Consider the following 53983-nt stretch of genomic DNA (forward strand, 5'->3'; position numbering starts at 1 on the left):
TAAGGCGTGTCGGGGTTGCACTCTAGGCGCGGCGGGCGCTGGCTCAGCAACACCCCGGCCAGCGGTGCCGCCGGGCCATCCAGCCGCGGCGCAGCACCCAGGTCGATTCGCCCAGCAGCCTGCGCGCCCGCGTCGCGGGCCTGGGTAACCAGCATGCAGCCGCGCTGCACCAGCACCCGCACCTCCACCAGGAATTCTGCCGCTGCCCCAGCGTTGCTCAGTAACAGGCCAAACAACCCGGCCAGTAAGCGCTCCTTCACCTTGTTGTCCTTATCGCTCTATGCTCAGTTGAGCCTAGCAGCGAGGCACGGCGCCAAAAGCTGCAACCGACCGTTTTTTGGTATTAGCAACAAAGCGATAGCGTTCGATGAAAAAAAACCTGCAAGGGGCAGAACCCATCGTGACTCACAGACCTCAAATGGCCAGAAGCCGGCGAATGGGCCGATATTCTGATAAGGTGTACCTCCATCATCCTGCCTCAAACTCGTGCGGCAAGCATGGACCGACAAGACAGGAGCTTTCAATTGATGACTGCAGATAGCACGCTCGCCCAAGCCGTGGAGCGTTGCGCTCAGGAACCGATCCAGGTGCCCGGCAGCGTCCAGCCCCACGGTTTCCTGGTGGTCGTCGACGAAGCCGACTTGCGGGTACTCCAGGCCAGTGAAAACGTCGAACAGTGGCTGGGCAAGCCGGCCAGGGAGCTTATCGGTTGCCATTTCGCCGAGCTGGTCAGTGGCGGGTTCGACTTGCGCATGCACCTTTCGCGGTTACCCGAAGACGAAGTATTCCCCTTTCACATTGGTGATGTGCACCTGTGCGAAGGGGCACCGCACACCGCCGCCTTGCACCTGCTGGCCCACCGTCACGATCAGGTGCTGATCGCCGAATTCGAACCACCGCGGCTGCCGTCCGACCTCATCGGGCAAGGCGATTACTACCCGCTGGTGCGCAACTTCGTCAGCACCCTGCACCTGGCCGGCAGCCTTGAAGAGCTGCTGCAGCAAACGGTGGCTCAACTCAAGCGCATCACCGGTTTTGGCCGGGTCAAGGCTTACCGCTTCGATGCAGAAGGCAATGGCCAGGTTCTGGCAGAGGTCGCCGACCCGGGCTACCCCAGCTACCTGGGGTTGTGCTTTCCGGCCTCGGACATCCCGCGCCAGGCGCGCGAACTCTACCGGGTCAACCGTATCCGCGTGATCGAGGACGCCAACTACCAGCCTTCGCCGCTGCTGCCGGCAGCCAACCCGCGTACCGGCAAGGCGCTGGACATGAGCTTTGCGACACTGCGCAGCGTTTCACCGGTGCACCTGCAGTACATGCGCAACATGGGCACCCTGGCGTCGATGTCATTGTCGATCGTGGCCGATGGCAAGTTGTGGGGGCTGATCTCTTGCCACCATCAGCAGCCCAGGCCTGTAGACCTGCGTACGCGCACCGCCTGCGAGCTGCTGGCCAGCGTGCTGTCGTTGCAGGTCGAGTCCCGCGAGTCGCACGCCAGCACCAGCAAGGTACTGGAGTTGCGCCAGCACATTGTCCGCATGATTTCGTCCATGGCCGACCATGACAGCGTCAGCGATGGCCTGCGCGACGTGCCCGACGTCCTGTTGACCTTTGCCGACGCCCAGGGCGCCGCGGTGATCTCGGCAGAGCGCTGCGACCTGTTCGGCCAGACGCCACCCACCGCCCAGGTCACGGCGCTGGTGCACTGGCTGAGCCAGCGTGGCGACGAACATGTATTTTGCACCGACAACGTGCGCCGCGACATCGACGAGTTGCCCGAGCTGGCAGACCATGCCGGTGGCGTGCTGGCCGTTGCGATTTCGCAGATCCATTCGCACTACCTACTGTGGTTCCGCCCCGAACAGGTACGCACGGTGAATTGGGCAGGCCAGCCGACCAAGCAGGTGGGGCCACAGGGCAACCTCGACCCGCGGCACAGTTTCGAGCGCTGGCAGGAGCGACTGCATGGCTACTGCGCACCTTGGGAGCCACTGGTGGTCGAGGGCGTGCAGGATCTGCGCACGGCGGTGCTGGGCATTGTGCTGCGCAAGGCCGAGGAGTTGGCACAGCTGGCCGGTGAACTGCGCCGCTCGAACAAGGAACTCGAGGCGTTTTCGTACAGCGTTTCCCACGATCTGCGCGCGCCGCTGCGGCACATTGCCGGCTATACCGAGCTGCTCGGCGAAATCGAGGGCGCAGGGTTGAGCGAGCGTGGCCAGCGCTTCCTGCAGCACATCGGTGAAGCCGCCAATTTCGCCGGCAGCCTGGTGGACAACTTGCTCAACTTCTCGCAAATGGGCCGCTCTGCCCTGCGCATGTCCGATGTCGACCTGAACGCCCTGGTCGAGGCTATCCGCAGCGAACTGGCGCCCGATTACCAAGGCCGCGAGATCATCTGGGACATTGCACCACTGCCGAAGGTGATCGGGGACCCGGCATTCATCAACCTGGCATTGCACAACCTGATCGCCAATGCCATCAAGTACACCCGCGGTCGTGAGCCCGCGCGCATTTCGATCAGCGCCGAGCAACACCCGGAAGAAACCGAAATCTGTATCCGCGATAACGGCGTGGGCTTCGACATGGCCTACGCCAACAAGCTTTTCGGGGTATTCCAGCGCCTGCACCGCATGGAAGAGTTCGAAGGCACAGGGATTGGCCTGGCAAGCGTGCGCCGTATCATCGAGCGCCATGATGGCCGTGTCTGGGCCGAGGGCCAGATCGACCATGGCGCCAGTTTCCACTTTTCTCTACCGCGCCAACCCGCGACTACCCGAGGCACCTGAACAATCATGCTCAAACCCATCCTGCTGGTCGAAGACAATCCACGAGACCTGGAGCTGACGCTTTTGGCTCTGGAGCGTAGCCAGTTGGCCAACGAGGTCATCGTCCTGCGCGACGGTGCCGAGGCGCTGGACTACCTGTTGCGCCGCAACGCCTATGCCGATCGTGATGACGGCAACCCTGCTGTAATGCTGCTGGACCTGAAGCTACCCAAAGTCGACGGCCTGGAGGTGCTCAAGGAAGTGCGCGCCACTGCCGAGCTACGTAGCATCCCCACGGTCATGCTGACCTCGTCCCGCGAAGAGCCCGACCTGCTGCGCGCCTACGAGCTAGGGGTCAACGCGTATGTGGTCAAACCCGTGGAATTCAAGGAATTCGTCGCCGCCATTTCCGACCTGGGAATCTTCTGGGCCGTACTGAATGAACCACCACCTGGCTCGCTGCGGCTGAACCGTCGCGGTAGCAATTGAGGCCGCCGCAACGGTGCCGCAAACGCCGTTGAAACTACTGATGGTCGAAGACAGCTCGATGGACGCCGAGCTGACCTTGATGCGCCTGGAGCGCAGCGGGCTGCATGTGCAATCGCATCTGGTATTCGACCATACGGGGGTCGAGCATGCCCTGAAGCAGGACCACTACGACCTGATCCTTTGCGACTGCGTGCTGCCGGGCTCGTCCGGCACCGAGGTGCTGGCCATCGCCCAGCGCCTGGCTGCCGACACCCCGTTCATATTTCTATCCGGGATCTACGGCGAAGAGCACGCCGTGGAAATGATCCGCCTGGGTGCTACCGACTATGTGCTGAAGAAGAACCTGCAGCTACTGCCCAAGGCGGTACGCCGGGCAATGACCGAAGTGCAGGAGCGCCAGCGCCGGCGCCGCGCCGAGGAGGCGCTGGTCGATGTCGAGGCGCGGGCGCGCATCGCCATCGACGCCGCGGGCATGGGCACCTGGGACCTGCGCCCGCAAGATGGCCTGTTGATATGCGACGAGCGCTGCAAGACCCTGTTCGGTCTGCCCGCCAGCGCCGACATGACCATGCAGGTATTCTACGACGGCATCTACCCAGACGACCTGGCGCTGGTGCGCGATGCCGTCGAATACGCCATGCTGCCCGAAAGTGGTGGCCAGTACCGGGTGGAATTTCGCACTGCCCAACCCAGTGGCCAGGAGCCGCGCTGGTTGCTCAGCAGTGGCCAGAGCCAGTTCGTGAACGGTCAGTGCGTGCGCTTTTCCGGCGTGCTGCAAGACATCAACACCCAGCGCTTGGCCACCCAGGCACTGCGCCAGCTCAACGAAATGCTGGGCGAGCGGGTCGAGCGCCGCACCCGTGAACGCGACCGCGCCTGGGAGCTGTCACAGGATCTGCTGGCAGTGCTGAACAAGGACCTGACCCCGGTGGCGCTGAACCCCGCCTGGGAAGCCAGCCTGGGCTTTTCCCGCGAGCGCCTGAGCCAGTCGTCGCTGTTGCACCTGTTGCCCGACAGCGATCAGGAACTGCTGTTGACCGAACTGGCCGCGCTCGCGCACGGCCGTACCAGCGTGCGTTTCGTTGGCCGCATCCTTCACGCCAGTGGCCAGCAACGCTGGCTGTCGTGGGTCGTGGTGCCCGAAGACACCCTGCTTTACGTGGTCGCCCGAGACATCACCAGCGAGCGCGAAACCGCGTTGGGCCTGGCCGAAGCCAATGCTCGCCTGCGCGAGCAGATCGATGAGCGCGAGCGCATCGAGGCCGCCTTGCAGCAGATGCAGCGCCTGGAAGCGGTCGGCCAGCTGACTGCCGGCGTGGCGCACGACTTCAACAACCTGCTGACCGTGATCCTCACCGGTGCCAGTTTCCTTGAGCGCGACCTGACCCGGGGCGACCTGGACAAAGCCCGGTCGCGCCTCAAGCATGTTCGCGAAGCGGGTGAGCGCGGTGCCAAGTTGACCTCGCAATTGCTCGCCTTCTCCCGTCGCCAGCGCCTGGAACCGGTACCGCTGAACCTCAACCGCACCCTGGCGGGCCTTGAGGAACTGTTACGCCGCACCTTGGGCGGCAACATCTCGGTGCGCCTGGACCTGGACCCAAGCTTGTGGCAGGCGCTGACCGATCCGACCCAGACTGAAATGATCATCCTCAACCTGGCCATCAATGCCCGCGATGCCATGCCCGATGGCGGCCAGTTGATCCTGGCGACCCACAACACCTGCATCGACACCGCCCCACAGCGCCCGGAAGACCCAGAGCGGGGCGAATACGTGATGCTGAGCATTCGCGACACCGGGTGCGGCATGAGCGAAGAGGTGGTGGCCAAGGTGTTCGAGCCGTTCTTTACCACCAAGGATATCGGCAAGGGTTCAGGGCTTGGGCTGGCCCAGGTCTTTGGTTTCGCCAAACAGTCCGGTGGTGGTGTGCGCATCGACACCAAGCCAGGGCGTGGTACCGAGGTGGCGGTATACCTGCCAGCAGTGAAAGACCGCGCGGTCAGTGAACCGGCAGCTGCCGTGCTCAGCCTTTCGATCAACGATAGCGGCCGTAACCGGACCGTACTGCTGGTGGACGATGACCACCTGGTACGTGACATGCTCGGCGATGTACTGCGCCAGTACGGCTACCAGGTGCGCCAGGCGCACAGCGGCGAACAGGCACTGGCGTTGCTGGATGACGAGATCGACTTGCTGCTGACCGATTTCGCCATGCCGGAATTCAACGGTGGGCAACTGGCATTGGCGGCCCGCGAGCGGCGCCCGCACCTGCCGGTGGTGTTTCTTACTGGCTATGCGGAGTTGCAAGGGTTGGAATTGCCGGGCAGCCTGGTGATGCAGAAACCGGTGCAAGCCGATGAACTGGCGCGGGTGCTCAACGAGATGCTGGGCGGCCTGGCAGTGCGCCAGGGCTGACCAATGGCTGGGCCGCTTTGCGGCCCTGGGCCAACGCAACGCTGCGGCCACAGTGGGTGTGGCATTTCGCACGCGCAGAAACGACAAAACCCGACGCTCATCAGAATAAGCACCGGGCAAGTTACGTTTGGAACTGGGAAATGGCAGGGGCGGCTGGATTCGAACCAACGCATGGCAGGATCAAAACCTGCTGCCTTACCGCTTGGCGACGCCCCTGTATCGGATGCAGCGTGAGCTGCTCTGACAATTCCAAGTGAGTGACAACTGCGTGTTGTCTTGGAATGCGCGGCACTTTAACAACAAAGTTTCGGTCTGTGAACCCCCTGATGAAAAAAAATTGTCAAAAAACAGCGGCTTAGTCATTTCTGCCGCCGCCGCCTACCATCCGTCGTTTTCTTCTCGCTTCGCTTCAACACATTCGCGTTCCTCCCTTCAAATCAGATAACCCATCTGCATTGACCAAGGAGGAACCCATGCCTGTCTCTCACGACCTTTACCAGGACCTGCACTACCCACGCGAGATCGTTCAACAACGTCGCCAGGCCGACAAGGCACTGGATCGCTTGCTGGATGAGTACGTCGATATCGACAACCAGGTACTGGCCGCCGAGGCCATCTCGGCAGGCAATTTCGTCGACGAGGACCTGCGCCACCTGAAAGAGCGCCGCCTGGCGGTGAAGTACATGATCGAGCGCCAGCTGGAACGCAAGGCATAGCCCAGCGGGCAGCCGTGGCGGCGACACCTATCGCGAGAAGTGATGATTGCCGCGCAATTTCTCTATTGGTCAAAATCGCCGCCCTCGGGCAAGCTGCACACTGCCCCGTCAATGCCCAAGGAGCTGTGCTTTTGCCTGCCTGGATCCCTACCCCGCTGCGCCAACTTGGCCAACGCCTGCGCGGCGCTGCCGCGCATCAGAGCGAACTGCTCGCCTGGTTCGAAGACAAGGCGCACAGCCGCGGTTATCAGCTCAGCGATGGCCAGCGCCGGGTGATCCACTGCATGGCCAGGCAATTGGCACAATTGGAGCAAGGCCAGCCGCGTAGCCTGTACCTGTACGGCTCGGTCGGCCGGGGCAAAAGCTGGCTGCTCGACGGCTTCTATCAGGCCGTACCGGTCGAAGCCAAGAAGCGCCTGCACTTTCATGATTTTTTTGCCCGCCTGCACCAAGGCATGCATCGCCACCGGGCGCTGGACGACGCACTGGGCGCGACCCTGGACGAGCTGATAGGCGATTGCCGGGTGCTGTGTTTCGATGAATTCCATGTACATGACATTGGCGATGCCATGCTGCTCACCCGGCTGTTCAATGCCTTGTTCAGCCGCGGGGTGTTTTTGCTGGTGACGTCCAACTACGCGCCTGAGGGGCTGCTGCCCAACCCCCTGTACCATGAGCGTTTCCTGCCGGTGATCCGCCTGATCAACAGCTCGATGGAGGTCCTGGAAGTCGGTGGCGATACCGACTTTCGCAGCCTGCCGGCCAACCGCGAGCAGCAGCGGTTCACCCAGGGGCATTATGTATGGCCCGGCACTGCGGCACAGCGCCAGGCGTTGCAGGTACCCGCGCCACGGCCAGTGCAGCTGAACGTGAACAAGCGCCCACTGCGGGCCCTGGCGGTGGATGGCCGGCGCGTGGTGCTCGGCTTCGACGACCTGTGCGAAAAAGCCACGGCGGTGATCGACTACCTGGTGCTGGCCGAGCAGTTCGACGAATGGGTCATCGATGGGCTGGATGACCTGGCGGACTGCTCACTGGCGGCGCAACAACGTTTCGTCAACCTGGTGGATGTGCTGTACGACCAGGACAGACAGGTGACGGTGATCGGCAAACGACCACTGGAAGAAAGCCTGGGTGGGCCGCTTGCCGACCTGATGCGCACCCGCAGCCGCCTGGGGCAGCTGCAGGTGGTCGGGCCGCAGGGCTAAACCGCCCTGGGCAAGTCAGCCAGCAGCGCCTCGATCTCTCCCAGCACTGCCGGGTCGTCCAAGGTCGAAGGCGGGACGTAGTCCTGCCCATCTGCAATCTTGCGCAACACCGCCCGCAGGATCTTCCCGGACCGGGTCTTGGGCAGGCGCTTCACCAGCCGCACCCGGTTGAAGCACGCCAACGGGCCTATTTCCTCGCGCACGCAGCGCACCAGGTCGACCAGCAACTGCGCCTCGGTAATGCCCTCGCCGTCCTTGAGCACCACCAGCGCCAACGGCACCTGGCCCTTTATTTCGTCATGCACGCCAATCACCGCGCACTCGGCCACTGCCGGGTGGCGCGCCACCAGGTCTTCCATTTCCCCCGTGGAAAGCCGATGCCCGGACACGTTGATCACATCATCGGTGCGCCCCATGATGTAAACGAAGCCATCATCGTCCAGGTAGCCGCCATCGCCCGTGTGGTAGTAGCCAGAGTAGCTGTGCAGATAGGCCTGCAGGTAACGTGCGTGGTCGCCCCACAGCGTCTGGCTGCAACCGGGCGGCAATGGCAGGGCGATCACGATCGAGCCCTGCTGGTGGGGGCCCAGCAGGCGCCCTTCGTCGTCCAGCACACGCACGTGATAGCCGGGCACGGCGCGGTTGCTCGAACCCGGCCGTGCCGCGCTGCCCTCCAGCCCCACGCAGGGCGCAGTGACTGGCCAGCCGGTCTCGGTCTGCCACCAATGATCGTGCACAGGCTTGCCACTCACCTGCTCCAGCCATTGATGGGTGCTCGAGTCGAGCTTTTCACCCGCCAGGAACACATGGCGCAGCGAGCTGAGGTCATGGTTGCGCACCCGCTCGCCCTGCGGGTCCTCCTTGCGAATGGCACGCATGGCCGTGGGCGCACAGAACAGCGCATTGACCCGATACTGCTCGACCACCCGCCAGTAGGCAGCGGCGTCTGGCGTGCGAATCGGCTTGCCCTCGTAGAATATCGTGGTGCAGCCGCTCATCAACGGCCCGTAGACGATCAGCGAGTGCCCCACCACCCAGCCCACATCGGAAATGCCCCACCACACATCACCGGCTTGCATGCCGTAGATATGGCGCATGGCGTAACACAGTGCCACTGCGTTGCCGCCGTTTTCGCGGACGATGCCCTTGGGTTTGCCCGTGGTGCCCGAGGTGTACATGATGTACAGCGGGTCACCGGCATCCAGCGCTACCGGCTCAACCGGCTTGGCAGTTTGCATCGCTACCTGCCAATCCAGGTCGCGCCCTGGCAGCAGATCGGCCTTCACCTGCGGCCGCTGCAGCACCAGCACTGAGCGCGGCTGGTGCCTGGCCAGTTGCAGCGCACGGTCGACCAGTGGCTTGTAGGGGATCACCTTGTCAAACTCCAGCCCGCAGGAAGCCGTCAGCAGCAGCGCCGGCCGCGCGTCATCGATGCGCAGGGCCAGCTCGTTGGCGGCGAAGCCACCGAACACCACCGAGTGCACCGCACCAATCCGCGCACAGGCCAGCATGGCCATGGCCGCCTGCGGCACCATGGGCATGTAGATGATCACGCCGTCGCCTTTGTTAACGCCCAGCTCGCGCAGCAAGCCGGCCAGGCGCGCCACCTCGTCGCGTAACTGCAGGTAGGTGTAGGTTTGCTGCACGCCAGTCACCGGCGAATCGTAGATCAGCGCCAATTGCTCGCCGCGGCCCTGCTCGATCTGGTGATCGAGGGCCAGGTAGCAGCTATTGAGCCGGCCATCGGCGAACCAGTGGTGGGTGCCATCGGCGTTCTCTTGCAAGACCTGGGCAGGTTTTTGATACCAGGCCAGGTGAGCGGCCTGTTCCGCCCAGAAAGCGGCAGGGTCGGAGATGGACTGGGCGTAGCTGTGCTGGTAGCTCATATCGAAAGGAACCCGATTTTGTTGTTATTGAAGGGCGAACCTGAAGTATGGCCTGCACCGCCCGCCTCGCCAGGCGACTAAAGTCACAACCGACCTGCAAATTTGCATAACGCGCCAATGCGCCCTATTTCGGTGCAAAACCCCTAGAATAGGCCCCCCTCAAGCCACCGAGCAGCCCATGGATATCGAACAGGCCCGTACCTTTCTGGAGATCGTGCGTTGCGGCAGCCTGGTCGCTGCCGCCGAGCGCCTGTTCGTTTCGCAAACGGCGATCACCGCCCGGGTGCAGCGCCTTGAACAGCAGCTGGGTTGCCAGTTGTTCGTGCGCAGCCGCAGTGGCGCCAGCTTGACCTGCGATGGCGAAGCTTTCGTCAGTTATGCCAACCAGTTGGTGCAGACCTGGGAGGCGGCGCGCAGTGACCTGCCGCTGCCCGAGGGCTGCCAGCAGGTGCTGCATGTAGGCGGTGAAGTGAGCCTGGGCAACCCGATGATGCTCGATTGGGTCAGCGCCCTGCATCGCGAACTGCCCAGCCACGCGATCCGCAGCGAGGTCAGCGACGGCGAGGCGCTGCTGCGCAAGGTCGAGATGGGCCTGCTGGACGCTGCGCTGGTCTACCAGCCAACCTATGGCCCGGGTTTGCAGGTCGAGCAGTTGATGGAAGAAAAGCTGATCCGCGTGCGCCGGGTCGATCGGCCCGAGCCGTATATCTACATCGACTGGGGCCAGGCCTTCCGCCGCCAGCATGACGCCGCCTTGCCCGAATGCGCGCGCCCGGCGCTGAGCTTCAACCTCGGACCACTGGCGCTGCAGTTCATTCTCGACCAAGGCGGTAGCGGCTACTTCCGCACACGGGTGGTTCAAGCCTACCTCGACAGCGGGGTTTTCGAACGAGTCCCGCACGCGCCTGAATTCACCTACCCAACCTATCTGGTCTACCCGCGCAAACGCGACAGCGAAGCCCTGCAGCAGGCGTTCAGCGTGCTGCGCCGGCTGGTGGCCGCCGGCGCAAGCGACTGGTCACAACGCTGGGACCCTGTTCTCTGAAACCTGTTGGGCCTTGCTGAGCAACTGGCGCTTGAGGCCGGCAATCAGGTCGGTCTGGGTGATCACCCCCACCAGGCGCCCATCGTCGAGCACCGGCAGGCAATGCAGGCCTTGTTCGCACAGCAGCGGCAGCAGGCGCTCCAGCGGGTGCTGGCTGCTGACGCTGACCACTGGCTGCATCATCACCTGGGCCAGGCGCACGGGCGGGCGGCCGAACAGTCCGCGCCAGGTGAAGCGGCCACGTTGCATGGCCGGGCCAACCAGATCGCTGAGGCTGACAATGCCCACCAGTTTGCCGTGCTGCAGCACCGGCAGTGTTTTCAGATGATGGCTGGCCAGCATGGCCCAGGCCTGCTCTAACGTCGTGTCGGGGCTGGCGAATTGCACATCGCGAGACATCACTGACGCCGCGGTGATGCCGCCCAGGCTGCGCTGCAAGGCATGCTGCTCGGTGGCCAGGATAATGCGCTCCAGTTCGTCCCGGGTGACGTCCACGAACTCGCCCAGCTCTTCGAGGGCATGGTCCAGGTCTTCGCTGCGCACGCCAACGCGCTCGGTAGGCAGCGGGTCATGGGTATGGTGCAGGTCCTTGCGGATTACCGCGCCCTTGGGGTAGCGCACGCCCGTCAGGCGGTTGTAGAGCACTGCCACCGTTACCAGGATCAGTGCATTGAGCAACACCGGTTGCAACAGGTGGTCGCCCAAGGCGGTCAGGCCTGGGTCGGCCAGTACCGCACTCACGGCCACCCCGCCACCCGGCGGGTGCAGGCAGCGCAGCAGGCACATGACCAGGATCGAGATCCCCAGCGCCACGGCGGCCACCCACAACTCGGGGCCGAACCCCTGGCGCATGGCCAGGCCAACAGCGCCTGCCAGGGCGTAACTGCCCAGCACTGGCCAAGGCTGAGCCAACGGGCCGGAGTGCACCGCGAACACCAGCACCGCCGACGCGGCCAACGGGCCGAGCAAGTGCAGAGCAATGCCCGGGCCGTAGGCCATGCTGGTCAGCCAGCCGGCGAGGAACAAGCCAAGCAGTGCGCCAATACCGGCACGCAACCATTCTTTGGGGGGGATATTCAGGGCGGGCGGCAATAGCCGCAGCAGACGACTTTCGGAACGCGAGGCAGGCATTTGAACTATCGGGGTCGTGTTTTTTTCGGTTTGAAAAGAAAGCCCAGGGCAGCTGCCTGGGCCTGGTATTGCGCAGGCAATATCACAAGGGGCTCCGTCCGTGGAGAGATGGAAACCACGCGGTTTCGTGAAGGCATTGTGCCGGCCGCGGCGCGATTGGGCCAATTCAAAAAAATGCGCCTGTACTGCAATTTTTTTGCAGTGCCTATCGGCAAAGCAGGCCGCCGCAGCCGCAGGCGCGGCTCGGGACCACTAGGCCTTGCGCGGCAGGTTCAGGCTCACCCGCAGCCCGCCCAACGGGCTTTGCTGCAACGCCAGCTGCCCTCCCCAGGCCTCCACGATGTCACGCACGATGCCCAAGCCCAGGCCGTGCCCGTCCACCTGTTCATCCAGCCGCGACCCGCGCCCCAGCACCTGCTGGCGCTGCCCCTCGGGGATGCCTGGCCCATCATCATCGACCCACAGCCGATACCCTTCGGCATCCGCCTCGGCCCCCAGGCGCACTTCGCTGTCAGCCCATTTGCAGGCGTTGTCCAGCAGGTTGCCCAGCAGCTCCAGAACGTCTTCCCGGTCCCATGGCAGTGACAGCCCGGGCGGCACATCACTGGCCAGTAGCAAACCTTCGCCATGGATCATGCCCAGGGTTTCGAGCAGGCCGGGCAACTCGGCATCGCAATCGAACTGCGCGCCTGGCAGGGCGTCGCCGGCCAGGCGCGCCCGGTTCAACTCACGGGCCAGGCGTTGCTGGATCTGCTCCAGTTGCTCACGCATCTGCGCGCTGACTTGCGGCAAATCCTTGAGGCGCTCGCTCGACGCCAGGCTGAGCAGCACCGCCAGCGGTGTTTTCAGCGCATGGCCAAGGTTGCCCAGGGCATTGCGTGAACGGCGCAGGCTGTCTTCGGTGTGGCTGAGCAAATGGTTGATCTGCCCCACCAACGGGGCCAGCTCGCTGGGGACTTCGGCATCCAGTTGCGAACGCTGCCCCTGCTGCAGCTGGGCGATCTGCTGGCGTGCCCGCTCCAGCGGCCGCAACGAGCGGGTGACGGTGATGCGCTGCAGCACCAGCACCAGGATCAACGCCACCAGGCCCATGCCCAGGCCGATCTGTTGCAGGCGCCGGAACCCCTGGCGTACCGGGGAATAGTCCTGGGCCACGCTGATGGAAATATCCTGCCCCAGGCGCCGGTAGTCGGCACGCAGGGCCAACAGGTGCTGCCCTTCCGGCCGCAGCTCATGGCTGTCGGAAAGCCCTGGGGCCGCCGGTTTGGGCATATCCAGGTCCCACAACGAACGAGAACGCCAGGTGCCCTGGTCGAAGTCGATGCGGAAGTAGTAGCCGGAAAACGGCCGCTGATAAGCCGCCGAGATACGCCGCTCGTCCAGCTGCAGGCCGGACGGCCCCCGCACCAGGGCCACCAGCAGGTTCTCGCTTTCCTTGCGCAGGCCGTTTTCCAGGTAGCGTTGCAGGCCGGCTTCGAACAACCACAGGGTCAGTTGTGCCAGCACCACGCCCACCACCACCAGCACAGCGACCAGGCCCAGGCTCAAGCGCGCCTGGATCGACTTCACTCGGCGCTCCCGGCGTAGATGTAACCTTGCCCACGGCGGGTTTCGATCACGCTGCGCCCCAGCTTGCGGCGCAAGTGATTGACGTGCACCTCCAATACATTGGAGTCACGCTCTGTTTCACCGTCGTACAGGTGTTCGGCCAAGTGGCTTTTGGACAGGATCTGCTGCGGGTGCAGCATGAAGTAGCGCAGCAAGCGAAACTCGGCAGCGGTCAGCTGGATATCTACACCGTCGCGGCTCACGCATTGGCGGCCTTCATCCAGGTGCAAGCCGGCCGCTTCCAGCCTGGGCTGGTTGGCCAGGCCGCGGGCACGGCGCAACAGCGCCTGTATGCGCAACTGCAACTCCTCGGGGTGAAACGGCTTGCTCAGGTAGTCATCGGCCCCTGCCTTCAACCCTTCGATACGCTCGGCCCAGGAGCCGCGCGCGGTCAGGATCAGCACCGGCGTGGCCAACGCAGCGGCACGCCACTGGGCGAGTACCTCCAGGCCCGGCATGCCCGGCAAGCCGAGGTCGAGGATGATCAGGTCATAAGGCTCGCTCTGGCCCTGGTACACCGCGTCACGGCCATCGGCCAGCCAGTCCACGGCATAGCCCTGGCGTTGCAAGCCGGCAATCAGCTCATCGGCCAGCGGTACGTTGTCCTCGACAAGCAACAGGCGCATTCAGTCGTCTTCCTCATCTTTGAGCAGGGCGCCGGTGCTGGCGTCAAGCTTGATTTCGCGAACCACGCCAGCAGGTGTCAGCAGCTCGACCTCATATTCGTAGCGATCATCGTCCTCTTCCAGTTCGGCTTCCAGCAAACGCGCCCCGGGGTAACGCCCCAGGGCGGTTTCCAGCAACTGTTCGAGTGGCAGGATGACGCCCTTTTGCCGCAGCTTAAGGGCTTCATCCTGATCGAGGTCGCGGGCGGCTGCCAGCGAGCACACGGCCAGCAGCGCCAGCGCCAGGTAGCGCGCTGGCCGTGGTAAGCGACGCATCAGTTGTCTCGCTCGTCCTTCACCACTTCACCGGTCTTGGCGTCCAGTGCCACGTCCCATTCCACGTTCTGGGTATCGCGCAGCTCGACTTTGTAGATGTAACGGCCGTACTCGTCTTCCAGCTCGGAATCGGTAACGGTGGCGCCGGGGTGCTTGGCGACGGCAGTGGCCTTGAGTTCATCCAGCGACTTGATGGTCTTGGCGTTTACCAGTTTGACCACTTCGTCGGGCTGCACATCCTTGGCGAAAGCGGCATTGGCGCCCAGGGCAAGGGCGGCGGCGGTGAACAGGGCAGTCAAGGTTTTCATCGTGCTTCTCTCCTGAGAGCTGTACAAGTTGTCTACGGGGTTAAGATTACCCGGCGGTCCTTAATTCAACCTGAAAGCAACGGGCGGCATGATAGCGCAGCCTGCGGGGCCGTGTGATGTTCCACCGAGCCGTTGCATCAGCACGCAGTATTCGCTTCACCGAACCTTATAATCACCGGCTCGATACCCAGGAGATCCGTCATGAGCGCCATCCACATCAAATACCCTGCGCTCACGTTCAAGGCGGGCCAACGTGCCCTGCAGCACATCCGCGAGCGCGGGCTACAGGCGGCCGATGTAGGTGTGCTGCCAGGCGCAGCGGGCGGGCCGAAGCCACTCGGCATCCAAGGCCTGGACCTGGCCCTGTTCGGTGAGTGGCTACCGTCGGCACCCCGCCAACGCGCACTGATCGGCGCCTCGATCGGCGCCTGGCGCTTCGCCAGTGCCTGCCTGCAAGACCCGGTGGCCGGCATCCGCCGGCTTGGCGAACTGTATACCGAGCAAGACTTCGCCAAAGGGGTTACACCGGCAGAAATCAGCCGCAGTTGCGCAACAATGCTCGATGACCTGCTGCAGGGCCGCGACGCCCAGTTGCTGGCCAACCCGCACTATCGCCTGAACATCCTGGTGGTGAAAAGCCATGGTCAGCTCGCCCACGACCAGCGTGCCCGCCTGGGCCTCGGCCTGGGCTCGGTGGTCGCCAGCAATCTATTGGGCCGGGCACGCCTGGCGCGCCACTTCGAGCGCATCATCCTGCATGACGGGCGTAGCGCGCCGCCGCTCGATGCCTTGACCGACTTCCCTTCGCGCTGCCTGCCGCTGGACCTGGCCAACCTGCGCCAGGCCCTGCTCGCCTCGGGCTCGATCCCGATGGTCATGCAGGGAGTGAAGGATATTCCTGGGGCGGGCGCCGGTACTTACCGCGACGGCGGCTTGCTCGATTACCACCTCGACCTGCCTTACCACGGCGACGACCTGGTGCTGTACCCGCACTTCACCGACAAGGTCATACCCGGCTGGTTCGACAAGGCGCTGCCCTGGCGCAAGGGCGATGCCAGGCGGCTGCAGAACGTGTTGCTGATGACGCCCTCGCCGCACTATCTGGCCGCCCTGCCCTTCGGCAAGTTGCCAGACCGCAACGACTTCAAGCGTTTCATGGGCGATGCCGCGGGGCGCAAACGCTATTGGTACAAGGCCATTGCCGAAAGCCAGCGGCTGGGCGACGAATTGCTGGAACTGGTCGCCACCGGGCGGCTGCATGAACGCCTGCAAGCCTTGTAGCGGTCATGCTGTTAAACTGCGCGCATTATTGATTCACTCAGAGTTCTGACAGCGTGGAAATCTTCAAGGATTCAACAGTGGATTCCCGCCGAAAACCGCGCGATACCACAAACAGCCATGACGCCCTGAATGCGGCGTCATTGGCGTATCGCCGCGTACCACGCTGTACCTTCCCAATGACCAAAACGTAGTACATCATCCAGTACATCCAACGACCAGCAAGAGGCAATGTACTAGTGGCGCTCACGGACACCGCGGCCAGGCAGGCCAAGCCCCGGGAAAAGGGCTACACCCTAGCGGACTCGCTCGGGCTGACGCTGTACATCGCCAACACTGGCGTGAAGAGCTGGCACTTCAGGTTCACCTGGCTTGGCAAGCAGGCCAGGATCTCGCTTGGTACTTACCCAGAAGTCGGATTGAAGGAAGCGCGTGCGCGGAGGGATGAGGCGCGCGAAGAGGTTGCGCAAGGTAAGGACCCGCGCGAATCGAGGAGGGAGAAGAAGATTGAGCGCCTGGGCGCCCAAGAAAGGACATTCCGCCGCGTCTATGAAGAGTGGCTTGAATTCAGGAAGGGAGGCCTGACCGAGTCAACGGTCAAGGTTATTTCAAACGCAATGGAGCTGGATGTACTTCCGGCATTTGGCCCGCGCCAGATCGACAGCATCAGGCGCGCTGACGTGATTACGCTGATCCGCCGCATAGAGCGGCGCGGCTCGATCACTACCGCCGTTAAGACTCGGCAGTGGACGGGCCAGGTCTTCCGCTATGCGGTTGCGATCGGAATGATTGAGGTAAACCCCACGGCGGAAATGCACGCTGTGACAGAGAAGATGGCGCCGCACAAGAACCGGCCGTTCCTGACCTTCGACGAGATGCCGACCATCATCAAGGCTATTGAGGCGAGCCAGTCAGGCCTACAGCTGCAGTGCGCCACCAAGCTGCTCATCCTGACAGCCTGCCGCCCGGCAGAGGTGCGCAAGGCCGAGTGGTCAGAGATCGATCTGGAAACCGCGACCTGGTCCATCCCGGCCGCCAAGATGAAGATGCGCCGCGACCACGTGGTGCCACTATCGCGCCAAGCGGTCGAGATTCTGCGCTTGATGCTGCCGATATCCGGGAACCTGAAGTACGTTTTCCCGAACCGGACGGACCCCATTCGGCCGATCGGCATCAACTACGCGGTGAACCTGATGGACCGGTGTGGCTACACCGGCCGCCAGTCGCCGCACGGGTTCCGGCACTTGTTCTCGACAGAGATGAACAGCCGCGGCTACAACAAGGACTGGATCGAGCGCCAGCTTGCCCATGCCGACAGCAGTACAATCCGCGACGTGTACAACCACGCCACCTATATAGAGCAGCGGCGCCGGATGATGCAGGAATGGGCTGACATGGTATTGCCGGATCGTCATTGAGGACTCTAGCGGCGGTCATGGTCCCGAATGCTGTGGGTCACCACACCCCAAACCTCGAAGTGGTCACCCTCCATGATGTACCTGGACGGGAACTTCGGGTTGTCCGGTACCAGAACCACCTGGCGGTCACGGATGATCATCCGCTTGCAGGTGGCATCGCCGTTCAGCGCGGCGATGATGATGCTGCCTGACTTTGGCTCAGCGAGGCGATCGACTATCAGCAGGTCGCCGGTATAGATGCCGGCCCCCTGCATGCTGTCGCCCTCCACCTTGACCAGGTAGACGTTGGGCGCGTGCAGCTTGAGCAGATCGTCGATGGAGACCTGCAAGTGGTCAGTTTCTGAGGGCATGGTTGAAGGCATGGTGGCTGGCCGATTACTGGATATATATACAGTATCTTATGGGCAGGCCAACTCAGGCAACAGCCGGTCAGCGGCAGGATTCAACAGCAGCCTCCAGCTGCTTCTCGTATCCGATCCGCTGCCGGCGCTCTGCCAGCAGCGCCCGCACCTTCACTTCCAGGCTGTCGGTCTTTCGCAGCCCGGCAGCTGCCCAGGGCGGAACAGCCACCTCCGGCGCCCGGCACGGCACCTGCACTGGCACCTCGACGCGCACGTACTGGACCTCTGGCGCGACCTCCCCTGCGCAGCCGGCCAGCAGGGCGATGCCTGCGAGCACCCCCACCCCGCGCAGGATTCGACCTGCAGCACCTGCACCGCCTGCACTTTTGTGCAAGACCTGCACTTGTTCGCTGCTCCTGCAGGGCCCACCTTGGTGGCCACCCTCAAGCCCAGAAGCCATGCGGGTTCCAGTGGTAATTTCGCCTGCTTGATGGCCGGGCAGGCCCACCCCTAAATCGGTCATAGCCCTAGCTCCAGATCGATGATTGAGGTGGCGGCAGCGCATTGGTCGCCGCCGGTGCGCTCCTGCTGCAGGCGGTTTGCCGCCGCATAGTCGACTTTTGCGCCGGCCCCGGCTTCGGCCACCGCCTGCGCGACCCTGGCCTGGCGCTCATTCGCCGCCAGGGTCAGGTCGCCCAGGGCCTTCCCCTGTTCTTGCGCCAGGCCTGCAAGGTTGTCTCGCGCCGCTGTGCATGCTGCGACCCGGTCCTGCTCCTCGTCCAGAGCCGGCCGGAAATGGCTGGTGGCGAGCCAGACGCCCACTGCCACGCCGAGCAGGGCCATCAGGGCGGCACCGGCAAGCCGCATCACCCAGTCGTTCATATCGCCTCCAGGAACAGATCCCGCTCAGCGGCCCGCCGGCGGACCAGCCCGGACAGCACCTGCCCGCCGGCCTTGTTCCAGCGCGGAAACTGCTCGGCAGCAGCTGCGTAGTTGCCCGCATTGAGCAGCCGGCGGAGCGTGGATGATTCGAGGTTGGCCGCGCCCAGGTTGTAGGTGAAGCTCATCAGGGCGTCCCACTGGTTTTGGTTCAGCGGCGCGGTGATCAGGCGCTGCACCTCTGGCTCGAAGCGCTGCACGTCGTTAAGCAGCATACGCTCGGCCTGCTCCTTGCTGATCTTCATGCCAGCCTTCACACCCCGGGTGGCGCCGTAGCCGATGGTCCAGACGCCGACAGAATCCTGATAGGCCTGCAGGCGCAGGCCCTCGAACGACTTGATGAGGTTCAAGCCGCGTTGCGATGTGCGCATGGGTATTCTCCAGGCGAAAAAAGCCCGCGTTGAGCGGGCATTGGGTGGTTGCGAACGCCGTCAGGCAGCAGGCGCCTCAGGCTCTGGTGCTGGCTCTGCCGGATCTTTTGCGCTGATGGAGACTTTGGCGGTGTAGTCCTTCAGCACTTGGGCGACACAGACCTGGGCGGCCGGGAACTGGCTCAAGATCTCGCGGGCTCGGGCGTCGGCCTCCTCCTGGGTGGCGTAGCGAGTTTTGTTGGCAACTTCGTAGTCATTGCTCAGGTTGATGGCGACAAATGGCATGGGTAAATCTCCAGGCAAAAGAAGCCCGCTCGATGGCGGGCATTGGGTAGTTGGCTTGGGTTCAAGCCTTGGGGTATTGCTGTTTGATCTGCTGCAGGGTCGAGAAAAACGGCTCTGCTTTGGGCATGTGCCCTTGATTCATGGCATGCCACAGCATGTCCAGTTGTTCCTCCACCGGCGGATACTCGGCCGCACGGCGCTTGGTGTGGTCGCACTTATGCTGAATTTTCAACGGTGAACTCCTGATCGCGGTATGGCCAAAGGCTGACCGTGACGGTGTAGATACCCGGCGCCGAAAATCCCAGCTCGATGTCACTGCCGTCAGCGGTGTAGGTTTCGCTCTCGATGTTGACGGCGGCACCTTCGTGCACCCCCTTCAACCAGAGCCCTTGGAGAACCGCCCCCATCTGGGGACGCTCCTTGAGCATCTGCCCCACCACGAAGTGTTCGGCCGGCCTTGCCGGTGTGGCCACCTGGATGAAAGGCCGGTCGGTGTTGAGTCTGATGATCTGCTTCCCATACTCGGGCGGGCAGCTGACGGCAAATACGATCCGGCCGTCAGGCTCATAGGCTGCGAAGTGTCCAGTGTTGCTCATCGTTTGGTTCCCATCGCAAAGAGGTTATGATTTCTCACGCCGACACCCGTGTTCTCCCCCCACCACTTCACAGTGATGACGAAATAACCAGGGCCAACGCCGATTGATCCCGTCAGGTTAGGGAAGCCATCCGCCCAATCGCCGCCACCTTCCGCGATCACCAAGCCGTTGATGTCCATCTGAAATTGGTATTTACGGATACCACTGCCAAACCCTTGGTAGCAGCTGTACTGGGCGGTGATGAAACCGCCCTCGTCCATATGCACGCCGACAGCGACCAGGTTTTGCCATTGGCCTACCCCCGCACCCAGCACATTCCCGGGGCTGCTTGCCGATACCGGCACAGTGACCGCGTTACCACGAATTCGCAGCGTGTCGATTTCCGCCACCCCGATCTTCGCGGACGTAATCGCACCGTTGGCGATCTTGGCGTTGATGATGCTGCCATCACGAATGAAGGCATCATTCATAAACACCTGGCCGCCTTGAATCGCAAACGGGCTGACGTAACCATTGCCGGCGGCGTTGATTACCGCGAACTGGTCCGCCAAGACGGCCACGACCGACTGCAGCACACCATTCTGGTTCTGAATGCCTACTCCAATCCCACCGAGCGCATAAACTCCGCTTTGCGTAACTGCAACCTTGATCGAGAACTGAGCGTTGACCCGATTATTCAATCCGGTCTGCGCGGTACTGATCTGCTGTACCGAAGCATTGGTGGCCCCCAAGGACGATTGGGTGGTCTGGATCTGCTGGCTAAGTGCACCATCTGCATCGGCCCGCGCTTTGGCTTCATTCTGAATCGCTGCGTCCGCATCACCGACCGACGCATACAACCCGTCGATCCGCAGCCCCTCGGCGGTGAGCTTGCCGCCCTGCTGGGTAACGTTGCTCTCCAGGCTGGCCACCGCCTGCGCCGAGGCGGCCGCCGAGCGGCGGCCAACCGCGATGTAGGCAATGTCGATTTCGCCCGACGCGTCCACCGAGTTCATCATATCCAGGCGAATGGCGATGATGCTTTTGCCGTTCCAGCCCGCGTGGCCCGACAGGTCAAACTCAATGTCTTGCCAATCGTCGGTGGTCAGACTGATGGTCCACGCCATGCGGCGAGCCTCAGCCAGGCCACCGTCCTCGTTTGCCCAATACATCTGGGCGCCCGCACGGGTGGTGTTGCGTCGACGCAGCCGGATACGTAGGTAAGGGTTCTCGGCGCCGGCGATTGCCGGGGTGAAGTTGCACTGCAGGTTCGGGCACTTGCCCGCCGTGGCAAACAGCGGCCCAGCGGTAAAGGTCGAACCGGCGATGGTACCTACCCATCCTTGGGTAGAGCCGATGAACTCCCAGGACTTGCCCGCCACGAATGGCTGGGCCGTTCCAATGCTGTTTTTCAGCTGGGTGATATCGCTGCTGTTGCTGGTCAGGACGCCCTCGGCAGTGCCAACACGGTTGCTCAGCAGGCTCACCGCCGACGCGTCCGCCTTGGTCGCTGCCAAGGCACTGGCAGCCGCCGCAGCTGCAGCCGCATCCGTGGCCACCTTGTCGGTGACAGCCACCCAGGTGCTGCCGTTCCAGCGCTTCGGCGTGTTCGCATTGCCGGTGGTGTCGATCCATAGGTTCTGGGAAATCCGATCCGCAACGGCCGGCGCGGTCGACTGGTACAACACCTTGCCTTTGGTGCCAGCCGCGTCGGACGCCGCTTGTGCCGCCTGCTGCGCCGCCGTGACGTTGCCATTGGTGGTCGTCAGACTGTTCTGCAGTCCCGTGATCGCCTGGCCTTGCGTGGTCAGCTTGCCTTCGTTATCGCTGACTTTGGTGCTCAGGCTCTGCACCGCCAAGGCATCCGCCTTGCTCTGGGCGACGGCCAAGGCGTTGGCCGCCGCCGCCGCTGCGTCGGTTGCAACTTTGTCCGTGACCGCAACCCAGGCGCTACCATTCCAGCGTTTTGGCGTGTTGGCATTGCCAGTGGTATCAATCCACAGGTTCTGCGCCAGGCGCTTGTCTGTAGCCGGCGCGGTAGAGCCGTAAATGACCTCCCCTTTGGCGCCGGCCGCCGCCGCCGCCGCTTGGGCAGCCTGCTGTGCAGCAGTGACGCCCTGGTTGGTAGTATTCAACCCTCCTTGCAGTGAAATGATGGATTGTCCGTGGGAGACCAAACCTTGCTCAGTCTGCTCGACCCTCCCAGACAGCAGGTTGGTAGCCGAGACGTTCGCGGCGATTTCACCTGCCGCAACCTGCCCATTGTCACGCCATCCCGTTGCGCGTGAACCGTACTCAGCTTGCGGCCTGGCCAGCTCCAAAGTGCCGTTCACAGCCGCTGCCGTCTGGCTATGAACACGGAAATATACGTTGAATCGAACAGCCCCCTCAGGGGCCACCGCTGTGAACGAGTGTCGGCTACCTTCAACCGTGATCGGCATGAATCCATTGGCCGGCGCCGAGATTACCGTGCCGGCTTCGTTAATCCACTGGTAGATGATGCGCAGGGCCAGCAAGCCCGCCTCCGCCATGCGGCGGGCGTTGACCGATGTGGTGACGCTCTGCCCGCCCGCTACCCTTGGCCGCTGGGTTGACTGGGTGACCAGCGAAAAATAGGGGCTCGCGTTCGTGACGCCAGTGACCGCGACCCGCAACGCCCGCTCTCCCGAGTTCAACCAGGACGGCACCCTGCTTGGGTTTCTGGGTGCACTACCCTCCAGCACCCACCCATCTGGCACGTTGGCATCGGTCGCGCTGGCACGATTGAAAGTGGGATTGTACAGCAGGTTCTCCCCGCCCACCTCGGCGATCGCGGCGTCAATCGCCGTCATCGCCTGACCTTGGGCGGTAATGTCCTGGCCATGCTGGGCGATCGTGTTGGACAAGGTCTGCACGGTCGACGCATCGGCCTTCTTGGCCACCTCGGTCAGCGCTGACTGCGCTGCCGCAGCTGCATCGGTAGCCACCTTGTCAGTCACGGCTACCCAGCTGCTGCCGTTCCAGCGTTTCGGCGTGTTGGCGTTGCCGGTGGTGTCGAGCCACAGGTTCTGCGTCAGGCGCTTATCCGCTGCAGGGGCGGCCGATCCATAGATCACCTCGCCCTTGGCACCTGCGGCTGTCGCTGCCGCTTGCGCCGCCTGCTGGGCAGCAGTCACCCCCTGATTGGTCGTGGTCAGGCCGTTCTGCAGGCCGATAATCGACTGACCCTGCGTGGTCAGTTTGCCATCGGCGTCACTGACGGCACTGCTCAGGTTGGATACGGCTTCCGCCGAGGCCGCAATCGAACGGCGCCCTACCGCGATATAGGCAATGTCGATTTCGCCGGTGGTATCCGACGCACTCATCATGTCAAGACGAATCGCCAGAATGTTCTTGCCGTTCCAACCGGCGTGGCCAGACAGGTCAATCTCGATATCCTGCCAATCGGTCGTGGTGGTGTTGATCGTCCAGGCCATGCGCCGGGCTTCGGCCAACCCGCCATCTTCGTTCGCCCAATACATCTGGGCGCCTGCGCGGGTGGTGTTGCGCCGACGCAGGCGGATACGCAGGTAAGGGTTCTCGGCGCCGGCGATTGCCGGGGTGAAGTTGCACTGCAGGTTCGGGCAGCTACCGGCCGTGGCGAACAACGGGCCGGCAACAAACGTCGAACCGCTGAGGGTGCCAAACCAACCCCGCGTCGAACCCGTGAACTCCCACGCCTTGCCGGCCACAAACGACTGCGCGGCACTCAGGCTGTTCTTGAGCTGGGTGATATCGCTCCCCTGGCTGGTAAGAACGCCTTCGGCACTGTCGACCCGATTGCCCAGCGACTGAACCGCCGAGGCCTCAGCCTTCTTGCTCACACTATCGGTCAACGAAGTCAGGGCTTGGCTCTGCGACAAAAGCTGCTGATCCTGCGCCTTGTCCTTGTCTTCGGTAGCCGCCACCCGGGTGGTGACCTGCTGCAGCGCCTGCGAGCTGGCCTTGCCGTCGATGCTGGTCTGCATGCCGTCCATGCGGGTGGCTTGCGACGTGAGCTTGCCCTCGGCATCGCTGACCCGGGTGGTCAGGCTGCTGACTACCGTGGCGTCGGCCTTAGTCTGGGCCAAGGCCAATGCGCCGGCGGCAGCTGCGGCAGCATCGGTTGCAACCTTGTCAGTTACAGCGACCCAGGCGGTGCCACTCCACCTCTTCGGCGTGTTGGCATTGCTGGTGGTGTCGATCCAAAGGTTCTGAGCCAGACGGTCGGCGACGGCAGGCGCGGCCGACTGAACAATGACCTTGCCCTTCCCGCCCGCCAGCGTGGCCGCATCCTGCGCAGCCTGCTGGGCAGCCGACACGTTGCCATTGGTGGTGGTTAGGCTCGACTGCAGGCCCGAGATCTGCTGGGCCTGGGCTGAGGTGGCGCCCTCCAGGGTTTCGACTTTGGTTTCCATGGTCTGGACGCGCGCGGCAATGCCGTTGGCCGTAACTACAGCTAGGCCAACATCGGTCCAGTAGGCGGTGTTCGGCGGCGGCGTGTTCAGCGGCACGGTTTTCAGGGCCTGGTACAACTTACCATCGCTGCCCAGGGCGCTTTGCCCGACGCTGTAGGCCTTGTCTTTCCGGTACGGCAACGAGCCGGCCAAGGCCGAGACGTTGGCGATCTGCTGCTGCAGGTCGGCCTTGGCAGCCGACACATCAACGCTCACAGCGGTGATCTGCTGCTGCAAGTTGCCTTTGGTGGTGTTGAGGGCGTTGTTTACCTCACTGATCTGCTGGACCAGTTCGGTCTTGGCCGTCCCTATCCGATCGTTCACCGACCCAGGGCCATTCTTGTCTATCAGGTCGATTCGGCTGGTAAGCTCCTGGCCCAGTTCACTCTCGGTGATCTGATCCTTGATCTGCTCGAGGATCGCGCCAGCATCAGCGCTCGCCATTCCGGCAACCACTGCCGGGGCCTCCGGGAAGAACGGGCCGAGGTTGCCGGTGCGATCCACCAGGCGCGCCCAGAAGAAGAAACGCTGCCCGGCGCGCAGGCCCTGCATGACGTGCTCGTTCTGCGGATAAGCCAGGTCGGCCAGCTTGGTGGCCAAGCCCAGATCGGTGCCTTCGCTGTACCACAGCTCCGTTCGCTGGGTGTCCTCGGCGCCCGCTGGAAAGCCCCACTTGATGCCGATGCCAAACAGCAGACTTTCGGTATCCAGGAACGTAACGGCCGGCGGCAGGCCTTCCTTGCCATTCAGCTGAGTCAGATTCGAGCTTTTCCAGATCGACGTGATGTCGAAGCTACTGACCGCCCGTACCCGAGCCAGGTAAGCGCCAGCGTAGATTCCTACCACATCAACCGAAGCAGCGCCGGTGCGTTGCAGACGAATCCAGTTGCCGTTGTCCTTGCGCCATTCAACATCGTAAGCAACGGCACCCTCCACTGCCGGCCAAGCGATGGTCATGGTGCTGACCGCGATGCCTTGATCAATCATGTGGGTAGACGACAGCGTCACGCTCGCCGGCGGCTGCACGGTGGTCACCGGGGTGACGCTGATCGGGCGGTCGTCCAGCTTGGCGCCGGTATCGATCGCTGCAAACTTGCTCGGATTGAACTCAAGCGCGGTGATCTCGTACTCGCCTTCCTGTGTGCGCGTCGTTTTCAGCACGCGGAACAACTGCACCGCCAGGTCGTCGTAGTCGATTGCCCACTGCAGCTCAGGTTCAGGCTGGACCCCGTAATCGGTAGTCACCGTGACCGCGCGCCCAGCTACCGATTGCACGGTGCGCGCCTGAGCAGTCCCATTCGGCAGGTTCAAGATCAGACGATCACCGGCCTTGATCGGCGTGTCACGGTCCAGGGTCACCACGCGGCCGGCTGCGGAGGCGATCCGGCCACCGTTCGGCCGCCCGGCAACCAGTTCATCAGCCACAGGAATGACGTAGCCCGGCAGCGGAATGCGACCCTCCATGCCGGTCTTGAAGGTGACGGTGCGGTCCTGGCTGTTGCTCAACAGCGCCCACTTACCGCGGCGTTGGGCCTCGGAGGCGCGGGTGCAGCCAATCGCCGACAGCTCGATTGGGCGATCGCGGTACCGGCGCTGGAGCGACAGATCGGTCACCGGAATGACGTCGGTGTCGTAGTTGTTGGCCGGGTTGTCGTAGCTGACCAGGGCGCGGCTGTAGTGCGTGTTGCGCTCCGCGCCGCCATACACGAACTCGCCGTCGATGACGTTGGCCCGGGTGAAGACGTAGTCGATATCCTGGGCGCGCGGCATGTCCGCCTGCATGAACAGGGAGCCGTGAGCCCAGTACACCATGCCCCGGTAGATGGCTGCCAAGTCACGGAGCAGCGTCCAGGCCTCGGAGCGGCCCTGCAGGTTCATGTCGCACAGATAGCGCGGCTCTTGACCACCCACGCCATCCGGCACCAGCTGGTCGCAGTATTGGGCGATGCGGTACATCTCCCACTTGTCGACCATCCACGACTTGATGCGCTTGCCCAGGCCGAAACGATCCTCGACGCACAGCCCGTAGGTCACGAACGCTGGGTTGTTGGTCCAGGCCTGCTTGAAGGTGCCGTCCCATACGCCTGTGTAGGTACGGGCTACCGGGTCGTAGTTGGTCGGTACCGGCCAACGCTTGGCCTTGCACTTCACGGTGACAGCCGGGATGTTCTGGAACTGCTGGGCGTCAAACTCGATGTACAGCAGCGCGGTGTTCGGGTAGCGCAGCTTCTGGTCGATGATCTCGGTGTAGCCAGCGATGGTCATCGTGTCGGCGATTGTGCCGCTGTTGGCGTTTGGGGTAATCCGGCGCACACGCAGCATCCAGCCGGAGGTCGCCTTGGGCAGGTTCACACGCACGGAGCGCTGGTAGCCATTGGTGGTCTTGCCGTCCACGGCGCCGAGGTGTGCCTCGACGTAGGCGCCGCCGTCGGTGGCGATATCGATCGCGTACTCGATGCGGTAGCCGTTGGTGTTGCCGTTGCTGTCCTGCTGCGCCAGGCGCGGCCAAGTCATGCGCACGCGCACGGCCGAGAGTTGGGTGTTGCTCAGGGCGCGGGTGAACGGGTTGTCGCTGCGCAGCTCGACGTTGACGGTGGTTTCGTTCTCAATCGAAGGAATGCCCTGGATGTACTCCTGCTCGACGGAGCCTGGGCGCCACTCCCACTTCACGCCTGGGAAATTCACATTGCCGCTGGCGTCCATGATCGGCGTGTTGTCGAGGTAGATGTCACGGTCGGTTGGCCTACCGTCGAATTCGCCCTCACCCACGGCCAGCAGGATCTTGGCGATGTTCGTCGACTGCAGGCTGTCCGGTGCCTCGACCGGAGTTTTCGGCTTGCTGTCGCCGCCCTTGGCGCCGGTGATTTCCAGATGATCTACAGGGCCCATGCTTTCCTCCGGGCGAAAAAAAACCGCCAGCTGGCGGTCTATGCATTCTTTTGGCGCTATGCCTTGTCCTGCGCCTCAATCGAGGCGGAGATAATCGCCCCACCCCAGCGTCGATCGCCGATGCAGATCGGAACGGGGTTGCCGCTGGCGGTGGTGTTCTTGGCGCTGCCGAAGGCGTAACTCGGCAGGTTCTCGGGCGCGGCGCTCTGCGATAGACCCTTTGCCTGGGGGCTGAGCATCTGGATTACGCCGCCGGCTACCATTGCCACACCTGCAGGCAGAAGTGCCTGGAATCCAGGAACGGGGATGAAAGAAGCAGCGATCAATATCGCGCCGATCACTGTCTGCAGCACCCCGCCGCGCTTACTGCCAGCAACGACCGGTACAATTTTCACCGCCTTGGCTCCGCCACGACTGAATTCGGTTTCACCAACGTTTTTACCGTTTCGGTAAATCGCGAAGTTCATCCCCAGGCGAGACAGACGATCAACCTCCTCTTTGAAGCCTGGCAACGTGATCGTCAGCGCCTTCAGCAGCTCACGGACGCTGCCTGTATCCAGAAGCCGTCGATGCTGTTTCCCCAGAGCTTTACGCAAGGTTCCTGAGAACTCGATAAGTGTCATTTCTTGGGTCATGCTTTTCTCCAGACGAAAAAAAGCCGCCCAGTGGCGGCTCCTCACTTCAAAAAATGTTCACAGACACTTTTTCACAGACGACATGATTTTTGATCTGCCAATGCTGATGCCAGGCATCCGCTGATAGAGCTTTACCTCGCTGCCGTGAGTAGTTTGCTTAATCTCCAGCAACTCGTTGGTTTGGCCTATCGACTCAGCTGAGGAGATCAGTCGATAGCCCGTCAGAGTCTCATTCATGGTTACGCCAGCCTGGTGCTCTTGCCATTCCGGCAGGACGCAAAGGGCGTATGCCTTTGGTGTTTTCGAGGTCTCCGACACGATCGTCGGAGTACTCTTTAGTAAGTCCCCGGGAGTTGTACACCCCGCCAGCAGTATCAGGGCGACAATGGTAACCACTGAATTCACATTAGTTAGCATGCGACTAAGCCCCTAGCTCTTGGCGGCGCTTCGGGCTTTCAAACAATTGGAGAACCAACTGTTCTCAAAGTCAGTGGCTGCCTTCTGCTTGTACTCAGGAGATCCATAAGCGGGCGAGTCGTAAGCCTGCTCAATCATCAGTGCTCCCAGGTCATTCATGGCTTCGTCAGAAACCTTGGCTTGCATTAATTTCGACATAGCAACGCCATTTTGACGCGATGTCATTACCGAGTTTGCCAGTTTGGATATTCCGTCACAGAACTCTAACGTCTCCTGGGAAGGCCTCGCAGCAAAAGACGCCGTCGACACCAACGACATTGCGAGAATTGACCCGACCGCCAACGAATTACGCATTCCTTATCCCTCCATGTAGGCGAGGGCAATCTAACATCATCGGCGCCAACACCAAAACCCCGCGCAGGCGGGGTTCGGCTTCGATCAGATGTTTACCGCGACAGGCCGTGCGCGACGACCTCCGGCATTCCAGCCTGAAGCTTCTCGGCCATGCGCAGGCTTTCCACTGTGTCAGACGCAAAAAGCCCAGCGCGGGGCTGGGCTTGGGTCACAGGACTGGCGGGTCTTCAGTTAGATAATGTGATGCTGGCTCACTGATCACCAGATCTGCATGCTGATGCACGACCGGTCGAACGCCATGCCCCATCGTTACGAGGTAAAGCTGAGCTCCCTCGCGTCGGGCGAATTTCATGGCAGGGATGAAGTCACTGTCACCAGTTATCAAGACAATAATGTCAACCTGCTTTTTCAGTGTGAGACTGGCAATGTCGAGCCCGATCCGCATGTCCACACCTTTCTGCTGAATGCTGGGCTCCAGGTCAGAAATGGAAAACGTCGTCTCAGCGTTCGCCTTCTTGAGTGCTCGACCATTTATCCTCCACCCTTGGTGGACAAGCTCCCCGAAGCGTAGCGCGACATAAGGACTTTTCTCCAAGCCGGCGTGGAGCGCCTCGTTGTTCTTCGCAACAGATGTTTTCCCGAAATCGACGGTAGTACCGTCGGGGTGCTCTGCTTGGGTGGTCAACGGCTTGGCGTCGTAGAAATAGACCCGGTGGAGACGATGGTTGATCAGGTGGGGCGATTGAGAAAGCTTCTTGGTGACTAGCTCGATCATTTCGCTGGTGATCGGCGCCTTTTTGACAGGCCAAAGCTTCGGCTTGATAAAACCCGCATCGATCAGAACAGCGTACCTAAGCATCCATTTCCTCCAGGCAAAAAAAAGGCCGCTAGACGGGTGGGGACGAATCCCTCTTATATGTCACCCGTAGAGCAGCCGGTTCTTGGAGCGAACTATAGGCGCACATTGTACGCCCGTCAACACGTACCAAAGCATCCCAACATGTACCAACCGAGCTTCACGGAGGTCAGCTAGCCTCGCGGTATGCCTCGCTGTCCACTTATCCACCCTGGACGGAAAGCCAGTAACCAGCCAGCTCCCCGCCGTAGTAGCGTTGCGCCTCCAACGACCCGCCCCGGTCCGTTGCCGGAAAGCCCATGGACCGGGGCATGATGACCTAGGAGGTCGTAATGACACCGCAAGAACAGCGCGAAATTACCAAGCACCTGAATAATCACGCCTCGCACCTGAATACATTGACGGCAATAATCTCTGGCCTGATCTCAGAGCTCGCCGCAGCAGGCGGGCCCGAATCGCTTGAACGGGCGAAGGCTCGCGCGCTGGATACAGCAAAACAGATGCACCGGCCCATGCAGCCCAACGCGGATACTTCCGCTATCTCCAGGATTTTTGATGCCGCTAAGCTTCCTGGCTGATAGGTTCAAGACCCAATATTCTCTCGATACGCTGCAGCCGGCGCTCAACCAGGCCGGCTTGCTTTACCGATTCTGTCCCGAAGTTTACTGGCAAGCCTACAGCCGCCAGGAAAGGTTGATGGTCGTTCTCGCAGCCGGGAATCTGGCGCTCTTCATCTTGAGGCTCGGTAATAACCATGCATCTTCTCCCGCGGCAACGCCGCTTCACTTCGCGTCCCGATGACGCAACACAAGGCGCGTCCGGTCGAGCCAGGGCCCACCGAACACGATGATTTCTGATGGCCTGCCGAGCAGGTGGTGCAGCATGAAGGGGCCAGGCCCGAAGACTTGGGCGCGCTCCTCGGGCAGCTGTGCGTCGGCGCCCAGGTAGATGCCGGCGTGATTCGGGTGAGCCGTACGGCCCACGGCCATGACGATCATGTCGCCGCGCTGCGGCTGGCTCACCTGATAGAAACCGGCTGCCTCGTAAGCCTGTTCATAGAGGCTCGGTCCGTCCGGCTTCTCCCACCAGCCCTCTTTCCGGGTATAGGCCGGGAAATCCAGGTCCCACACCCGTTTGTACCAGTCAGCGCAGACCTGCCAGCAGTCCCAAGCGCCGTGCACAAACGGCCGCCCGAGCAGCGGCGCGTGACCTGTTGGCGTGACAGTTCGCAGGTCACCCTCCGGCCACGACAGGATGTACCAGGGCAGCCCGGTGGCCTCGCACACGGCCAAGTCACGAGCTGACGGCCTGCTGGTGGCATCTGGATGCGAGTGCACGATGCCGATCACCTCGCCCTGGTCTTCAGCCGCGGCGTACTGCTCCGGCGAGATGCGAAATTCCTCTGCAGGATCCACAGCGGTGTTGTCACACGGGAAGTACCGCTGAGTGCGCCCCGCAGCGATGAGCAGCCCGCAGCACTCCCGCGGGTATTCCGCCGCAGCGTGCGCTTGCACGGCGGCGAGAATGTGTTTGCGCATGGTCAGCTCCGGGCTATCAGCGAGACGGCAGGAAAGCCGCCGAAGGGAAGTTCGTTGCCCTGGCCATGCCGGACGGTGCACCCGGTATCCAGACAGCCGTTGCACTGATCCTTGGCCGGGTCGTCCGTGGGGTTGCCGTCCAAATTGTAATAGGGGCCGGTGTAGCCGCAGTTGGGGCCACGGTAGCCGGCAGTCATTGCCCAGTGACATAGCTGGGTCATCTGCCGGCCGATCGTCTCCCCGCCCACGTCGCCAGGGCTGGTCAGCTCCCAAGAAACCGTGGTGCCGTTCTCGGAAACCTTCTGGTCGATATACCAGACCTCGATCGCCTCTTCGGCTGGGTCAGCTTCAGCGTTGCCGCCGGGGAAGTTGGCAGCGTCCAGGTACCGAGCCATGGTGTGACGCATGGTCAGCTTGAACTCGAGCAGGTTGTCGAAGGCCAGGCACAGGGCGGTAATCCGCCCGTTGACGTTGCCAACCGTCAGCGTGGGGCGCACGGCCGTACCGTCCGAATTCGCCTCGATGCCGTCGATCTGCATAGGCCAGGCGCCGTATTCGTTGCCTTGCCACCAGATCGACTTGGCCGGAAGCTGGTCGGCGTTCGCGCCGGCGGCGGCCAGCTCCTCGGGGGTGTGAGGAATGGCGTGGCCATGGAAGCGCAGGGTGTCGGCGCCGAAGTCCGAACCGTCGAGCTCGAACAGCAGCACCTCGTTGCCGGGCTCCAGTGTCTGGATATCCTTGATCAGTGACATGCCGGCTCCTTATGGATGAAAGGCCCGCTCGAAGGTGGCGCTCACTTTGAAGCGGCCGCCGCCCACCGGGGTAGGCTTGGGGTCTTTGCAGGTGAACAAACCGAGGTCCCCAAGTGGCGTAGTCCAGAGAAAGGCTTTGGCACCGCCGTGCTTATCGAAGAACTCCATGATCTTGCGTACCTGGGCCTTCGTGCCGGTAACCGTGATGGGGTAGCTGTCTTCCTTGTTGTTGGGTCCGTCGCCAACGACCTGTCGGTACCCCCCGCCGAAGCGCGACTCGCGGGTTCGGTAGCTGATCTCCGGCGTTTCCCCGCGCTGGGTTGGCCAGCTGAATTTTTCGATGGCCATCAGCCCCTCCTGTTAATTGCGCGCCAGATCGAACCACCCTGCCGTAGCCCGGCGGCGATGGCCTTCTCGACTTCAGCCTTGGTGGCAGCCTGGATGCCCTGTCCGACGGCAGCCATGTCCTGAGGCGACTGAGCCCCTGAGGATGACTGCCCAGACGCATCGACCTGAACCGATACCGGGAAACTGTACGAAGCCCCACCACTCGCGCTGGAGATCTGGCGGGGTACCGCCGTCGGCGTCACCAACCCGCCATCTGCGTAGCCGCGACTATTCAGGGTTTGCAGGTAATCAAGCATTCCTGGTTGGCTGACAACTTCGCGACGCAGTACGAACTCGCCGGCATGGACAATGCCGGCAGGTTCATACTTGCCACCATCTCCTGTGTAGCCGCCGTCAGAGAATCCATACGCGGACGAGTACCCGGCCTGGGATGCTCCCAGGTTGGACGACACCGCGCCTGCAGACCCAGCCTCCATGCCGTTACCGGTGCCTCCACCGAAATAGGCAGAGGCTGCAGTGGCACCCCAGCTCACCAAGCTACCCAGCAGGCCAGAAGCAGCCTGCTGTGTCGCGATGCGAGCCATATCGGCCAGAACCGACTTGGTGAAGTCGGCGAACGAGAACTTGCCCGTCATGGCGAAGTTCACGACCGCGTCTTCCATCGAGCTAAAGGCGTTGGTGAACAGAGATCTTGTCTGCCCGGCGACATCCCGGGCCTGTTCCAGATAGTTCTGGAAGGCCGATGACGCCCCCTTGCGCCAATCGCCCTGTGCTTCCGAAATTTTGTCGTAGTTGTCCACGACCGTATCTCGGTACCCATCCTCGGCTTTGCTCAGAATTGCCAGGTCGCGCTCGTAGTCGTTCTGGCTGTACTTGTCTGGGGCGGTACGCCTGCGATCAAGAAGCTTTGTGCGCTCATCGTTGAACCGGTCGGTTACGCCATCGAGATCACGCTGCAAGCCTTGCTGGCGATCACCAAGACCGAGATTGTTCGCGGCCCTCGTGCCCGATATAGAGAGCGCAGCACGCTGCCGCTCCAGCTGGTCGACATAAGCTTGGGTTGCAGCAGTCTGCTTGGCCAACCGTCCTTGCTCATTGGTCGCCAGCACCGAAAGCTCGGTATCGGCGTCCTTTTGCGCCTTCACCATGGCGGCGCGGGCATCCGCGATTTTCTGGTCAAGCTGGATTCGCTGCTGGGCGCTGGTGCTGCTATGCCCCTTGGCCTCCTCCAGCGCCTTGATCTCGGCCTCGTAGGCGTTCGTGACCTCGGCCTTCTGCTGCTCGATGATTGCGGCCCGCTGGGCGGCGTACGACTCTTGCGAGATCAGACCGGCCTTCTGTGCCGCGTCCAGCTCCTTCTGGTTGTTCTTATACTCAGCCAGGATGGAATTGAGTGCGTTCTTCTGTGTATTGAAGCCAGAGAGGTCAACAGTACCAGTGCGCCCGACTGGGTCCTTGTACTGCTCGGCGATGTTGCTGCGCACCCTTGCGACAGTTTCAGGATTGAGTCGCGCGTCGGCTGGATCCTTCTTCCTGATGACTTCCAGCGACCGCTCGTACTCCTTGAGCGCCTCGCTGCGTTTCTTGGAGTTGGTCCAGGCCGACTTTTCCAGGGCATCGACCTTGGCCATGGCCTTGATAGCCTTCTCGTTGGCTTCCGCTTCCTGGCGGTCGAATGCAGCGATATCCTCCTGGGCTGCTTTCTTGTCCTTCAAGAACTGGAGCTGATCGGTGTAAAACTCGATCATCGTGTCGCGGTTCTGGAAGGCACCAACGTCGCCTCGCTCGGCACGGGCCAAGTTGATCTCGGCTTGGCGGATATCGTCGTCGATGCTCTCTCGACCAATGTTTTTCAACTGATCAGCAGCCTTGGCAACCGCGTTGTAACCGCGCTCCCACCAGCTCAGGTTCTCGATGATCTTCGGGGTGCGCTCGTTGATAGCGTCTGCGAAGGCTTCGGTGGCAAGCTTGACGGCGTCCGCGTGCCTCCCCTGCTGTTCGAGCGCGGCAATCTGCGAGTAGACCGAGCTCGTCAGGTAGTTGTACTGCGTGTTCAGCGCTGCAGAAGCTTTGACTGGGTCATCTGCCAGCTTTACGAACTCGGCAATGGTCTCTGAAACTGCTCTGCCTGTTGCTTCCTCCATCGATATGGCTGCTTGCGCCACATCCATGAAGCTGTCACCGGCGATCTTGCCGCTACCAGCCAGGCTCGCAAGAACCGACGCAGCCGCCCCGGTGGTGCCAACAGTCGCACTCACCTGCTTGGCCATACTGCCTAGTTGGTCGGCAGTCAGCCCAGCGGAATTACCCGTGAGGATCAGCGCATTGCTGTAGGCGTCCGCCTCTTCAGATCCCTTGTAGAAGGCATATCCAAGTGCTGCTGCGGCGACAGCCGACACGGTAAGGGGATTGACCAGCCCAAGGATGTAGCCGCCCAAGGCCTTAGCGGCAGGGGTGATCCCACCGAACATATCCTTGAGCTGTCCGCCTTGCTGCAAGGCAACCATCATGATTGGCTGGCCAGCGGCGATCGACGTGAAGATATCAGTGAACTGAGCCGGCACACCTCGCAACGCTGCAGCGGTAGCCTTTGCAGTCATGCCAGTGCGGCTCAGCGCGGTATCGGCGCTGCCAAGAGCTGTGCGGGCCTGGTCGATCTTTGCTTGGTACTCGCCGAACGTTTCCGCATCGAGCGCGCCACTTGCGCGGAAGCCCTTCAGCTTCTGCTCCATCTGGTCCAGGCGGCTCATTGCTGCGACGGTCGGGTCAATTTTGCCCAGCAGCTCTTCGAGCGCCTGGCCTTCTTCCCGATGCGCGCCGGCGGCCTTCTTCGCCGCCTCCGCCTGGCGCTCTTCCGTGGCGATGAGGGCCTGGGCCCGGCTGTTGATGGACGCCTGACGGCCGGCACTATCCGACAGGACGGCGTTCGCCTGAGCGGTGACCTCGGCGCTCTGCTCGGTTGCCCGGTTGAGCGATTGAACGTACTGGCTGGCCTCCAGCGAGGCCTTGGCCACGGCCAGAATCCTGGCCTGCTGCTCGTCGGCGGATTCAGCGGCGCGCCGGCCAGCCTGGGCACCGGCATCAGTGGCGGTGGTGAGCGCCTCCTGCACCTTACCCGCCTGCGCGGCCTCGGTCCGGAACGCGCCCATGTTCGCCGCGGCGCTGCTGAATGCCGTGGAAGCGCTGGTAACGGCGCGCCCCACGGTGGCCATCTGCTGCGCCAACTCTGTCTGCTTGGCGTTGAGCGCCTGCAGTTCCTGCACGATCTGCCGGGTGTCACCCTGCAGGCTGCCCAGGGCAGTCTCCCAGGCTCGACCGGTTCGCCCAGCCGACTCCTCGCTGCGCTTGCCGGCGTCCGTCAGCTGATCGAGGTTGTCCTTGGCTTCGACGGCATCACCGGAGTCGATCTGAAGACCGAGAGAGGCAATGGTGGTCATGATCTACTCCATCGATTCGGCCATGACGGCCAAGGCCTCAACCTCCATCACGCGGAGATCGGGGAAAATGTCGGTGAGGTCGCGGCGCTTGATGCCGAGCATTGAGGCCGTTGCAGGAATGGCGGCGTAGTCCAGGCCGGACGGGCCGCCCGAAGCCACCCGCCACTGCGTGCCCAGCGCATCGAACAGGCGGAAGGCAGGCCAAGCATCCGGCAAGATCTCCACTACCTCCTCCTCGATGTCATCAAGGGTCAGCCCCAGCGCCGCCAGTTGCTCAGCGGACGGGCCGCGCTTGTAGCAAGCCCGGGCCGCCGCCCTCAGTTTCCCAGGCGGGCCGGACTGTAGGCGGCTTGGTAGGCGTCGATTACTGCCTTCGGTGCGCCGGTGCAGGTGCGCACCAGGTCGGCGATGGCCTCGGCGCTGAACTCGTCCTCCAGGTCCCAGCCTGTGACGATATCGCCCAGCTGCTCAGCCTGCAGGGCGATTTCACCGGTGGTGACCTCCTCCCAAGTCGCGCCGTCCTTCTGGGCCTTTTCCGCCCAGGCGTCGCGCGCCTTGTTCCAGCGGTCGAACATTGCGGACAGGGCCACGCGGTCCATGTAGCGGAACTGGAATTCCACCGGTGCCGGCTCGGCGCCAATGCGCGGAACCTGCACCACGGCAGCGAAAGTGGGGTTCTGCGCGATTTTGATCTTCGCCATGAGAATTCCTTACGCGCCGGCCAGGTAACGAAGCGAGCGAGCCGACAGGCCGACGCTGATGGTGCGGGTCATCACGTTGTTCCGCTCCATTGTGGGATCTGGAGTGATGCTGACGTAGCCTGGATACAGGATATGGTCACCGTTGCGCAGCTTCAGACGAATAACTGCAAGCTCTTTCGAAGAGTCGTAGCCTTCAACGGCCTCAACGTAAGCCGCAGAGGGCTGGTCCTCGACCACAATAGACAGGGTTGTCGGGTTGCGGTTGGTTGGGAACTGTTTGTCATCGTCGTCTTCTAGGTACCCGACAGTAGCGTACTGCTGCTCGCCCCCGGCCGAGTTGAAAGACGTTACCTTGGAGATCTGCACCCAGTCGGATACCGGGAGCACAGAGCCAACCCCAGCCCCGGCGGTGTAACGCTCTACATCACTGGTGTCCAGGCCGGCCAGGGAGAACGCGTCAGCAGCAACAGCGGATGCCTTAACGGCACGGTCGTTGATCAGCGCCCAGCCGGAGTTGACCAGCAGAACGTCGCCGTTCTGGATGGTGTGACCGGCAGCGGCTGCCACCGGAGGCTTCGCATTGGTCAGCGCGGTGAATGGGACGGCGGCGCCGATGACGCGTGCGATCTCCAGCACGGCGCCGTTTGGCAGCGGGAAGCGTGCGGCCATGGTTTGTTTCCTCTTGATAGCCCGCCGGGCGGCGGTTGGTTATGCCCCAGCGGGCGGTAGATCCGCGACACCGCGGTAGGTGAAGCTGGCCGGGACCGTGTAGGTCGCCGACTCGGTAATGGTTGGCCCCTGGTCAACTGGTTCGGTGACCAGGCCCTCGAAGCCGTTGCGGCTGAGCTCCGAATCCACTCGGAAGAGGCTCGAAAGCTCCTCGACCAGACTCTCAGCGGTAGCCAGTGGCTGACCCGCCGGGCAAACGATGCTCACCTGGTAGACGCCGGCGTACTCGTAGGCATCCCCGCCCAGATAACGACAGGTAGTTGCTCCCGGCAGCTGAAACGCTTGCAGGTATGTTTCACCCTGCTGAGCCACGAACTCCTGTTCGAAGTTCGCAACACGGATCGGTCGCGCCGCGGCCCAAGCCATCAGCTTGATTTCAATAGCTTGGCGGGCCTTTGCTTGGCTCATACGCGGTTGTTCCTGATGGCTTCGTCGACGATGCGCTGGAAGTTTGCGAGCGTGACCCGGACCATGCCAGCCGGAGCCTGCGACGAATGCCCGTATTCCAGCGGGATGGCATACGGCAAGTTGTTCACGATGAACGCGGTCTGGCCGATGGTCAGCGCCTGCACTTGGGTGATGAGCGCGGTAATGGCCTCGCTGCCCGACGGATCGATGCGGTCGAGTTCCTCAGTCGCCGGAGAGTCGATGGAGAACTGCCAGTTGCCCCGGAACCGCCCGCCAACGTATCCCTGGCCGGCAACTAGGCCGTTCACAGCGAAGTTCTGCTCTCGCTCGGTCTTGGTCAGGGGCTTGGCGTACTTCACGCCTTTACGCAGCCTGCCGGCCTTGGTGAAGTTGTCCTGATTCAGGTTGATCAGGGTGTTGCGTACCGCGACTTTGAAGTCGTAGTCATCGGCAGCCTTGTTGGCCTTGGCCCGGTGAGCCACGTTGGCCGCCCATAGTTCCGGGTTGCCTACCGGCGACATGCGGATGACGCTGCTGCCGATTTCGATCACGATTTCGCGGAAGGTGGCGTCCAAGGCTTGCTCAGCCTGCTCGGCGAACGCCCGTATGGCTTCAGCGAAGTCGCCCTGCTGCCCGCCGTACCGCTGGACCATGTGTGAGCTGCGTGCCATGTCACTTCCTCAGCTGAATGGTCCATGTCGCCTGGGTTGGGTCCTCGGAAACGTTGAGCACGCGGTAGCCGCTCACCTGGTCGCCGATCTTGGGCGCCGCCGGGGCGTCTGTGGCGGCACCGGCCTGTCCCTCGAAAAGCTCGTTCTGAAGCACCAGCAACTTCACGTCCTCGGTCTGGATACGGGTCCCGTCGATCTCTTTGGCCAGGTAGCTGCCGAACACGCCGCGCCCGGTGTAATAGATGGTCGAAGCCGGGACGGTGCCGCCAATCTCGGGGTCGTATCCGCCCTTTACGGTACGGCTCCCTGAAACCGGCTTTACCGCATCGGCCAGGCCATCTGGATCATCGAACGCTTCCGCCAGGTCGGCCTGGATCTCTTCGCGCATGCCCATGGGTCAAATCCTCTTGAGCATCACAGTGCCAGAGCGGCGGATCCATGGGGCGAGAAGGTCGAGGGCGAAGCTCTCGCCAGCGGAGCGATCTACAGACCCCGCGACGTACGTCTTGCTGGTCGAGGTGCCAGCCTGGGCCGAAACCGTCTTGCTCTGCACCTCGCGCTGGGTATCCCTGTACAGCTTGCCGGCCGCAGCCAGCTTGGCCACCTGCGCTCCGGCACTCACGATGGCGTCAGGCACCGGGTCTGGCACAGGTCGCTTGATCTTGGCCGTGAGCCAGGCATTGGCCATGGCAACGGCGAGAACCGCATCACCGTCGCCAGCCCAACCCTGCCCGAGCGCCTGGTCAACATCAGCAACGGTGATGAAGTCGGTCATCGCTTACTCCTGCGGAATCAGGGCTTGCAGATCTTCTTTCTTAGCGCTGGCGTCGAAATCAATACCCTTGGTGGCGAGCCACTCCTTCAGCTCGGGCACCTTCATCTTGCGCGGGTCAGTTTCAGGCTGTTCCTGGGCGTATTGGTCGCCAACCTTGATGCCGGCCGCCTCGTAGGCCTCGACGATCTCAGGCGCCTCACCTTCGACCACAACATGCGTTGCGCCGTCGATGACCCCGAAGAATTGGCTCAGGAGCCGATAACAAACGCCGCGCTCACGGCCTGGCTTGTCGGTGTAGATGACTTTCATGGTGTTCTCCTGCGCAGGGCGCCAAGTCAGCGCCCTGCATCATGGGATCAAGGGGTGGCGGTGCCGCTGATTACAGCAGCGAACGGAACCTGCTTGCGGTCGAATACACGCTCCCAGTTCGCGGCGCTGGCGTACTGGGTGGCATTCGGGCTCAGGTTCAAGTTGTTGCTGCCCTTCCAGCTAAACCCGGCAGGCTGCAGGATGAAGGTCTTGCGCTCCCACAGAACCTCGGCGCCCCCACCGTTACCGCCGTCAGGCTTGCGCTGCATCTCGACTGGAGTGTGCGGGGTGCCCTCGCCGTAGCCGAATGCGCCTTGACCGAAGAAGATCGACAGGAACTGACCAGGCGCGTAGGTCAGGCTGTCGTCCATGAACACCGGCTTGCCGAGATAGGTTGCCAGGATGATTTTGCCGGTCGAGTCGCGCAGGTACTCAATCAGGTCCTGTTTGACCATCTGATTCATTACTACCGAGTGCACACCGATGGCGCCAAACATGTCGGCGGCATCGCCGGCGGTGAAGGCTGCGTCCTGGAATGCGGAGGCGCTGATGCTGGGACCGGCGTCTTTGACCATGTCGCCGCCATTGTTGGCGATGTTAGAGGCGATGACGCCTCGGGCGGCACCCAGCAGGTAACGCTGCCACTGGCGGGTCCAGTAGGTACCGAAGCGGTTGCGAATGTGCTGCATCGGCTCGCTGTTGGCCAGCTCGGCGGTGAGGTCAGCGACACCGTAACCTTTGTTGAGGTACAGCGTACGAGCGCGCATGCTGCCTTGCTCGGCCTTGCCGACCTCACCCAAATCGTCCGGGTTGTCGTTCGAGATGTTCGGCGCCTCGTCGGCGTCGAGATCTTGCCAGTAGCTGATCTCGGAAGTGCCCTGGCCGTTGTTGGCGATGTTGTCCAGCGTCGGCGAGCGGGTCACGATGCCCGATTCAAAGACGGCGGTTTTTTCGGGGGTGTTCACCGGCGCCAGCGCGCCGTAGTAGTCGCGGACGAAGATGTCCGACAGCTGGGTCGTGGCCATGGATTAGGTTCCTTGGGTGGCTTGGAGTTTTTTGAACGCATCGGGGTTGTCCCTGGCCAGCGCAGCGCGCTCCGCCTCGGTGTACTCGCCCCATTTCTTCATGGCCTTGCCATTGTTGTCGCCGGTCTGCCCGGCACCCTGAGCCCTTGGCCACAGGTGGGTAGCGGTTTCGCGCAGCGATTCCGCCCATTCGAGGGGAGACAGCGGGGTCTTGCCGTCCTTCCCGTACACGACTTCGCCGGCACGGTCAGTGGCGACAGGCTCGCCGTCTTCGCTCAGTTTGAAGGTGCCTCGGGCGCGGAGGATGATGTCCTCAGCAGCCTCAGGCAGCGCGCCGGCCTTGATGGCGGCAGCGCGGATGGAGTCAGCCAGCACCTTGTCGCTGTACTTGGCGGCGAAGGCTTCGGCCTTGTCCGCACGCTCGTTGGCGGCCTTGACCTGCTTGTCCAGGTCGGTGCGTAGGCGCTCGGTGCGACGACTGATGACCTCGTCCAGCTTGCCCTCGGCGATCAGCTTGGTTTCCTCGTCCTGGCCGGCCTTGGCCAGCAGACCCTTGACCGCCTCGATGTCCAGGCCGTCGAACTGACCTTTCAGTTTGTCCAGCTCGGCCTTGATGGTCTTGTTGGAGCCGATCAGCTCGGTGTTTTTGGACTTGAGGCCCGAGACCTCGCCGTCCAGGAATTTCTGCACCTCGCCGCCCAGCGCTGCCTTCAGCGCGGCAGTTTGGGTTTCGTCGAGGGTGAGGCCGTGGGCGGCCGGGTCGAAGTCAAAAGGCATGTGGCTATCCCCTTGGGATTGGTTGGCCCGCCTGGCGGGCAAGAAAAAGCCCCGCGATAGCGAGGCCTGGAATGCGCGCCACAAAAGGGTGGCCCGAAGTTTCGTGGCGCGGATCAGTTGATCCCTGCCCGCTCGAACGCCAGCGGCTCCAACTCTTTGAGCTGGTCCAGCGTCAGCGGCTTGAAGTTCTTGTCCAGCTGCAAGCCGGCGAAGCGCTCGGCAGTCAGCCCGCCATCGCGGAACAGCTTGCCGCGCACCGGCCCCAGCGCGGCGTCTTGGAAGGCCGCTGGCTGCGTTTTGAGCCACTGGTAGTAGCTGAGGCTTGCAGAGACCTGACCGCCGCCATCAGCGCCCACTGCCGCCCTCGTGGCGCCTTGCCCGAACAGCGCCGACAACTTGGTGATCGGCGTGATGGTGGTCCGGCAGTGAATGTGGAACGGGGGCACAGGCCCCTTGCCCATCTCGAATTCGCGGCCGTCCATGCTCCGGCACTGCACGCTGGTCTTTCGGTCCAGGGTGGCAACGATTCGATACCCGGGCACCACCTCGGCATTCGCTTTGAGCGTTTCCATGCGCGCCGTGGTGGCCACATGCTGAACTGCGGTTTGGACGACGGCCCGGGCGCTTCGGTTCGTGACCGCCAGTACGCCGTCCGTGAAGTTCTGCGCCGCCGTGCCGCGCACGGCCTGGGTGATCTCCGCGTTGGTCTGGCCTTGGACGACCCCCATCCGAATGGCATTGGTTACCCTGTCCGCTTCGATGCGCGTCCATCCATTCAGGAATGGCTTGAGCAGCTTGCCGCCATCCACCCCGGCCACCTGCAGGGGCTGCGTGTTGATCGCCGCCCTGAGCAGCGAATCCGCCGGCATGGCCGCGTCTATCAGCAGCGCCGTCGCCAGGCTGCGCCCCTCGAATGCAGCCTCGTACTGCGCAATATCCACCAGGTCGGACTGCATCCGGTCGCTGAAGGCCTTGTAGATTTCCAGCAGCTTGCCGCCCACCCGGCCAAGAAACTCCTCAAGCCGGCTGCGGCTGTAGGTGGTCAGCTCCTTACGGGTGAGCTGGTCGCGGACATGAGCATCGGCCCGGCGCAGGTAGGTCTCGAACTTCTTGACCTCGCCAGCCTTGAGCCGCTCAAGCAGTACCGAGTGGCGGCTTACCTGCTCCAGCAGCTTCTCGTCCGCCGTTTGCTCCGGTTTCATTGCCATCGTCTTTGTCCAGGTTGACGCCGCCCGCACCGTGCTCGTCGCCTATCAGCTCGGCTTCTTCGTCGTAGGGGCGCTCGGGAAGCTTTCCGGTGGTGAGGTACTGCCAGTAGGTCTCGGCGCTGATGGTGCCGGCCATGACACTCTTCTGCAGCTCGGCCAGGACCTGGGCGTTGACCTCTGGGATCACAAACTCTGGCTTGACCGTGAAAACGACCTCATCCTGGTTGTAGCCCGTCCACTCTGCTGCGTATCGCAGGGCCTGCTCGATGGCGGCCGCCGCGGTGATGACAATGCTGTGCAGTGTGGCGTGCTGGTCGTTCTGGCGAGTTTTGCGGGCCTCGCCCGACTCCGTACCGGAAACGTCCATGACCTTGGCGCCAGCTTCAAGGGCTGCATTCTTCTGGTCTTCCATCGCCGTGCGAACGGCCTCGATGCCGGCCCCCTGGAACTCCAGGTAGCCGCATTGGCCTTTCGGGCCGAGGTCCCAAGCGGCAGACGGGCCGGTGACGCTGAGTTCCACGCTCTCATCCAGGCCAGATACCCACGGCTGCGGATGGCTGGTCTGGTGCAGCGCGGTGAAATAGTCGGCGCTGAGCTGGTACGACTTCAGTGCCGCCCGCGCCATCGTCAGCAGCGGGATTTCATCCACGTCTGGCGAGTTGTCGGTAGACCCACAGTAGATCACCGGGATGTACTCGAGACCGCGCACCAGTTGGTTGTCGGTACCGACAGTACCCAGCGGGCGGTCCTGCTCGATCAGTTCGCCGGCCTCGTTGCGCACGGCGGTATAGCAGATCTGGTCGAGCATGTAGAACTCGCGGAAAACCGTCTCGCAATCGTGGCTGTAGCGGTCCTCGGCTTTCTTCCTGAACTCGCGGAACACGGCCAACACCAGATCCTGGCGCCCGCCTTGGTCGGCAGTGTCCCAGTTGATGGCGTTGCGCACCGCGTAGGTGGCGAAGTACGGCTGGCCGGAGTCATCCACGTTCACTACCAGCGGCACTCGGCCATGGGAGATAGCCTGGCGCACGACGCGCAGGAACAGCTGGGTCAAGCCGAAGCCGTCGGCCGTAGCGTTCTCTTCCAGGTCCTTCAGCCCGTTGGGCAGCTTCACCTCGGGAATGAGCCGGGAGACCAGGCCCATCATCGAGCGCAGCGAATCGCGAACCCAGTGCTCGTACTGGGCCCGATCGGTGTAGTTCCGGTAGAGGTAGGCATTCCCCTGGCCGTCCAGCTTCTCCGCCTCGACCATGCCGCCGGGCTTGGGCAGATTGCGCGGGCTGCGCTTGATAGCGCCCTCGCCCTCCAGGGCGTCGTCCATCATCCGCCACTCTTCGATGTGAGCGTCGTAGTCAGGGTTGGTGGATTGAACAGGCATTACGCCAAACCTCCGATGCGGCGGACACCGCCTGTGCGTTTACGTCGCGCCATGGCAACGGCGAAATAGCGGAACCCGTCAGCCGGGTGCGAGGACCAGTCATGAAGCGGCTTGTCCTTCCAGCACCCGCGCTTGTCGTCCCACTCCTTGCGATAGCTCTCCAGCGCGGTGATGCCCTCACTGCACTTGGCCTCATCGAAAGCACAGTTGGGCAGGATCTCGCGCGCCTGCTCGATACCTTCGTCAACGCCGAGCTTCGGAACGACTTGGAAGGTCATTCGATACTTCTCGCCGTCGATCTCGTAGCCCTCTCGAGCGAGTTCACGCCGAGTCTTGCCGTCGCTACCGAATTCCCGGTTGTCGATGTCGTGCGGTCCCCAGTGCTCGCCGTATTCGTAGCCGCGATCCTTTAGCACCTTCATGTAGTGCCGCAGGCCTTCGCCGCTGTTCTGGTAGAAATCGACGATGTGATACTCCTCGCCGACGATCCGGACGAACCAGATGGCCGTGGAGTCGCCCACACCGATGTCCCAGAACGTGTGCACCGGCAGGTGGCTGTTGTCCGGAAGCTTCCCGATGCGCTGGGCGGCGTAGAGCTTGGTGAACTGCTTGGCGTAGTAAGCGCCCTCGATCGTCTGCTGGAATGCCTCGGCAGGGATCGACGGGTATTCCCGCTTCATGTCGTCGCCGAGGGTCTTTTCCTTGGCGGTGTACCAGGCGCGTTGGCCGGGGTTGGTGACGATGCCGTGCTTGGCGGCCAGGTCGTCGAAGTACTTGGTCAAGCGGTCCGAGATCAGGACGTCGGTCGGGTCAAGCCAGTAGAGCGGGTTCCGCCACCAGCTGAAGAAGAAGAACTTCCAGTCCAGCAGGCCCAGGGGCACACCAGCCAGCTGCTGCTTCTCTGCGCTCTGCGAGTAATCGAAGAAATAGCCAGCCCGCCCCTCCGCCGTCGACTCGATCGTAACGAAACACTCTGCGGCGACAGCCTCAAAGGCGCCGGTGACGATCTCTCGGGCTTTGTGCGGAAACTTGGCACAGATCTTCCCGAACTCGGATACGTGCAGATACCGTAGAGTCCCGCCCCGAAAGGATGTGGACACGTAGAGCGATCCGCCTTTGCTGAACACAAGCTCGCCAGCAGCATCGTTGCGAGCAGGGTTAGCAGCGCGTATCTCCTTGGGAAGGTTGTCATACGCATACTTGACCTTCTCTCGGAATAGCCGCTTGGCGTCGTTCAGTGTGTGGGCGATCAGGGCGCACTTGGCAGCCTCAAACAGCGCGGCATCCAGCTGGACGATGCAGACCAGGGTCGTGAAGCCCAGCTGCCTGGCCTTGAGGATGATGTTACGGGTGTGCATCCCCTGGAAGTAATCGATCTGCTCCTGCGTCATGCGGAAGCGGACCTTCTTGCCCTGCTTGTCCGTGATGAAATACAGGTTGTTCAGCCGCCAGAACCGGTCCCGGAGCAGTTTCAGGTGCTCGGGCTTCATGGTCAGGCGTCCTTCGATAGTTCATCCATCAGCTTGGATAGAGTGTCTTCCTCGCTACCACCCTGTTTGACGTCGAGGTCATAAGCCTGGCGCTCCAGGGCAACAAGCGTCTTCAGCGTCTCGGCCAATTCCTTCATGGTCTTGGTCCGGGCAGGCAGCGCGCTCATCTTCTTGGCCAGAGCCAGCACATCGGCCATCGCCTCGCCGTCTTCGTGGTCGCCATCCTTCAGCTGATCGATCAGTTCCTTGATGGTGCCCTGCTCATCCGTCAGCGATTCCAGCTCATCCAGCAGCTTGTTTGTCAGCCGGCGGCTCCGGGAAATATCACCCCGGTGCGCCATCCTGATGTTGGCGATGACCTCAGCATTGAGCTCGATGATCTCCCTTTCGGTTTCCGCCTGTTTGCTGGAAACCTCTGTGGAAACCTCTCGCCTGGAAACCAGTGCATCGGCCTTGGCCTTGATCTTCGCCTTCAGGTCTCGGTCCCAGCCATCGCGCTTGGCGCGCTTGTTGATGGCGGTATGGGAAACCTCGTGGGCGGCTGCGATCTCTCGCACGGAAAGCACGCCGGCCCGGTAGGCTCGTTCGATCGCCTCCCAGTCGGGTTGCTTGGTACTCATGTCGAATCCTTATTGATCTCGGTCGATACGAAGCGTGCGGACCTTGCCACCAGTGCTTGTATCGCGCCTTGCCGCCATCTCGACGGCCTTCTCGGCAGATGCGCCCATGTCCATCGCAGCGAATGCGTATGGCGTTCCGCTGCCAATGGCGTACGGCCGGTCTGCCTTGAGTGGCGACTTCCACAGGCCGGTATCGTCGTCTACGGCAACCATCATCAGATTGCCGTCGTGAAGGACGATTGCAGAAGCGTCGACCTTCCCCGATGGGGATGTGCCGAAATAGGCCCCCACCAGAGCGTCATAGTCACAGACGGCGCCTGTCAGGAAGAACTTCACGCCATCGCGCTCAATGCACTTGTCGCAATCATCGTCGGTGATGAGGTCGCCTCGGGTGACTCGGGAGTCGTAGGCGATTACGCCGTCCTTGTAGGCGATGGTGGTCATTCAGGGTGAACCTCGATCTCGATGCCGCGGCCCACCCAGTAGCTGACACGCTCCAGGCATGGCTCACGACGGGTCAGCTGTGCCAGGGCCAGAACACCGGCCAAGTAGTATGTCAGCCACCACCGCTGGCGGCAGACGACATGAGCAGTTACCGAAGCCATTGGCCATTCCTCGCGCCTCGAAACGGCGAATCTCGAATTTGTGGCGCGGGTCAGTCAACGCGCACGATCTTGGCCACGTTCCCCTTGGCCCGACACACCAGAATGGCGGCCAGAAGATAGAACGCAGTGTTGAACCACGACACATCAGCGAACTCGTCATGGAGCACCATGCGGCCGATGAGGCTGACACACTGCATGCCGGTCACCGCGCAGGCAGCCCAGGCCATCAGGGATACGCCCAGCTTGTAGCGGGCATCGGGGTATGGCCGGTAGCGCAAGCCGATCATCACGAAGATGACGGCGCACAGTGCGGCCTGGATAACGGCAACCATTCAACCCTCCTTCCTGGCTCGCAGGCGGAAGACCCATTGCAGCCACCGGGGCATCTGCCCGGTCTGCATCCACTCCAGCAAGCCAGAGAACGTGACGACGCAGAGCACGCCGCACACGAAGGCGCTGAAGCCTGCGGTTTGCGTCCAGGCCCTGCCCAGCATCTCAGCAGCACCAAGGTAGCCACCGATCCAGCCGGCCAGCAGGTAGCCGATGCGGCGAAGCATGCCGATGTCCTTGGCGTACACGACGTAGAAGAAAGCCCCGCCGAACGCGCCCACCAGGGTGGCTAGGTCCAGTTCAGGGAAGAAAGCACCCAGGCCGACGCTGGCAAGTACGCCGGTCACTGCAAGGGCGCCGGTACTCGGTTCGGCCATAGGGTGCTCCATAGAAAAAAGAAACCCGCACTCGGCGGGCTGTATTCAGTAGCGATGCAGGATACCGCCCGGTTTCAACTCCTCTCGGAGCAAGCGGCGAACGTCCTCTTCCAAGCAGGGCCCGAGCTTGAGACCGCTGGTGACAGGGCTCACGCCTATCCCAACACCGGCAACGTAGTATTGGCCTTGCTCGTTCACGGCCAACTTCACCCTGTAGCCTTCGAGAACTGGATGATCGCTCCTGGCCTTGTCACTCTCGACCTTGATGCGGGCCGGGTCGATGGCGGAATCCTTGAGGGTCGCGTTGTTGATGAAGACTTGGCCGTCGATTACGACAAATAAGGCTTCGCCTTTAATCTGTTCGTCGCTGGGCACGTCAGCGGCCAAGGTGACTTTCACGGTGCCGGCAGAAAGCTTGCATTCGTAGGACCCGATACGCTTAGCCAGCGCCAGATCGGCCTCGGCGCGGGAAACCACTTCCTCCATGGCTTGTCGGGCTGGCTTCTCGCCCGTGACGTAGCCGCTGTGGTCGCTCTGGCCGGTTACTCGGCTGGTGAGCATCTCGGTCGCGGTGCTATCCGCCTTATTTCCAGGCGATGCCACAGCATGACCCAGTGCAGCAATCGGCGCGCCCTGGGCCGCAACCTGGCCTCCGCATGCGGCGACCCGGCCCTCGCAGGCAGTGACGCGGGATGCAAGCTCTGAAACGAAAGAGGCTTCTGCTTTGCTCGAGACCATCATCTGCAGAGTGACGCCAAAACTGTGCAGCGCTTCGATGCTGGAGCGCAATGACGCGAGGGTTTCGTTGGTTTCGGACATTTGCATGCTCCAGATACGAAAAAGCCCCGGCATGTACCGAGGCTCAGAATGGGTGCGGAGGGCCGGTGCGTACCCGGCTTGCTGGTCTGGCTCGCTGGGTCACGTACCCCAGACTCTCATCGCGTAGTCGATCAGGGAGCGCACGGCTTTGATCGACGCCACTACCGACTTAGCCCAGCTGCCTGAGCGTGTCATCCGCATAAAAAAGCCCGCACAGGGCGGGCAAAGAGGGATCGTGCTTTTTTAAATCTGGTGGCTGTAGAACAGCGAGTACGACTCGATACCGTCGTTGGGCTGCTTAATGCCAGCGTTGGAGTAGTGAATCGCTCGGATGCCAACCTTCTGCGTCTCGCCGATCTTCAAGCCCGCACCGATGCGGTCTTCGAAGTTGAAGGCCGAACCAAAGTCCTGGTCACCTGCGGACGTACCAGAGAAGACCGCCAGGCCGATGCCAGCCTCAACGAATGGCTTCACGTTACCGCTGCCGAACTCGTAAACGAAAACTGGCGCAAAGGACAGCGAGTGAGCGCCACCGGAAGCATCTCCTGCTTCCCAATAGGTATACCCAGCATCCCAGTAACCGGTTAGACGGCCAGTACTGGATTCAAACCAGCTTTTGTCCCAGTTAAAGCCAACGCCTGCACGCGCCGTAATGCCGCCTTGACTTGTCGCACCCAGCGCACCGGAAAGCTCAGCTGCTCCGGCAGACGCAGCAAAAAGGGACAGTGCTGCAGCAGCTAGAACTGTTTTCATAATCACGGTCTTCCATGTTTGTTTAGTTAGCAACCTATCAGAATCATAGCGCCATCAAAACGTTCCGTGCTACACAAAAAAAATCTGACCTCGCCAGAGGTGGCGTCGGGCCTCTTGAGGGCCTCTTCGGGATCGAGTAGGAGGCGGGTTCACACCCGCCGTCCTCTCACACCACCGTGCGTACGGTTCCGTACACGGCGGTTCAGGTTATGCGACTAAGCCGGTTGATCGTATCCAGTATCGAGACCAATCCGAGTTGATCCCACAGTTTCTTCGGTAGGGCCTGATTCACATGTGGCGCACCCGAGTTCCACCATGGGCCTCGGCCATTGAAAGCAGATTTACAAGCACGCTCTCGGCTTAGACCCAGACGCATCAGGTTGCTGATCCTCGTAGAGGGTTGCTTCCATTGCCGCCAGATGACACAGCGAAGTTTGTGCCTGATCCACCCGTCCAGCTCTTCTAGTGGGCGCCTGCTCTGACTGAGCTTGAAGTAACTCGCCCAGCCCCGTACCACGGGGTTCAGCCGCTCGATGATATAGGCCACCTTGCGGCCTCGCGCCCCGCGCAGCAGCTCCTTGAGCCGACTGCGCAGGCGACCAAGGCTCATCGTCGCTACCCTCAGCCTAGGCTGTTGATGCCAGCTCATCCCATAACCCAAGTAGTCGCATTTCCACGCCCGTGCCACTTGGCTCTTCTTCCTGTTCACCGTCAGTTTCAGACGCTCTTTCAGGAAGCGCTCGACGCTGGTCAGTACTCGCTCGCCTGCCCGCTGACTACGTACATAGATGTTCGCATCATCGGCATAGCGCACAAAACGGTGCCCCCGCCGCTCCAGTTCACGGTCAAATTCGTTGAGCAGGATGTTCGACAGCAACGGCGAGAGCGGGCCGCCTTGCGGCGTCCCTTCCTGCCGTGGGCTGACGACACCGCCCGACATGACCCCGGCTTCAAGGTAACGGCGGATAAGCCTGAGCACGCATTTGTCTTCGACACGGCGCTCGATACAGGCCATGAGTATGTCGTGGTTGACCCGATCAAAGAACTTCTCCAGATCAAGTTCCACGCACCAGCGATGGCCCGCCCCCACATGGGAGCGGGCCGTTTCGACGGCTTGATGAGCGCTTTTGCCCGGACGAAAGCCATAGCTGTAGTCCGAGAACAGCGGGTCAAAGATTGGCGTGAGCTGTTGCTGCAGGGCTTGCTGGATCAGGCGATCCACGACACTGGGAATCCCCAGTTGCCGGGTACCGCCCTGCGGTTTGGGAATTTCGACCGCCCGCACTGCCTGGGGATGGTATTCACCAGCCAGCAACCTGGCCTTGAGAGTTGGCCAATACTGTTTCACATAGCCAGCCAAGTCAGCGACCGTCATGCCATCGGCACCCGGTGCTCCCTTGTTGCTGACCACACGCTGATACGCACGTTTGAGGTTGGCCGGTGCAAGCACCCGCCCCATCAGCGTGTCCGGCTCCGCGTTCGTCCACGCCACAGACGCCGTCGATGCCTGCGCACTGCCAGCCGTCACTCTCGGATTCTGTCCGGAACTTGGGGTCACAGTTCTCCCTCGGAGAAATTTCTGCTTTTCGACATTCGACGAGACTCTGGCGCCTACTGGCGGCATAACCTGTTCGGCCCTTGGTGGCGCGGTTAACTGCCACTTACTACGGCTTCGGCTGACTTCTGCACGTCCATCCCGTCGCCTCTTGACGCTCGGTAGCACAATGGCAAACGTGCAGATCTCCCAGGGTAATTCGCGTGACCTTCCTGCTTATGCCTGTCGGATCTACGTCGCAGCGTTCCGTGCAAGTATCGGGCTTTGAAGATATTGGCCTTCTCACCCCGCTGCGCCGCCTCTATCCGCTTCCTGTTCGTCAGGCCAGCATTTTGCCTCGGGCTTCCTTCAGATTCGCAGTCGCCCGCGACACCCTTGCCTCTGGCTAACACTTCCCCTTGCCGGGTGTGTAGAGGACTTTCACCTCCAAGTCACCCGCTTGGCCACCATAGTCAAGCGGGTTGCGCTGACGCGCAACGCGCCATGCCTGGCGCACCAATAAAAAACCCGGCGCAATGGCCGGGTTAATTTGAGTTTTTGCCGGAGGCAAAATTATCAGGATGGCGAAATCATGCCACCAGCCGAGCGGGAACGCAATAGGGCCTCAAGCGGCCCTGCGCATTTCGTAAATTGCGGCTGCCACCGGACTCAGTGCTTCCTTGTCCAGATCCTCGCAGCACTCGAACGCAAGGCGCACATATCCGCCCCACTCTCGCTCCCAGCGGACCGATTCCAGCCTTACCCCATAGTGGGCATCCAGCCAGGCACGGAAGCCCTCAGGCGACTCCAGCGGGTCATCATTGGCCGACTGCCCGCCCTGGTGCATGTACCGGTACCTGGCCATGACGCCCTTTACCACGTACTCGAGTTTTTCGCGCTTGGCGGCGGTCATGCGCGGAGAGCGCTGCGTCACCATGATGAAAACCGATTCCTCGGCCGTCTCCTTGGTGTCGACGTCGAGCCGCGGTGAGTACATGAAGTTGCCGAAGGCCTTCACGTGCGCGGTTAGCTTGCCGATCGCCGACTGCACCTGGCCGGCGATGACCTGGTGTGCGGCATGGCCGGCGTGGCGCTGTCGTTCCGTGGTTTGCACCATCGCCCCCAGCAGGCCGAGTTGCTCGATGAATGCACCTTGGCTATCCCATGCCGTGTAGAGGCAGTCATGCCACGCCTGCCGTGCGCTGTTCAGTTGCATGGGCCGTTCTCCTTCTTGCGGCGGGTTTGAATACTGTTGGCGCGCATAGCGCACCAGGCCGAAACGATGGCCATAGCGAGGAGCAGCACGCCGGCCGTGTCTGTGATGGTCCAGATCATGCTGCTGCCCCCATTGGCTTGATGTGGACGCGCACAGCGCCGCCCTTGGTCGTTTCCTTGCTAACCCTGATCTGGGTAGCGAATACGTTGTCGTCGATGCCCAGTGCGTCCGCCAGGCCGTCACGGCCAGCCTTGAACATCGCCAGCAGGTTGTCGTCGTCGCGCCGGCGGCGGTCGGGCGGCACGAACTCGACCACCAGCAGGGCCTGGCCCACGAGCGATTGCAGGCCGGCCTGCTTGGCGAGCACATGGCACGCCGCACGGTAGGCCTTGGCCGCCCTGCTCTTCTTCGACCAGTGCACCCGGGCGTTGGGGCTGCATGCGGCCGGCGGCCATGGGAGCGTCAGTTCGTTCATGCCGCCCCCTTGACTGTCATCAGCCCGGCGCTGATCAGGGCCTCATGCGTCTCCGCGATGGCCCTTGGCATGTCCGACCAATCCACCTCACCCCGCCCGCGCCCATCCAGCACGTCATGGCAGGCCGAGCAGGCGTAGACCGCCACGGTGTCGAAGCCCTTCATGCCCATGCCTTTCTGGCCGCATGGCAGGTGCGCCAGCACGGTGGTCTCGGGGTTGAAGTTGCAGGTGCCAGGGAGGCGGACTGTGCAGTCCTGGCCCCGGGCGCTCTCGCGCACCTTCTTGCTGACTACGCGCATGGCTCGGCCTCCTTTGCTTTCTGCTGCCCGGGCACGAAGTCGCCGCGCAAGGGCATCAGGTGCGCCGGCATCGAAAGGCACGCACCATAGGTATCCTGGATGCTGGAGACCAGACCATCGCCGACGACGAGCCAGCATTCGCGACCAGACGCATTGCTTACAGGGCGCCCGTCTGCCGGATCTCGCCAAGCGCTCACCTGGCCCGGCGTCAGGAACTCTACGAGCTCGCACGCTTTGCCTATGTTCTCAGTGAAGCGGTGAGCACCCACGATCAGCGCCAGGTCGCCCGGCTTGAATTGATGGCTCATGCAGCCTCCTCACTCAACAGATCACTGAACACCACACCCTGCGGCGCGAACTCGTCCACGATTCTGTCGGTGTACTGGCCCCCCTGGGCCCGGTCGAACAGCCGAGTCACCGGGAAACCATCCGGCCCGAACATCGCGCACGGCCCCATCAGGCGAAGCTTCACCTCATACGGCAGGTGGATGAACGACTCGGCCCAGCCAGTGCGGAACTCGTCGCAGCCGGCGCGCATGATAGGCACTCCGAAGTGCAGCTTGCAGTACCTGCGCACATCCTCGATGCCGCCCATCTCGGTGCTCTTGGCGATCCGGTCGTACATGGCGAACCACAGAGCGTTCTGGTCCAGGGTGCGGTCCTTGCCAGGGCGCATGCTCACCACGACGAACTTCTTGTCGCGGAACATCCGAGTGAGCATGGTCACGGCCTCGGATAGCTTGGCCTGGCTGTTGACGCTTATCTTCTCGGTCATGGCGCCACCTTCAGGCCCTGGGCCTCAATCGCCTTGCGCACGTCGCGGATGTAGGCCGCCTCGTTGAAGCTGCCGCCTTCCACGTCGTCGAACTCCTCGCGGTAGGCCTCAGCTGATCGATTCGGCAGCTCCACCACCACGGCCTCGCGGGAGGCCTGCCAGGCCCACCATGCAGATTGAACGGATGGGATCACGTATTCGCCGTCATCGCAGCGTGTAAGCACTCCCGGGTAGAAGCGGCCATTCCGGGCCGTGCTCTTTGCTGCATATGCCGCTTCGAACTGCTCGCGCATCTTGTTGGTGTCCATCAGTGCTTCTCCCCGGCCAGAAATTCCGATACCGATTTCCCGGTGGCGATGTGCTCAAGGTTTCCCTGGCCGTCTGTGCGGAACTCACCCTTGGGCAGGTACAGACGCTCGAACTGGCCGTGCCATTCGTGGATGCACGGATCGCATGCGGAGCACAGCATCCAAGGCTGGCTTGGCAGCCCGCGCCACTGCCCCTCCATGCGAACCCAAAAATTACTGGTGGCCGTGTTCTCTCGGCAGCCACATTCGTAGCACTGGAATAGGCTCACACCCCCTCCCCGGCCGGCTGCCCGGCGCGCTTGATGTTCAACTGAGCGACTGCGGCGCGTGCTTGCCGCTTGCGCAGGTAGGTTTCGATGCGGCGGCGCTGGTCTTCCTTGGCGCGCTCGCGGTCTTTCTTGGCCTTGGCGGCCTTGAGGATGCAGCGCACCTCGGCGAGCTTTTCCCGCGTCTTCTCGCTGGCCTGCGGGCGAACTGCACCTGTCAGCAGGCCCGCAATGGCTTCGCCGTCTTGGGTGGTCGGCGCAATGCGCAGATCGGCTAGGTACTTGGCGCCGGTCTCTTGGGTGATGAGCTGGGCAAGAACGGCGGACTCGATGGCAACCACACGGCACCCAGCGTCGTAACCCAGCGACACTTCCCACTTGGCCGGCTGATCCTCGGCGCGGGCGAAGCTGACCAGGCGCTCGTAGGCGCTCATGAAGGCCATACGGGCGCCGATCTTGTCGCCGGCCTCAAGGATTGGCTCTGAGGCGATCATGGCCTGGCGGATTTCAGTGGTGAGCACGACGGTTTCATGCTCGTCACTGGCCGCCAGCGCGATCGACCACGCCTCATCCTTGCCGGGACGGCTATCAGCCGCGTGGATGTGCTTGAGAACCATGCCGAGCGAAAGGCGCCCAGCAGGCTCTCTACGGCACGCGCGTAGTGCGCCGATGATCACGCCAGGCTCATAAGCCGAAAGGTCCTCAGCGATGAGCTCAGCGCCTCCAGCGCTGATTGCC

At 62.3% G+C, this 53983-nt stretch carries 63 protein-coding genes and 1 tRNA gene (2 of these 64 running past the window's edge); 9 read left to right on the top strand and 55 right to left on the bottom strand.

Going from position 1 to position 53983, the window contains the following annotated elements; translation table 11 throughout:
• Positions 1 to 260, bottom strand: the 5' end (the start) of a protein-coding gene (locus tag AACG97_RS17560; protein WP_009685923.1) for a Csu type fimbrial protein. It extends 268 nt beyond the left edge of the window; the window shows 260 of its 528 coding nt (coding positions 1–260); its start codon is at positions 258 to 260; the stop codon falls past the left edge of the window.
• 267 nt (positions 261 to 527) lie between these two features.
• Between AACG97_RS17560 and AACG97_RS17565 the strand changes: the two genes are divergently transcribed.
• From AACG97_RS17565 to AACG97_RS17575, 3 genes are read left to right on the top strand one after another with little or no spacing between them, the layout of a single operon-like run.
• Positions 528 to 2786 carry an ATP-binding protein gene (locus AACG97_RS17565; RefSeq protein WP_054889819.1) on the top strand — a complete coding sequence of 753 codons (2259 nt, stop codon included), beginning with the start codon at positions 528 to 530 and terminating at the stop codon, positions 2784 to 2786.
• Between the two features lie 6 nt (positions 2787 to 2792).
• Entirely contained in the window at positions 2793 to 3254 is a 462-nt protein-coding gene (locus AACG97_RS17570) for a response regulator (protein ID WP_009685925.1), read from the top strand.
• A gap of 13 nt (positions 3255 to 3267) precedes the next feature.
• A complete protein-coding gene (locus AACG97_RS17575; protein WP_047149737.1) occupies positions 3268 to 5667 on the top strand; it encodes a response regulator in 2400 nt (799 codons plus the stop codon).
• 141 nt (positions 5668 to 5808) lie between these two features.
• On the opposite strand, the gene AACG97_RS17580 is transcribed toward AACG97_RS17575, so the two are convergent.
• Positions 5809 to 5883: transfer RNA gene (locus tag AACG97_RS17580), tRNA-Gln, on the bottom strand.
• Between the two features lie 257 nt (positions 5884 to 6140).
• On the opposite strand from AACG97_RS17580, the gene AACG97_RS17585 reads away from it, so the two are divergent.
• Positions 6141 to 6383, top strand: coding sequence for a DUF465 domain-containing protein (locus tag AACG97_RS17585; RefSeq protein ID WP_009685928.1), 243 nt, complete (start codon positions 6141 to 6143; stop codon positions 6381 to 6383).
• A gap of 131 nt (positions 6384 to 6514) precedes the next feature.
• Positions 6515 to 7591: a cell division protein ZapE gene (gene zapE, locus AACG97_RS17590; RefSeq protein WP_009685929.1), complete on the top strand. Its 1077-nt coding sequence runs from the start codon at positions 6515 to 6517 to the stop codon at positions 7589 to 7591.
• Here the strand turns inward: zapE and AACG97_RS17595 are convergent.
• A complete protein-coding gene (locus tag AACG97_RS17595; RefSeq protein ID WP_225786094.1) occupies positions 7588 to 9477 on the bottom strand; it encodes a propionyl-CoA synthetase in 1890 nt (629 codons plus the stop codon). The genes zapE and AACG97_RS17595 overlap by 4 nt on opposite strands.
• 178 nt (positions 9478 to 9655) lie before the next feature.
• Here AACG97_RS17595 and AACG97_RS17600 point away from each other — a divergent pair, with 178 nt between their 5' ends.
• Positions 9656 to 10522 carry a LysR family transcriptional regulator gene (locus AACG97_RS17600; RefSeq protein WP_232555037.1) on the top strand — a complete coding sequence of 289 codons (867 nt, stop codon included), beginning with the start codon at positions 9656 to 9658 and terminating at the stop codon, positions 10520 to 10522.
• Here AACG97_RS17600 and AACG97_RS17605 read toward each other — a convergent pair.
• The 5 genes from AACG97_RS17605 to AACG97_RS17625 form a co-directional block, all read right to left on the bottom strand.
• Complete coding sequence (locus AACG97_RS17605; protein WP_197886549.1) at positions 10496 to 11653, bottom strand: HPP family protein; 1158 nt, start codon at positions 11651 to 11653, stop codon at positions 10496 to 10498. The genes AACG97_RS17600 and AACG97_RS17605 overlap by 27 nt on opposite strands.
• 252 nt (positions 11654 to 11905) lie before the next feature.
• Positions 11906 to 13222, bottom strand: coding sequence for an ATP-binding protein (locus tag AACG97_RS17610; RefSeq protein WP_009685935.1), 1317 nt, complete (start codon positions 13220 to 13222; stop codon positions 11906 to 11908).
• Positions 13219 to 13887: a response regulator transcription factor gene (locus AACG97_RS17615; RefSeq protein WP_009685936.1), complete on the bottom strand. Its 669-nt coding sequence runs from the start codon at positions 13885 to 13887 to the stop codon at positions 13219 to 13221. Before AACG97_RS17615 ends, AACG97_RS17610 begins: the two co-directional genes overlap by 4 nt.
• Complete coding sequence (locus AACG97_RS17620) at positions 13888 to 14202, bottom strand: PepSY domain-containing protein (RefSeq protein ID WP_009685937.1); 315 nt, start codon at positions 14200 to 14202, stop codon at positions 13888 to 13890.
• Positions 14202 to 14510: a PepSY domain-containing protein gene (locus AACG97_RS17625; protein ID WP_009685938.1), complete on the bottom strand. Its 309-nt coding sequence runs from the start codon at positions 14508 to 14510 to the stop codon at positions 14202 to 14204. Before AACG97_RS17625 ends, AACG97_RS17620 begins: the two co-directional genes overlap by 1 nt.
• Positions 14511 to 14711: 201 nt before the next feature.
• On the opposite strand from AACG97_RS17625, the gene AACG97_RS17630 reads away from it, so the two are divergent.
• Positions 14712 to 15791: a patatin-like phospholipase family protein gene (locus tag AACG97_RS17630; RefSeq protein WP_054881342.1), complete on the top strand. Its 1080-nt coding sequence runs from the start codon at positions 14712 to 14714 to the stop codon at positions 15789 to 15791.
• Between the two features lie 236 nt (positions 15792 to 16027).
• Positions 16028 to 17206, top strand: a complete 1179-nt coding sequence (locus AACG97_RS17635) for a tyrosine-type recombinase/integrase (protein ID WP_029886950.1) — start codon at positions 16028 to 16030, stop codon at positions 17204 to 17206.
• Positions 17207 to 17211: 5 nt separating this feature from the next.
• Here the strand turns inward: AACG97_RS17635 and AACG97_RS17640 are convergent, their stop codons facing one another.
• The 12 genes from AACG97_RS17640 to AACG97_RS17695 form a co-directional block, all read right to left on the bottom strand.
• Positions 17212 to 17556 carry a LexA family protein gene (locus AACG97_RS17640; RefSeq protein WP_230584491.1) on the bottom strand — a complete coding sequence of 115 codons (345 nt, stop codon included), beginning with the start codon at positions 17554 to 17556 and terminating at the stop codon, positions 17212 to 17214.
• A 79-nt stretch (positions 17557 to 17635) separates the two neighbouring features.
• Positions 17636 to 17941 (bottom strand): hypothetical protein, encoded by a 306-nt coding sequence (locus tag AACG97_RS17645; RefSeq protein ID WP_029886948.1) that lies wholly within the window; start codon positions 17939 to 17941, stop codon positions 17636 to 17638.
• Between the two features lie 125 nt (positions 17942 to 18066).
• Positions 18067 to 18429, bottom strand: a complete 363-nt coding sequence (locus tag AACG97_RS17650) for a hypothetical protein (RefSeq protein WP_054881867.1) — start codon at positions 18427 to 18429, stop codon at positions 18067 to 18069.
• Positions 18426 to 18857 (bottom strand): lysozyme, encoded by a 432-nt coding sequence (locus AACG97_RS17655; RefSeq protein WP_125920171.1) that lies wholly within the window; start codon positions 18855 to 18857, stop codon positions 18426 to 18428. Before AACG97_RS17655 ends, AACG97_RS17650 begins: the two co-directional genes overlap by 4 nt.
• 60 nt (positions 18858 to 18917) lie before the next feature.
• The gene (locus tag AACG97_RS17660) at positions 18918 to 19142 is read right to left on the bottom strand and encodes a hypothetical protein (protein WP_029887516.1); all 225 of its coding nucleotides are present in this window, start codon (positions 19140 to 19142) and stop codon (positions 18918 to 18920) included.
• Between the two features lie 61 nt (positions 19143 to 19203).
• Positions 19204 to 19374: a hypothetical protein gene (locus tag AACG97_RS17665; RefSeq protein WP_019750987.1), complete on the bottom strand. Its 171-nt coding sequence runs from the start codon at positions 19372 to 19374 to the stop codon at positions 19204 to 19206.
• On the bottom strand, positions 19358 to 19738 hold the full coding sequence (locus AACG97_RS17670; protein ID WP_029887515.1) for a hypothetical protein: 381 nt from the start codon (positions 19736 to 19738) through the stop codon (positions 19358 to 19360). The genes AACG97_RS17665 and AACG97_RS17670 overlap by 17 nt, the downstream gene beginning before the upstream one ends.
• Positions 19735 to 27060, bottom strand: coding sequence for a phage tail protein (locus AACG97_RS17675; protein ID WP_125920170.1), 7326 nt, complete (start codon positions 27058 to 27060; stop codon positions 19735 to 19737). The genes AACG97_RS17670 and AACG97_RS17675 overlap by 4 nt, the downstream gene beginning before the upstream one ends.
• Before the next feature lie 56 nt (positions 27061 to 27116).
• Positions 27117 to 27695, bottom strand: a complete 579-nt coding sequence (locus tag AACG97_RS17680) for a tail assembly protein (protein ID WP_029886772.1) — start codon at positions 27693 to 27695, stop codon at positions 27117 to 27119.
• 57 nt (positions 27696 to 27752) lie between these two features.
• Entirely contained in the window at positions 27753 to 27932 is a 180-nt protein-coding gene (locus tag AACG97_RS17685) for a hypothetical protein (protein ID WP_225785667.1), read from the bottom strand.
• A 192-nt stretch (positions 27933 to 28124) separates the two neighbouring features.
• Positions 28125 to 28466 (bottom strand): hypothetical protein, encoded by a 342-nt coding sequence (locus AACG97_RS17690; protein WP_029886770.1) that lies wholly within the window; start codon positions 28464 to 28466, stop codon positions 28125 to 28127.
• Between the two features lie 208 nt (positions 28467 to 28674).
• Positions 28675 to 29325, bottom strand: coding sequence for an NYN domain-containing protein (locus tag AACG97_RS17695; protein WP_050492223.1), 651 nt, complete (start codon positions 29323 to 29325; stop codon positions 28675 to 28677).
• A 329-nt stretch (positions 29326 to 29654) separates the two neighbouring features.
• On the opposite strand from AACG97_RS17695, the gene AACG97_RS17700 reads away from it, so the two are divergent.
• On the top strand, positions 29655 to 29900 hold the full coding sequence (locus tag AACG97_RS17700) for a hypothetical protein (protein WP_029886768.1): 246 nt from the start codon (positions 29655 to 29657) through the stop codon (positions 29898 to 29900).
• Here the strand turns inward: AACG97_RS17700 and AACG97_RS17705 are convergent.
• From AACG97_RS17705 to AACG97_RS17875, 35 genes are all read right to left on the bottom strand, one after another.
• Complete coding sequence (locus AACG97_RS17705) at positions 29884 to 30078, bottom strand: hypothetical protein (RefSeq protein ID WP_125920169.1); 195 nt, start codon at positions 30076 to 30078, stop codon at positions 29884 to 29886. The genes AACG97_RS17700 and AACG97_RS17705 overlap by 17 nt on opposite strands.
• 26 nt (positions 30079 to 30104) lie before the next feature.
• Positions 30105 to 30860, bottom strand: a complete 756-nt coding sequence (locus AACG97_RS17710) for a C40 family peptidase (RefSeq protein ID WP_029886766.1) — start codon at positions 30858 to 30860, stop codon at positions 30105 to 30107.
• A gap of 2 nt (positions 30861 to 30862) precedes the next feature.
• On the bottom strand, positions 30863 to 31612 hold the full coding sequence (locus AACG97_RS17715; protein WP_232555078.1) for a phage minor tail protein L: 750 nt from the start codon (positions 31610 to 31612) through the stop codon (positions 30863 to 30865).
• A 9-nt stretch (positions 31613 to 31621) separates the two neighbouring features.
• Positions 31622 to 31960 carry a phage tail protein gene (locus tag AACG97_RS17720; protein WP_029886764.1) on the bottom strand — a complete coding sequence of 113 codons (339 nt, stop codon included), beginning with the start codon at positions 31958 to 31960 and terminating at the stop codon, positions 31622 to 31624.
• Entirely contained in the window at positions 31960 to 35397 is a 3438-nt protein-coding gene (locus AACG97_RS17725) for a phage tail tape measure protein (protein WP_029886763.1), read from the bottom strand. The genes AACG97_RS17720 and AACG97_RS17725 overlap by 1 nt, the downstream gene beginning before the upstream one ends.
• Before the next feature lie 3 nt (positions 35398 to 35400).
• A complete protein-coding gene (locus AACG97_RS17730; protein WP_373754569.1) occupies positions 35401 to 35718 on the bottom strand; it encodes a DUF1799 domain-containing protein in 318 nt (105 codons plus the stop codon).
• Complete coding sequence (locus tag AACG97_RS17735; protein WP_029886761.1) at positions 35715 to 36098, bottom strand: phage tail assembly chaperone; 384 nt, start codon at positions 36096 to 36098, stop codon at positions 35715 to 35717. The genes AACG97_RS17730 and AACG97_RS17735 overlap by 4 nt, the downstream gene beginning before the upstream one ends.
• 9 nt (positions 36099 to 36107) lie before the next feature.
• Positions 36108 to 36767 (bottom strand): phage tail protein, encoded by a 660-nt coding sequence (locus AACG97_RS17740; RefSeq protein ID WP_023662702.1) that lies wholly within the window; start codon positions 36765 to 36767, stop codon positions 36108 to 36110.
• A 39-nt stretch (positions 36768 to 36806) separates the two neighbouring features.
• The gene (locus tag AACG97_RS17745) at positions 36807 to 37235 is read right to left on the bottom strand and encodes a phage tail terminator-like protein (RefSeq protein WP_023662703.1); all 429 of its coding nucleotides are present in this window, start codon (positions 37233 to 37235) and stop codon (positions 36807 to 36809) included.
• Positions 37232 to 37906, bottom strand: coding sequence for a hypothetical protein (locus AACG97_RS17750; RefSeq protein ID WP_029886760.1), 675 nt, complete (start codon positions 37904 to 37906; stop codon positions 37232 to 37234). The genes AACG97_RS17745 and AACG97_RS17750 overlap by 4 nt, the downstream gene beginning before the upstream one ends.
• Before the next feature lies 1 nt (position 37907).
• Complete coding sequence (locus AACG97_RS17755) at positions 37908 to 38300, bottom strand: hypothetical protein (RefSeq protein ID WP_023662705.1); 393 nt, start codon at positions 38298 to 38300, stop codon at positions 37908 to 37910.
• Positions 38301 to 38303: 3 nt separating this feature from the next.
• The gene (locus tag AACG97_RS17760; RefSeq protein WP_023662706.1) at positions 38304 to 38681 is read right to left on the bottom strand and encodes a hypothetical protein; all 378 of its coding nucleotides are present in this window, start codon (positions 38679 to 38681) and stop codon (positions 38304 to 38306) included.
• Between the two features lie 3 nt (positions 38682 to 38684).
• Complete coding sequence (locus AACG97_RS17765) at positions 38685 to 38990, bottom strand: HeH/LEM domain-containing protein (protein ID WP_023662707.1); 306 nt, start codon at positions 38988 to 38990, stop codon at positions 38685 to 38687.
• Positions 38991 to 39037: 47 nt separating this feature from the next.
• Positions 39038 to 40015 carry a major capsid protein gene (locus AACG97_RS17770; RefSeq protein ID WP_029886759.1) on the bottom strand — a complete coding sequence of 326 codons (978 nt, stop codon included), beginning with the start codon at positions 40013 to 40015 and terminating at the stop codon, positions 39038 to 39040.
• A gap of 3 nt (positions 40016 to 40018) precedes the next feature.
• A complete protein-coding gene (locus AACG97_RS17775; RefSeq protein WP_023661584.1) occupies positions 40019 to 40792 on the bottom strand; it encodes a hypothetical protein in 774 nt (257 codons plus the stop codon).
• A gap of 113 nt (positions 40793 to 40905) precedes the next feature.
• Positions 40906 to 42000 carry a minor capsid protein gene (locus tag AACG97_RS17780; protein WP_029886758.1) on the bottom strand — a complete coding sequence of 365 codons (1095 nt, stop codon included), beginning with the start codon at positions 41998 to 42000 and terminating at the stop codon, positions 40906 to 40908.
• A complete protein-coding gene (locus AACG97_RS17785) occupies positions 41927 to 43378 on the bottom strand; it encodes a DUF4055 domain-containing protein (RefSeq protein ID WP_023661586.1) in 1452 nt (483 codons plus the stop codon). Before AACG97_RS17785 ends, AACG97_RS17780 begins: the two co-directional genes overlap by 74 nt.
• Positions 43378 to 44868 carry a hypothetical protein gene (locus tag AACG97_RS17790; protein WP_029886757.1) on the bottom strand — a complete coding sequence of 497 codons (1491 nt, stop codon included), beginning with the start codon at positions 44866 to 44868 and terminating at the stop codon, positions 43378 to 43380. The genes AACG97_RS17785 and AACG97_RS17790 overlap by 1 nt, the downstream gene beginning before the upstream one ends.
• Before the next feature lie 2 nt (positions 44869 to 44870).
• Positions 44871 to 45488 carry a hypothetical protein gene (locus AACG97_RS17795; protein ID WP_023661588.1) on the bottom strand — a complete coding sequence of 206 codons (618 nt, stop codon included), beginning with the start codon at positions 45486 to 45488 and terminating at the stop codon, positions 44871 to 44873.
• 9 nt (positions 45489 to 45497) lie between these two features.
• Entirely contained in the window at positions 45498 to 45932 is a 435-nt protein-coding gene (locus tag AACG97_RS17800) for a proteasome subunit beta (protein ID WP_023661589.1), read from the bottom strand.
• A complete protein-coding gene (locus AACG97_RS17805; RefSeq protein WP_023661590.1) occupies positions 45929 to 46093 on the bottom strand; it encodes a hypothetical protein in 165 nt (54 codons plus the stop codon). The genes AACG97_RS17800 and AACG97_RS17805 overlap by 4 nt, the downstream gene beginning before the upstream one ends.
• Before the next feature lie 50 nt (positions 46094 to 46143).
• Positions 46144 to 46425, bottom strand: a complete 282-nt coding sequence (locus AACG97_RS17810; RefSeq protein ID WP_029886756.1) for a phage holin family protein — start codon at positions 46423 to 46425, stop codon at positions 46144 to 46146.
• A complete protein-coding gene (locus AACG97_RS17815) occupies positions 46426 to 46800 on the bottom strand; it encodes a putative holin (protein ID WP_029886755.1) in 375 nt (124 codons plus the stop codon).
• Positions 46801 to 46845: 45 nt separating this feature from the next.
• The gene (locus tag AACG97_RS17820; RefSeq protein WP_029886754.1) at positions 46846 to 47619 is read right to left on the bottom strand and encodes a hypothetical protein; all 774 of its coding nucleotides are present in this window, start codon (positions 47617 to 47619) and stop codon (positions 46846 to 46848) included.
• A gap of 243 nt (positions 47620 to 47862) precedes the next feature.
• Positions 47863 to 48372, bottom strand: a complete 510-nt coding sequence (locus tag AACG97_RS17825) for an acyloxyacyl hydrolase (RefSeq protein WP_023661594.1) — start codon at positions 48370 to 48372, stop codon at positions 47863 to 47865.
• A gap of 202 nt (positions 48373 to 48574) precedes the next feature.
• Entirely contained in the window at positions 48575 to 49996 is a 1422-nt protein-coding gene (gene ltrA, locus AACG97_RS17830; RefSeq protein ID WP_042914345.1) for a group II intron reverse transcriptase/maturase, read from the bottom strand.
• Between the two features lie 535 nt (positions 49997 to 50531).
• Positions 50532 to 51122, bottom strand: coding sequence for a hypothetical protein (locus AACG97_RS17835; protein ID WP_029885816.1), 591 nt, complete (start codon positions 51120 to 51122; stop codon positions 50532 to 50534).
• Positions 51113 to 51241: a hypothetical protein gene (locus tag AACG97_RS17840; RefSeq protein ID WP_256671754.1), complete on the bottom strand. Its 129-nt coding sequence runs from the start codon at positions 51239 to 51241 to the stop codon at positions 51113 to 51115. The genes AACG97_RS17835 and AACG97_RS17840 overlap by 10 nt, the downstream gene beginning before the upstream one ends.
• Positions 51238 to 51597, bottom strand: coding sequence for an endodeoxyribonuclease RusA (locus tag AACG97_RS17845; RefSeq protein ID WP_029885817.1), 360 nt, complete (start codon positions 51595 to 51597; stop codon positions 51238 to 51240). Before AACG97_RS17845 ends, AACG97_RS17840 begins: the two co-directional genes overlap by 4 nt.
• Positions 51594 to 51896, bottom strand: a complete 303-nt coding sequence (locus AACG97_RS17850; protein ID WP_029885818.1) for a nuclease domain-containing protein — start codon at positions 51894 to 51896, stop codon at positions 51594 to 51596. Before AACG97_RS17850 ends, AACG97_RS17845 begins: the two co-directional genes overlap by 4 nt.
• Positions 51887 to 52204, bottom strand: coding sequence for a hypothetical protein (locus tag AACG97_RS17855; protein WP_029885819.1), 318 nt, complete (start codon positions 52202 to 52204; stop codon positions 51887 to 51889). Before AACG97_RS17855 ends, AACG97_RS17850 begins: the two co-directional genes overlap by 10 nt.
• Entirely contained in the window at positions 52201 to 52671 is a 471-nt protein-coding gene (locus AACG97_RS17860; RefSeq protein WP_029885820.1) for a hypothetical protein, read from the bottom strand. The genes AACG97_RS17855 and AACG97_RS17860 overlap by 4 nt, the downstream gene beginning before the upstream one ends.
• Entirely contained in the window at positions 52668 to 52979 is a 312-nt protein-coding gene (locus AACG97_RS17865; protein WP_050492193.1) for a hypothetical protein, read from the bottom strand. The genes AACG97_RS17860 and AACG97_RS17865 overlap by 4 nt, the downstream gene beginning before the upstream one ends.
• A complete protein-coding gene (locus AACG97_RS17870) occupies positions 52979 to 53248 on the bottom strand; it encodes a hypothetical protein (RefSeq protein WP_080709206.1) in 270 nt (89 codons plus the stop codon). Before AACG97_RS17870 ends, AACG97_RS17865 begins: the two co-directional genes overlap by 1 nt.
• Positions 53245 to 53983 carry the 3' portion of a hypothetical protein gene (locus AACG97_RS17875; RefSeq protein WP_029885822.1) on the bottom strand. Its footprint extends 68 nt past the window's final position, so only the last 739 of its 807 coding nucleotides appear in the window; its start codon lies off the right edge, out of view — the gene reads right to left on this strand; its stop codon occupies positions 53245 to 53247. The genes AACG97_RS17870 and AACG97_RS17875 overlap by 4 nt, the downstream gene beginning before the upstream one ends.

It is taken from the genome of Pseudomonas sp. Nvir (assembly GCF_963778085.1).
In the GTDB taxonomy this organism is placed as follows: domain Bacteria; phylum Pseudomonadota; class Gammaproteobacteria; order Pseudomonadales; family Pseudomonadaceae; genus Aquipseudomonas; species Aquipseudomonas juntendi.

Excerpts from the sequence above, each read along its gene's own strand:
- AACG97_RS17620 (WP_009685937.1), bottom strand. The coding sequence starts at position 14,202 with ATGCGTCGCTTACCACGGCCAGCGCGCTACCTGGCGCTGGCGCTGCTG.
- AACG97_RS17840 (WP_256671754.1), bottom strand. The coding sequence starts at position 51,241 with ATGATCTGGACCATCACAGACACGGCCGGCGTGCTGCTCCTCGCTATG.
- AACG97_RS17845 (WP_029885817.1), bottom strand. The coding sequence starts at position 51,597 with ATGAACGAACTGACGCTCCCATGGCCGCCGGCCGCATGCAGCCCCAAC.
- AACG97_RS17695 (WP_050492223.1), bottom strand. The coding sequence starts at position 29,325 with ATGCTTAGGTACGCTGTTCTGATCGATGCGGGTTTTATCAAGCCGAAG.
- AACG97_RS17800 (WP_023661589.1), bottom strand. The coding sequence starts at position 45,932 with ATGACCACCATCGCCTACAAGGACGGCGTAATCGCCTACGACTCCCGA.
- AACG97_RS17605 (WP_197886549.1), bottom strand. The coding sequence starts at position 11,653 with ATGCCTGCCTCGCGTTCCGAAAGTCGTCTGCTGCGGCTATTGCCGCCC.
- AACG97_RS17670 (WP_029887515.1), bottom strand. The coding sequence starts at position 19,738 with ATGAGCAACACTGGACACTTCGCAGCCTATGAGCCTGACGGCCGGATC.
- AACG97_RS17735 (WP_029886761.1), bottom strand. The coding sequence starts at position 36,098 with ATGGCGAAGATCAAAATCGCGCAGAACCCCACTTTCGCTGCCGTGGTG.
- AACG97_RS17675 (WP_125920170.1), bottom strand. The coding sequence starts at position 27,060 with ATGGGCCCTGTAGATCATCTGGAAATCACCGGCGCCAAGGGCGGCGAC.
- AACG97_RS17680 (WP_029886772.1), bottom strand. The coding sequence starts at position 27,695 with ATGACCCAAGAAATGACACTTATCGAGTTCTCAGGAACCTTGCGTAAA.
- AACG97_RS17625 (WP_009685938.1), bottom strand. The coding sequence starts at position 14,510 with ATGAAAACCTTGACTGCCCTGTTCACCGCCGCCGCCCTTGCCCTGGGC.
- AACG97_RS17615 (WP_009685936.1), bottom strand. The coding sequence starts at position 13,887 with ATGCGCCTGTTGCTTGTCGAGGACAACGTACCGCTGGCCGATGAGCTG.
- AACG97_RS17570 (WP_009685925.1), top strand. The coding sequence starts at position 2,793 with ATGCTCAAACCCATCCTGCTGGTCGAAGACAATCCACGAGACCTGGAG.
- AACG97_RS17655 (WP_125920171.1), bottom strand. The coding sequence starts at position 18,857 with ATGCGCACATCGCAACGCGGCTTGAACCTCATCAAGTCGTTCGAGGGC.
- AACG97_RS17825 (WP_023661594.1), bottom strand. The coding sequence starts at position 48,372 with ATGAAAACAGTTCTAGCTGCTGCAGCACTGTCCCTTTTTGCTGCGTCT.
- AACG97_RS17640 (WP_230584491.1), bottom strand. The coding sequence starts at position 17,556 with ATGCCCTCAGAAACTGACCACTTGCAGGTCTCCATCGACGATCTGCTC.
- AACG97_RS17805 (WP_023661590.1), bottom strand. The coding sequence starts at position 46,093 with ATGGCTTCGGTAACTGCTCATGTCGTCTGCCGCCAGCGGTGGTGGCTG.
- AACG97_RS17690 (WP_029886770.1), bottom strand. The coding sequence starts at position 28,466 with ATGCGTAATTCGTTGGCGGTCGGGTCAATTCTCGCAATGTCGTTGGTG.
- AACG97_RS17685 (WP_225785667.1), bottom strand. The coding sequence starts at position 27,932 with ATGAATGAGACTCTGACGGGCTATCGACTGATCTCCTCAGCTGAGTCG.
- AACG97_RS17600 (WP_232555037.1), top strand. The coding sequence starts at position 9,656 with ATGGATATCGAACAGGCCCGTACCTTTCTGGAGATCGTGCGTTGCGGC.
- AACG97_RS17565 (WP_054889819.1), top strand. The coding sequence starts at position 528 with ATGACTGCAGATAGCACGCTCGCCCAAGCCGTGGAGCGTTGCGCTCAG.
- AACG97_RS17630 (WP_054881342.1), top strand. The coding sequence starts at position 14,712 with ATGAGCGCCATCCACATCAAATACCCTGCGCTCACGTTCAAGGCGGGC.
- AACG97_RS17850 (WP_029885818.1), bottom strand. The coding sequence starts at position 51,896 with ATGCGCGTAGTCAGCAAGAAGGTGCGCGAGAGCGCCCGGGGCCAGGAC.
- AACG97_RS17745 (WP_023662703.1), bottom strand. The coding sequence starts at position 37,235 with ATGAGCCAAGCAAAGGCCCGCCAAGCTATTGAAATCAAGCTGATGGCT.
- AACG97_RS17810 (WP_029886756.1), bottom strand. The coding sequence starts at position 46,425 with ATGGTTGCCGTTATCCAGGCCGCACTGTGCGCCGTCATCTTCGTGATG.
- AACG97_RS17795 (WP_023661588.1), bottom strand. The coding sequence starts at position 45,488 with ATGAGTACCAAGCAACCCGACTGGGAGGCGATCGAACGAGCCTACCGG.
- AACG97_RS17765 (WP_023662707.1), bottom strand. The coding sequence starts at position 38,990 with ATGAAAGTCATCTACACCGACAAGCCAGGCCGTGAGCGCGGCGTTTGT.
- AACG97_RS17710 (WP_029886766.1), bottom strand. The coding sequence starts at position 30,860 with ATGCGCAAACACATTCTCGCCGCCGTGCAAGCGCACGCTGCGGCGGAA.
- AACG97_RS17760 (WP_023662706.1), bottom strand. The coding sequence starts at position 38,681 with ATGACCGACTTCATCACCGTTGCTGATGTTGACCAGGCGCTCGGGCAG.
- AACG97_RS17740 (WP_023662702.1), bottom strand. The coding sequence starts at position 36,767 with ATGGCCGCACGCTTCCCGCTGCCAAACGGCGCCGTGCTGGAGATCGCA.
- AACG97_RS17585 (WP_009685928.1), top strand. The coding sequence starts at position 6,141 with ATGCCTGTCTCTCACGACCTTTACCAGGACCTGCACTACCCACGCGAG.
- AACG97_RS17700 (WP_029886768.1), top strand. The coding sequence starts at position 29,655 with ATGACACCGCAAGAACAGCGCGAAATTACCAAGCACCTGAATAATCAC.
- AACG97_RS17705 (WP_125920169.1), bottom strand. The coding sequence starts at position 30,078 with ATGGTTATTACCGAGCCTCAAGATGAAGAGCGCCAGATTCCCGGCTGC.
- AACG97_RS17770 (WP_029886759.1), bottom strand. The coding sequence starts at position 40,015 with ATGGCCACGACCCAGCTGTCGGACATCTTCGTCCGCGACTACTACGGC.
- AACG97_RS17595 (WP_225786094.1), bottom strand. The coding sequence starts at position 9,477 with ATGAGCTACCAGCACAGCTACGCCCAGTCCATCTCCGACCCTGCCGCT.
- AACG97_RS17815 (WP_029886755.1), bottom strand. The coding sequence starts at position 46,800 with ATGGCCGAACCGAGTACCGGCGCCCTTGCAGTGACCGGCGTACTTGCC.
- AACG97_RS17785 (WP_023661586.1), bottom strand. The coding sequence starts at position 43,378 with ATGCCTGTTCAATCCACCAACCCTGACTACGACGCTCACATCGAAGAG.
- AACG97_RS17820 (WP_029886754.1), bottom strand. The coding sequence starts at position 47,619 with ATGTCCGAAACCAACGAAACCCTCGCGTCATTGCGCTCCAGCATCGAA.
- AACG97_RS17750 (WP_029886760.1), bottom strand. The coding sequence starts at position 37,906 with ATGGCACGCAGCTCACACATGGTCCAGCGGTACGGCGGGCAGCAGGGC.
- AACG97_RS17715 (WP_232555078.1), bottom strand. The coding sequence starts at position 31,612 with ATGTCACTGATCAAGGATATCCAGACACTGGAGCCCGGCAACGAGGTG.
- ltrA (WP_042914345.1), bottom strand. The coding sequence starts at position 49,996 with ATGCCGCCAGTAGGCGCCAGAGTCTCGTCGAATGTCGAAAAGCAGAAA.
- AACG97_RS17650 (WP_054881867.1), bottom strand. The coding sequence starts at position 18,429 with ATGAACGACTGGGTGATGCGGCTTGCCGGTGCCGCCCTGATGGCCCTG.
- AACG97_RS17780 (WP_029886758.1), bottom strand. The coding sequence starts at position 42,000 with ATGGCAATGAAACCGGAGCAAACGGCGGACGAGAAGCTGCTGGAGCAG.
- AACG97_RS17720 (WP_029886764.1), bottom strand. The coding sequence starts at position 31,960 with ATGGCCATCGAAAAATTCAGCTGGCCAACCCAGCGCGGGGAAACGCCG.
- AACG97_RS17755 (WP_023662705.1), bottom strand. The coding sequence starts at position 38,300 with ATGGGCATGCGCGAAGAGATCCAGGCCGACCTGGCGGAAGCGTTCGAT.
- AACG97_RS17775 (WP_023661584.1), bottom strand. The coding sequence starts at position 40,792 with ATGCCTTTTGACTTCGACCCGGCCGCCCACGGCCTCACCCTCGACGAA.
- AACG97_RS17865 (WP_050492193.1), bottom strand. The coding sequence starts at position 52,979 with ATGGACACCAACAAGATGCGCGAGCAGTTCGAAGCGGCATATGCAGCA.
- AACG97_RS17835 (WP_029885816.1), bottom strand. The coding sequence starts at position 51,122 with ATGCAACTGAACAGCGCACGGCAGGCGTGGCATGACTGCCTCTACACG.
- AACG97_RS17860 (WP_029885820.1), bottom strand. The coding sequence starts at position 52,671 with ATGACCGAGAAGATAAGCGTCAACAGCCAGGCCAAGCTATCCGAGGCC.
- AACG97_RS17660 (WP_029887516.1), bottom strand. The coding sequence starts at position 19,142 with ATGCCATTTGTCGCCATCAACCTGAGCAATGACTACGAAGTTGCCAAC.
- AACG97_RS17725 (WP_029886763.1), bottom strand. The coding sequence starts at position 35,397 with ATGACCACCATTGCCTCTCTCGGTCTTCAGATCGACTCCGGTGATGCC.
- AACG97_RS17855 (WP_029885819.1), bottom strand. The coding sequence starts at position 52,204 with ATGAGCCATCAATTCAAGCCGGGCGACCTGGCGCTGATCGTGGGTGCT.
- AACG97_RS17790 (WP_029886757.1), bottom strand. The coding sequence starts at position 44,868 with ATGAAGCCCGAGCACCTGAAACTGCTCCGGGACCGGTTCTGGCGGCTG.